The 57,671-nt window shown below is 43.4% G+C and carries 43 protein-coding genes (2 of these 43 cut by a window edge); 33 read left to right on the top strand and 10 right to left on the bottom strand.

Annotation, left to right across the window (positions count from 1 at the left end; genetic code table 11):
• The 6 genes from P3L47_RS03725 to ispF form a co-directional block, all read left to right on the top strand.
• Window positions 1-70, top strand: the final stretch of a protein-coding gene (locus P3L47_RS03725; protein ID WP_277782720.1) for a DUF6383 domain-containing protein. 3,254 nt of this gene lie to the left of the window's left edge; only the last 70 of its 3,324 coding nucleotides appear in the window; its start codon lies beyond the left edge, outside the window; the stop codon is at window positions 68-70.
• Window positions 71-351: 281 nt separating this feature from the next.
• Complete coding sequence (locus P3L47_RS03720) at window positions 352-1,002, top strand: redox-sensing transcriptional repressor Rex (protein WP_122361251.1); 651 nt, start codon at window positions 352-354, stop codon at window positions 1,000-1,002.
• Between the two features lies 1 nt (window position 1,003).
• Complete coding sequence (locus tag P3L47_RS03715) at window positions 1,004-1,618, top strand: fumarylacetoacetate hydrolase family protein (RefSeq protein ID WP_277782719.1); 615 nt, start codon at window positions 1,004-1,006, stop codon at window positions 1,616-1,618.
• An 87-nt stretch (window positions 1,619-1,705) separates the two neighbouring features.
• Window positions 1,706-5,095, top strand: coding sequence for a type IX secretion system sortase PorU (gene porU / locus P3L47_RS03710; RefSeq protein ID WP_277782718.1), 3,390 nt, complete (start codon window positions 1,706-1,708; stop codon window positions 5,093-5,095).
• Between the two features lie 69 nt (window positions 5,096-5,164).
• Entirely contained in the window at window positions 5,165-6,364 is a 1,200-nt protein-coding gene (gene porV, locus P3L47_RS03705; protein ID WP_122361248.1) for a type IX secretion system outer membrane channel protein PorV, read from the top strand.
• A gap of 7 nt (window positions 6,365-6,371) precedes the next feature.
• Window positions 6,372-6,848, top strand: a complete 477-nt coding sequence (gene ispF, locus P3L47_RS03700) for a 2-C-methyl-D-erythritol 2,4-cyclodiphosphate synthase (protein ID WP_122361247.1) — start codon at window positions 6,372-6,374, stop codon at window positions 6,846-6,848.
• On the opposite strand, the gene P3L47_RS03695 is transcribed toward ispF, so the two are convergent.
• Window positions 6,826-8,736, bottom strand: coding sequence for a sensor histidine kinase (locus P3L47_RS03695; RefSeq protein WP_122361451.1), 1,911 nt, complete (start codon window positions 8,734-8,736; stop codon window positions 6,826-6,828). The genes ispF and P3L47_RS03695 overlap by 23 nt on opposite strands.
• A gap of 131 nt (window positions 8,737-8,867) precedes the next feature.
• On the opposite strand from P3L47_RS03695, the gene P3L47_RS03690 reads away from it, so the two are divergent.
• From P3L47_RS03690 to fic, 6 genes are all read left to right on the top strand, one after another.
• Window positions 8,868-9,212, top strand: a complete 345-nt coding sequence (locus tag P3L47_RS03690; protein ID WP_122361246.1) for a translation initiation factor — start codon at window positions 8,868-8,870, stop codon at window positions 9,210-9,212.
• A 13-nt stretch (window positions 9,213-9,225) separates the two neighbouring features.
• Window positions 9,226-12,489 carry a UvrD-helicase domain-containing protein gene (locus P3L47_RS03685; RefSeq protein WP_277782717.1) on the top strand — a complete coding sequence of 1,088 codons (3,264 nt, stop codon included), beginning with the start codon at window positions 9,226-9,228 and terminating at the stop codon, window positions 12,487-12,489.
• 140 nt (window positions 12,490-12,629) lie between these two features.
• A complete protein-coding gene (locus P3L47_RS03680; RefSeq protein ID WP_122361244.1) occupies window positions 12,630-13,304 on the top strand; it encodes a phosphatidylserine decarboxylase family protein in 675 nt (224 codons plus the stop codon).
• A gap of 21 nt (window positions 13,305-13,325) precedes the next feature.
• Entirely contained in the window at window positions 13,326-14,018 is a 693-nt protein-coding gene (gene pssA / locus P3L47_RS03675; protein ID WP_122361243.1) for a CDP-diacylglycerol--serine O-phosphatidyltransferase, read from the top strand.
• 57 nt (window positions 14,019-14,075) lie between these two features.
• Window positions 14,076-14,342: a DUF4834 family protein gene (locus tag P3L47_RS03670; protein ID WP_122361242.1), complete on the top strand. Its 267-nt coding sequence runs from the start codon at window positions 14,076-14,078 to the stop codon at window positions 14,340-14,342.
• A 15-nt stretch (window positions 14,343-14,357) separates the two neighbouring features.
• Window positions 14,358-15,242, top strand: a complete 885-nt coding sequence (gene fic / locus P3L47_RS03665; protein WP_122361241.1) for a protein adenylyltransferase Fic — start codon at window positions 14,358-14,360, stop codon at window positions 15,240-15,242.
• Here the strand turns inward: fic and P3L47_RS03660 are convergent, their stop codons facing one another.
• Window positions 15,243-15,683: a nucleoside deaminase gene (locus P3L47_RS03660; RefSeq protein ID WP_277782716.1), complete on the bottom strand. Its 441-nt coding sequence runs from the start codon at window positions 15,681-15,683 to the stop codon at window positions 15,243-15,245. It abuts the gene before it with no gap.
• Window positions 15,680-15,907 carry a hypothetical protein gene (locus tag P3L47_RS03655; protein WP_122361239.1) on the bottom strand — a complete coding sequence of 76 codons (228 nt, stop codon included), beginning with the start codon at window positions 15,905-15,907 and terminating at the stop codon, window positions 15,680-15,682. Before P3L47_RS03655 ends, P3L47_RS03660 begins: the two co-directional genes overlap by 4 nt.
• Before the next feature lie 68 nt (window positions 15,908-15,975).
• On the opposite strand from P3L47_RS03655, the gene P3L47_RS03650 reads away from it, so the two are divergent.
• From P3L47_RS03650 to P3L47_RS03605, 10 genes are all read left to right on the top strand, one after another.
• On the top strand, window positions 15,976-16,341 hold the full coding sequence (locus P3L47_RS03650) for a YraN family protein (RefSeq protein WP_277782715.1): 366 nt from the start codon (window positions 15,976-15,978) through the stop codon (window positions 16,339-16,341).
• Between the two features lie 18 nt (window positions 16,342-16,359).
• Window positions 16,360-16,713: an MmcQ/YjbR family DNA-binding protein gene (locus P3L47_RS03645; RefSeq protein ID WP_122361237.1), complete on the top strand. Its 354-nt coding sequence runs from the start codon at window positions 16,360-16,362 to the stop codon at window positions 16,711-16,713.
• Window positions 16,706-17,476: a biotin--[acetyl-CoA-carboxylase] ligase gene (locus P3L47_RS03640; RefSeq protein WP_277782714.1), complete on the top strand. Its 771-nt coding sequence runs from the start codon at window positions 16,706-16,708 to the stop codon at window positions 17,474-17,476. The genes P3L47_RS03645 and P3L47_RS03640 overlap by 8 nt, the downstream gene beginning before the upstream one ends.
• 104 nt (window positions 17,477-17,580) lie before the next feature.
• The gene (locus P3L47_RS03635) at window positions 17,581-18,123 is read left to right on the top strand and encodes an RNA polymerase sigma-70 factor (protein ID WP_277782713.1); all 543 of its coding nucleotides are present in this window, start codon (window positions 17,581-17,583) and stop codon (window positions 18,121-18,123) included.
• A 78-nt stretch (window positions 18,124-18,201) separates the two neighbouring features.
• Window positions 18,202-19,137, top strand: coding sequence for a FecR family protein (locus P3L47_RS03630; protein ID WP_122361234.1), 936 nt, complete (start codon window positions 18,202-18,204; stop codon window positions 19,135-19,137).
• A gap of 222 nt (window positions 19,138-19,359) precedes the next feature.
• Window positions 19,360-20,415, top strand: coding sequence for a SusC/RagA family TonB-linked outer membrane protein (locus P3L47_RS03625; protein WP_277782712.1), 1,056 nt, complete (start codon window positions 19,360-19,362; stop codon window positions 20,413-20,415).
• Between the two features lie 9 nt (window positions 20,416-20,424).
• Window positions 20,425-22,638, top strand: coding sequence for a SusC/RagA family TonB-linked outer membrane protein (locus P3L47_RS03620; protein ID WP_345799072.1), 2,214 nt, complete (start codon window positions 20,425-20,427; stop codon window positions 22,636-22,638).
• Window positions 22,639-22,657: 19 nt separating this feature from the next.
• The gene (locus tag P3L47_RS03615) at window positions 22,658-24,256 is read left to right on the top strand and encodes a RagB/SusD family nutrient uptake outer membrane protein (protein WP_122361232.1); all 1,599 of its coding nucleotides are present in this window, start codon (window positions 22,658-22,660) and stop codon (window positions 24,254-24,256) included.
• 75 nt (window positions 24,257-24,331) lie between these two features.
• Window positions 24,332-25,207 carry an endonuclease/exonuclease/phosphatase family protein gene (locus P3L47_RS03610; RefSeq protein WP_277782711.1) on the top strand — a complete coding sequence of 292 codons (876 nt, stop codon included), beginning with the start codon at window positions 24,332-24,334 and terminating at the stop codon, window positions 25,205-25,207.
• 1,056 nt (window positions 25,208-26,263) lie between these two features.
• Complete coding sequence (locus P3L47_RS03605) at window positions 26,264-30,256, top strand: DUF6383 domain-containing protein (protein ID WP_277782710.1); 3,993 nt, start codon at window positions 26,264-26,266, stop codon at window positions 30,254-30,256.
• A 232-nt stretch (window positions 30,257-30,488) separates the two neighbouring features.
• Here P3L47_RS03605 and P3L47_RS03600 read toward each other — a convergent pair whose 3' ends face one another.
• Both P3L47_RS03600 and P3L47_RS03595 read right to left on the bottom strand, forming a co-directional pair.
• The gene (locus P3L47_RS03600) at window positions 30,489-30,917 is read right to left on the bottom strand and encodes an Hsp20/alpha crystallin family protein (protein ID WP_277782709.1); all 429 of its coding nucleotides are present in this window, start codon (window positions 30,915-30,917) and stop codon (window positions 30,489-30,491) included.
• A 205-nt stretch (window positions 30,918-31,122) separates the two neighbouring features.
• Window positions 31,123-31,344, bottom strand: coding sequence for a hypothetical protein (locus P3L47_RS03595; protein ID WP_122361229.1), 222 nt, complete (start codon window positions 31,342-31,344; stop codon window positions 31,123-31,125).
• A 409-nt stretch (window positions 31,345-31,753) separates the two neighbouring features.
• On the opposite strand from P3L47_RS03595, the gene pyrH reads away from it, so the two are divergent.
• The 8 genes from pyrH to rsgA all read left to right on the top strand — a co-directional run bounded on the left by pyrH (window position 31,754) and on the right by rsgA (window position 43,977).
• Complete coding sequence (gene pyrH / locus P3L47_RS03590; RefSeq protein ID WP_277782708.1) at window positions 31,754-32,464, top strand: UMP kinase; 711 nt, start codon at window positions 31,754-31,756, stop codon at window positions 32,462-32,464.
• 241 nt (window positions 32,465-32,705) lie between these two features.
• Window positions 32,706-35,423, top strand: coding sequence for a hybrid sensor histidine kinase/response regulator transcription factor (locus P3L47_RS03585; RefSeq protein ID WP_277782707.1), 2,718 nt, complete (start codon window positions 32,706-32,708; stop codon window positions 35,421-35,423).
• A 338-nt stretch (window positions 35,424-35,761) separates the two neighbouring features.
• A complete protein-coding gene (locus P3L47_RS03580) occupies window positions 35,762-38,062 on the top strand; it encodes a TonB-dependent receptor (protein ID WP_427910565.1) in 2,301 nt (766 codons plus the stop codon).
• A gap of 19 nt (window positions 38,063-38,081) precedes the next feature.
• Window positions 38,082-39,968, top strand: coding sequence for a glycoside hydrolase family 32 protein (locus P3L47_RS03575; protein ID WP_277782706.1), 1,887 nt, complete (start codon window positions 38,082-38,084; stop codon window positions 39,966-39,968).
• Window positions 39,969-40,004: 36 nt separating this feature from the next.
• Window positions 40,005-40,874, top strand: a complete 870-nt coding sequence (locus tag P3L47_RS03570; RefSeq protein WP_277782705.1) for a carbohydrate kinase family protein — start codon at window positions 40,005-40,007, stop codon at window positions 40,872-40,874.
• A gap of 2 nt (window positions 40,875-40,876) precedes the next feature.
• The gene (locus P3L47_RS03565; protein ID WP_277782704.1) at window positions 40,877-42,040 is read left to right on the top strand and encodes an MFS transporter; all 1,164 of its coding nucleotides are present in this window, start codon (window positions 40,877-40,879) and stop codon (window positions 42,038-42,040) included.
• A 349-nt stretch (window positions 42,041-42,389) separates the two neighbouring features.
• A complete protein-coding gene (frr, locus tag P3L47_RS03560; RefSeq protein ID WP_122361222.1) occupies window positions 42,390-42,953 on the top strand; it encodes a ribosome recycling factor in 564 nt (187 codons plus the stop codon).
• 91 nt (window positions 42,954-43,044) lie between these two features.
• Window positions 43,045-43,977: a ribosome small subunit-dependent GTPase A gene (gene rsgA, locus P3L47_RS03555; RefSeq protein ID WP_277782703.1), complete on the top strand. Its 933-nt coding sequence runs from the start codon at window positions 43,045-43,047 to the stop codon at window positions 43,975-43,977.
• On the opposite strand, the gene dgt is transcribed toward rsgA, so the two are convergent.
• Window positions 43,974-45,299: a dGTP triphosphohydrolase gene (dgt, locus tag P3L47_RS03550; protein ID WP_277782702.1), complete on the bottom strand. Its 1,326-nt coding sequence runs from the start codon at window positions 45,297-45,299 to the stop codon at window positions 43,974-43,976. The genes rsgA and dgt overlap by 4 nt on opposite strands.
• Before the next feature lie 374 nt (window positions 45,300-45,673).
• Between dgt and P3L47_RS03545 the strand changes: the two genes are divergently transcribed.
• The 3 genes from P3L47_RS03545 to P3L47_RS03535 all read left to right on the top strand — a co-directional run bounded on the left by P3L47_RS03545 (window position 45,674) and on the right by P3L47_RS03535 (window position 52,722).
• The gene (locus P3L47_RS03545; protein WP_277782701.1) at window positions 45,674-48,679 is read left to right on the top strand and encodes a SusC/RagA family TonB-linked outer membrane protein; all 3,006 of its coding nucleotides are present in this window, start codon (window positions 45,674-45,676) and stop codon (window positions 48,677-48,679) included.
• A gap of 12 nt (window positions 48,680-48,691) precedes the next feature.
• The gene (locus P3L47_RS03540) at window positions 48,692-50,371 is read left to right on the top strand and encodes a SusD/RagB family nutrient-binding outer membrane lipoprotein (RefSeq protein WP_277782700.1); all 1,680 of its coding nucleotides are present in this window, start codon (window positions 48,692-48,694) and stop codon (window positions 50,369-50,371) included.
• A 146-nt stretch (window positions 50,372-50,517) separates the two neighbouring features.
• Complete coding sequence (locus P3L47_RS03535; RefSeq protein WP_427910535.1) at window positions 50,518-52,722, top strand: DUF4838 domain-containing protein; 2,205 nt, start codon at window positions 50,518-50,520, stop codon at window positions 52,720-52,722.
• 193 nt (window positions 52,723-52,915) lie between these two features.
• Here the strand turns inward: P3L47_RS03535 and P3L47_RS03530 are convergent, their stop codons facing one another.
• From P3L47_RS03530 to P3L47_RS03515, 4 genes are all read right to left on the bottom strand, one after another.
• Window positions 52,916-53,521, bottom strand: coding sequence for an L-threonylcarbamoyladenylate synthase (locus tag P3L47_RS03530; protein ID WP_277782699.1), 606 nt, complete (start codon window positions 53,519-53,521; stop codon window positions 52,916-52,918).
• A 100-nt stretch (window positions 53,522-53,621) separates the two neighbouring features.
• Complete coding sequence (locus P3L47_RS03525; RefSeq protein WP_277782698.1) at window positions 53,622-54,479, bottom strand: enoyl-ACP reductase FabI; 858 nt, start codon at window positions 54,477-54,479, stop codon at window positions 53,622-53,624.
• A gap of 57 nt (window positions 54,480-54,536) precedes the next feature.
• Entirely contained in the window at window positions 54,537-57,002 is a 2,466-nt protein-coding gene (locus P3L47_RS03520) for a bifunctional UDP-N-acetylmuramoyl-tripeptide:D-alanyl-D-alanine ligase/alanine racemase (RefSeq protein ID WP_122361215.1), read from the bottom strand.
• A gap of 3 nt (window positions 57,003-57,005) precedes the next feature.
• Window positions 57,006-57,671, bottom strand: the 3' portion of a protein-coding gene (locus P3L47_RS03515) for a GSCFA domain-containing protein (RefSeq protein ID WP_277782697.1). The gene runs 321 nt beyond the window's last position; 666 of the gene's 987 nt are visible here — the last part of the coding sequence; its start codon lies off the right edge, out of view — the gene reads right to left on this strand; its stop codon occupies window positions 57,006-57,008.

The raw sequence follows: 57,671 nt of genomic DNA, 5'->3' as shown, positions 1-57,671 counted from the left end.
CTCTGCTCCTGCCGGTGTGGTTGTAGTTGCTGTCGAAGGCGAAGCTGCTGTTAAAGCAATCGTAAAATAAGAAATAATTTATAATCAAAATAATTCTAAATTGTTTACCATGTGTTGTAAGGACATCCTTACACAAAGTACCCCGTGAGGGCGAACAGGTGGTAGATATTAATACTAAAGTAATGAAATAAAGTTCTTCTGTTCTACCTCTGTGAAGAGAGAAGACAGACAAAAACAGAGCCCGGCGGAGTTTATCTGCCGGGCTTTCTTATTATATAAAATCCCCGGTAAACTAGCTAAGAAAGAAAAAAGTTGTACTTTTGTAAGCTACATTAATTATGAATAAGAATAATGGCTAATGATGAATTAAAACAAGCCTGGAAAATTCCTGAGCCGACGCTTCGGAGACTACCTTGGTATCTTGCTTTTCTGAAACTGATGAAAGGCAAGGGAGAGACGTTTGTATCATCTACCCAGATTGCTAAAGAAATTAATGTAGATCCCAGCCAGGTGGCGAAAGATCTTTCGTTTGTAAATATTTCGGGGAAAACCAGGGTAGGTTATGATATTTGCGCACTTGTTGATGTGTTGGAAGATTTTTTGGGTTTTACTGCACAACACAAGGCTTTTTTATTCGGTGTCGGTAGTTTGGGAGCAGCTCTGTTGCAGGATACCGGGTTGAATCAGTACGGACTGGAGATTGTTGCCGGCTTTGATGTCCGCAAGGAACTGGCAGGTACGGTTGTGAATGGTATTCCGGTTTTCCATTTGGATGATTTCCCTGCCAAACAGAAAGAGTTCGGGGCGACGATAGGTGTTATTACCGTGCCTGTAGACAAGGCACAAGAGGTGACTGAACAGATTATTGCCGGAGGTATCAAAGCGCTGTGGAACTTTACCCCGTTCCGTATCCGTGTCCCGGAACATATTGTGGTACAGAATACTTCCATGTATGCCCATCTGGCAGTCATGTTTAATCGTTTGAACTCAATTAATCACTGAAATGAAGATTATAGCAGTAGGAATGAATTATGCAGAGCACAATAAAGAGCTGCATCATTCGTTAGAATTATCGGAGCCTACTATCTTTATGAAATCCGACTCCTCCCTGTTGAAGGATGGAAAACCGTTTTTTATTCCCGATTTTTCTTCGGAAATACATTATGAAACGGAGATCGTTGTAAAGATAGACCGGCTGGGTAAGAATATCGCCGAACGTTTTGCACATCGTTACTATAATGAAGTAACTGTCGGTATCGATTTTACCGCCCGTGATCTGCAAAGAGAGCTGCGTGCGAAAGGATTACCCTGGGAGATCAGTAAAGCTTTTGATAATTCGGCTGTTGTCGGAACGTTTGTACCTTTGGACAGAGTGGGGGATATCAACCGTATCCCGTTTCATCTGGATATAAACGGTCAGAAAGTGCAGGAGGGGAATACCTCTGATATGCTTTTCCCGGTCGACAGGATTATCGCTTATGTGAGCCGTTTCTTTACCTTGAAGATAGGTGATTTGATTTTTACAGGAACACCGGTAGGTGTGGGACCCGTTAGCATCAATGATCATTTGCAAGGGTATATCGGTGAACAGAAGCTACTTGATTTCCATATTAAATAATGGACAATTGACAATTGATAATTGATAATTAATAGATGGTACAAATAATTGTCAATTGTCAACTGTCAATTGTCAATTGAAACAAGTATGTTACGACTATTATATACATTCATAATAAGTATCTGCTTTTTTACTTCTGTCTGGGCGGATGGTAGCAAATATGCAGCCAGCTCTGCTTTATCGTCCGGGAAATGGGTGAAAATACAGGTCGAAGACCGGGGAATTTATAAACTAACATATGCAGACCTTCGCGGGATGGGATTTTCGGATCCGGCTAAGGTTTCCGTACACGGTTACGGTGGTTGTATGCTGGACGAAAATTTCTCGAATCCGTATATAGACGATGTGCCTGCCGTGCCGGTCTGGCGTGGTGACGATTATCTCCTGTTCTATGGTTGCGGTGTTATCAACTGGACGTACGACCAGGAATCGAAGAGTTTTGTCCATACCAATAATCCCTATTCCGATTATGGCTATTACTTCCTGACGGATGCGACTGCACCGAAAGAGATGGAATCAGTGGCTTCTGCTGCCGGTGCCTCTTTGAAGGTGACGACGTTCGATGATTATCTGTTACATGAAAAAGACCTGGTCTCTGTGAATAATTCGGGACGGGAACTTTTCGGGGAAGCGATGGATATGACTCTTTCCAGGGATTTCTCATTTACCGGTATAACGGGTATAACCAATGATGACGGCAAGGTGACCTTGCGTTTCATCGCTAAGCCGATCACCGGTACGGGTAGCGTGAGCATGAGCGTAGACGGAGAAAAACTGTTGGAGCGGACCATCGCTAACGCAAACGGGAAATACGATACGTATGTAATGGCGCGTCCGGTTTATCAGGTAGTGGATTGGAAAGGAGATAAAAGTTCCAGTGTAAAAGTGAATGTAAGATACGGGAAACTGGGAGATAAGAATGTTCATCTCGATTTTATCCGTTTGCAGATGAAGCGGGAGTTGCAGCCTTATGGTGTCTGTACATTCTTTCGTAGTTTGGCTTCTGTTAACAATGCATCTCGTTTTACGGTTCAGAACGCCAATGCGAACACCTTGGTTTTCGATGTGACGGATAAGTTGAATCCGAAACGGATGGAAACGGAACTGAGCGGGAGCGAATTGACTTTTTCCATCCCTGCAGGAACGCTGAGGGAGTTTGCTTTGGTACAGAGAAACCAGACGTTCCCTACTCCGAAAGTGATCGGTGAAGTGGCAAATCAGGATTTGCACGCATTACCGCAGACAGATATGATCATTATCGCTCAACCGGGATTGGCTTCGCAGGCAGAACGGCTGGCTGAGGCTCACCGTACACGCGACGGACTGACTGTACAGGTGGTTGCACCGGAGGCTATTTATAATGAGTTTTCGAGCGGTACGCCGGATGCTACTGCCTATCGTCGTTTCATGAAGATGTTCTACGATCGTCGGACTTCGGAGGCCGATGCGCCCAAGTATCTGCTTCTTTTCGGAGATGGCGCGTTCGATAACCGTTTCATTACTTCTAGCTGGAAGAATGTAACGACAAGTAATATGCTGCTGACCTATCAGACGGAAGAATCGCTGGATGAAGAATCTTTTGTGATCGACGATTATTTCGGATTTTTGGATGACAGCAACAATGGCAAAGGATTAAGCTCTATGAGGCTGGATATCGGTATCGGTCGTTTCCCAGTCCGGACGCAGGCAGAGGCGAGTAATATGGTGGATAAGGTGATCAGTTATATGGATAATAAAGATACCGGATCCTGGAAAAACAATGTTTGCTTTGTCGCAGACGACGGAAACAGTGCTGACAGTTATATGACAGATCATGCAAGTCAGGCTGACCAGCTGGGCGAATATATCAATGAAAGCCATCCGGAGTTCCTTGTCAATAAGATTTATTTCGATTCTTATAAAAAAGATGTTTCGGCCGGATTGGCTACTTATCCGGATGTGAAAACGAATATTCAGAAACAACTGAAGAACGGTTTACTGCTGATTAACTATACCGGACACGGTAATACAACTTCCTGGAGTGATGAAAAGGTACTGACTGAAAGCGATATTACGAAATCAACTTATAAACGTCTGCCTATCTGGATCACGGCGACTTGCGACTTCTGTCGTTTTGACGCTCCGGTTACTTCTGCCGGCGAGCAGGTTTTCCTGAATAAGGTCAGTGGCGGTATCGGTCTGTTTACGACAACCCGTGTGGCTTATTCTTCTCCCAACTTCACGATCAATCAGATGTTGATCCGGAATTTGTTCGAGAAAAAGAACGGACGCCGCCTGACACTGGGCGAAGTAATGAAACAAACCAAGCGGGATTTGAGTGCAAGCCGGTATAAGCTCGGATTCTCCCTGATCGGTGACCCGGCGTTGAAACTGGCTTATCCGGAATACCGGATGCAAGTGACGACGATAAACGGTAATCCGGTAACAGACGAGCCGGTCGCTTTTAAGGCATTGCAAAAGATTACAGTGGAAGGCGAAGTACTGAATGCGGATGGTAATATTGCTACAGACTTTACCGGTTTGCTAAACCCGACCGTACTGGATAGCCGTGTTTCTTACGAAACATTGGATAACAACAAGACCGGCAAGACATTTAAATATACGGATTATTCAAATATTCTCTTTGTCGGAAACGATTCGGTTCGTGCTGGAAAATTCAGCTTTACCTTTACCGTTCCGAAAGATATTTCTTATTCGAATGAATTCGGAAAGATGAACCTGTATGCTTCGGATGAAACGAATAACCTGGAAGCACAGGGGGCTTATCTGAATTATCGTGTCGGAGGTACGGATGATAATGCGGAAGACGATTCCGATGGACCGGAGATACGTTCCTTGTATATGAATGATTCTACATTTGTAAGCGGCGGTCCCGTTAATACGACTCCGTTCTTTGTGGCACGTCTTTGGGACAAGAGCGGCGTGAATATAACCGGTAGCAGTATCGGACATGATATGATGCTGATCGTTGACGGCGATCCGTCACTCAGCTTCAACCTGAACAGTTATTATGAGCTGATCCCCGGAACGGATGGAGAAGGTATCGTGAAGTATCTGCTTCCTGCCCTGGCACCGGGTATGCATACTGCTGAGTTTAAAGTGTGGGATATTCAGAATAATTCTACTACCTACGATTTTGAATTTGAAGTAGTGGAAGGATTGAAGCCTTACCTGCTGGAGTTGACGGCAACACCGAGTCCGGCACGCGAACAGGTAGAGTTCCACTTGTTCCATAACCGTCCGGAAAGCCAGTTGACGGTTGGTATTATGGTATACGATATGATGGGGCGCCTGCAATGGAAACATCAGGAAACCGGAGCCTCCGAACTGTTCAAATCGTATACGGTAACCTGGGATCTGACGAATAACAGAGGAGGACGTCTTCGTCCCGGCGTATATATCTATCGTGCGGCAATCAGTAGCGGAGGTTCTAAAGAAGCAACGGATGCAAAGAAATTAATAATCCTCGCACAATAAAGTAAGTCAAAATCAGTTTATATGTTCGTAAGGTAACTTTTCGGTTCCCTTGTTTTTAACAGATATAGTATGACAAAAGAATTAAAAATCAGTACACTTATAGTTGTAATCAGCTTTTTGACAACTTTTACGGCGTTACATGCCGAAGGTGATAAGGCTAAATTTGCTCCGGTTAATACGGCAGTACCTTCACTGTCTATCGCTCCTGATGCCCGTGGTGGTGCAATGGGTGACAACGGTGCTTCGACTACTCCCGATATAAACTCTCAATATTGGAATCCGGCAAAGTATGCATTTATGTATAGTAAGGCGGGAGTATCTTTGTCATATACTCCCTGGTTGCGTAAGTTGGTAAACGACGTGGCTTTGGCGAACTTGTCGGGATATTATAAGATTGGCGACAGTGATTTGCAGGCGGTAGGTGCTTCTCTACGTTATTTCTCTTTGGGAGACGTTCCCTATAATCCTATTAGTGGAGAATCGACCGGCGGTTATTCTGTAAGTCCGTATGAAATGGCTTTCGACGTAAGTTATAGCCGTAAATTATCAGAGTCTTATTCAATGGCTGTTGCCATGCGTTATATCCGTTCCGATATGGGATCGGATCCTTCCGATGAAAGTCGTGTGCCTGGTAATGCCTTTGCAGCGGATATCGCCGGTTATCTGGAGAAATATGTAATCTTGGGTAACAGCGAGTGTTTGTGGAGTTTCGGTTTTAATGTATCAAATATCGGTACGAAGATATCTTATGACGGTGGAGAACACAATGAATTTATCCCGACGACTCTTCGTGTGGGAACTGGTTTGCTGTATCCGATCGATGATTTTAACCGGATCGGTCTGTACCTTGATCTGAGTAAATATTTGGTTCCCAGTCTGCCTTATCTGCGTGAAGGGTATACAGATGAAGAAAAGGAAGAATACGACAAGAAAAAGGAAGAGTATAGAGATGTATCCGGTATTTCCGGTATCTTCAAATCTTTCGGTGATTCACCCGACGGGTTCAAAGGAGAGTTGCAGGAAGTAATGGTTTCTATCGGTGCAGAGTATAGCTATAATGACCAGTTCTTCGTTCGTGGAGGTTATTTCTATGAAAATGCCAATAAAGGTAACCGTCAGTATTTCTCTGTCGGGGCCGGTTTCCGTATGAGTGTATTCCAGTTGGATGCCGCTTATCTGGTAAGTACGGTTCAGAGTAACCCGTTGGACCAGACGCTTCGTTTCTCTCTGTCGTTCGATATGGACGGAATCAAGAACCTGTTCAGATAATATCAATATGAAGATACGTGTAGGTTTCGGTTATGATGTGCATGCCCTTGTTCCCGACCGTGAGTTGTGGATGGGAGGGATACGGATAGAGCATACATTGGGTTTACTGGGACATAGTGATGCGGATGTACTGATACATGCCATTTGTGATGCGCTCCTGGGGGCTGCCAATATGCGTGATATCGGTTATCATTTTCCTGATACGGCAGGCGAATACAAGAATATAGACAGTAAGATATTATTGCGTGATACAATGAAGCTAATACGTGAAGCCGGTTATGAACTGGGAAATATCGATGCAACCATAGCCGCTGAACGTCCGAAGCTGAATCCGCATATTCCTGCCATGAAACAAACGCTGGCTGAAGTGATGCAGGTAGGCGAGGAAGATATTTCCATCAAGGCTACAACGACAGAAAAACTGGGCTTTACCGGACGGCAGGAAGGTATTGCTGCGTATGCTACTGTACTGATTCAGAAGTAACCGTGTTTTCGTGATGAACTTCACAGGGGATTGTGAACCAGAAAGTACTTCCTTTCCCCTCTTTCGATTCCACGCCGATCTCTCCGTTCAGGCGTTTTACAATCGTCATACAGATAGATAATCCCAATCCTGTTCCCTGAATAAAATTGTCGAATTTGGCAAACCGCTCGAATACGTGCGGGATATTTTCATCGGAGATGCCCTTTCCCGTGTCGGTAACATAAAAGCGCAGTCCGTCTGTTGTCTCTTCGTATCCCATTTTGATACTTCCTTCCATGGTGAATTTGCAGGCATTGGTCAGGAAGTTGGTTATGACTTGTGTTAAACGGGTCTTTTCCGAGTAGATGAAGCAAGGTTGTTCCGGGATGGAATATTCCAGTATAACCCCTTGTTTGGTTCGGCTCTTGAAAGTTTGTGCCAGTGTGGCAAGCAGCGCCGATACATCGATATTGGTAAAGGTGAATTCCAGTTGGTCGGCTTCTATCTTTGATAAATCCAGTATATCGTTGATCAATTGTAGCAATAGCTCGTTGTTGGTTTCTATGATCTGGCAAAATTCGGCAGTATCTTCCGGACTTTCCGAATGGGCGATCAGGTTGGAAAAGCCTACGATTGCGTTGAGCGGAGTGCGTATTTCGTGGCTCATATTAGCCAGGAAAGCAGATTTAAGACGGTTGGCTTCTTCTGCTTTTTCTTTTTCCCGTCGTTCTTCCTCCCGTTTCAGTTTTTGGAAATAGAGGCGGAAACGCAGTACGGCAATTGTTATCAGCAGGCAGATGATGGCAAATCCGCTGAATAGATGTATCTTGTATTTTTGGAAAAAGGTAGGCGGCTGCTGGTAGTAAATAGCATTGATCGGAAAATGGGATGGTTCGATGCTGTGGCTCAACAAATGCTGATAGTTCAGATGTGTATGAGCTGTTCCTCCGATATGGGTTAAGATGTTTCGTGCCTCTGTCCCCTCCAATATCAACCGGACAGTAGCAATAACGGACTTGCTGAAGTCATTTTCTGAGATGTAATGTCCGCCCGCAAAGTTTCCGGTTTCGATATTCAGGTCTGCTAAAATATATACCGGCGGTTGGGAGAAGCTGTTGGTCATCTTTTGTACGTTGTCTATTAGATAATGGTTTTCATGCGTGTTTTTGAATATGAACCAGGAGTAATAGATAATTCCAGTTTCTTTTCCGCAAAGGCTCAGGCTATCCAGTAGATTTTCGGTAGAAAGAGCCGGGGTGGAAAGTATTTCCAGTTTCAGATCAGGAAAGTCTGCCTGCATTGTCTTTGAGAGCTCTTTCTGGGTGTATAAACTGATATACCGGTTGTCCCTGATAAAGACTATTCGATTCAACTCGGGCTGCAGTTTCTTAATTGTTTCAATGGTCTCTTTTATGTATAGAGGCTGGACTAACCTGGTTGCATTATAGCTTTTCATCTGATCTTCTGTATAAGCCATGTGCTGGATGGTCTGCAGGTCCCTGTCCAGCAGATATTCTATTTGTGTCGGGATCAGCTCTTGTGAATGGCAGATGATAGTAGAAACGTTTTTCCATTCTTTATCGAAAAGAGGTTGACAAACCAGCCACGCCGGGTCCCCTATACAAACGATCACTTTAGGAGGGACAGGGTATTTCTTTCGTAATAATTCAACCTTCTTATTTACGTCTGTCGTGTCTCTCATGGCAGGGATAGAGAGTTCTTCCCCTTTTACGGATATGCTCTCTTCGGCGAAAGTGTTATTGATCGCCTCATAAATACCTTGTGTCCATACTTCGCTGAAGTTTATGGAGTGTACTACTAGGATATAATCGTCTTTATCGTGTGGCAAGGCATACAATGAACGACTGGTTAATAGTATCAGGTATACTATGAAAAAAAGTCTTTTCATACGCACAATCATGAAATTTTACGACGCTATGAAATTCAGTCTATTTCAAGCAAAGATATGTATTATTCTTTGTAATCTTGCTTATCCCGCCGTTAATTTGTAGTTTTGAACCGAATAAAATTGAATAGATTATGAAGAATAATGACTGGAAAGACCGTTTGGGGGTGATGTATTCTACCAATCCGGATTTTCAATATCATACAGGAGATGAGGAAGAGGAAGATACACTTCCCAAAGAAAAGCAATTGTTACGTATTTCACTGGATAAACGCAATCGGGGAGGTAAAGCCGTAACATTGGTTACTGGCTTTCGCGGCATGACCGACGATCTGGAAGCATTGGGCAAATTCCTGAAGGTCAAATGCGGTGTCGGAGGTTCAGCTAAAGACGGCGAGATCATCGTACAAGGTGATCTGCGTCAGAAAGTGCTTGAGATATTACAAAAGGAAGGCTACACGAAAAGCCGCGTCATATAAGAAATAAAATAGTATGCTGACTGTTTACAGAGCTTCGGCCGGAGCGGGTAAGACCCATAAACTGACCGGTGAATACCTGACCCTATTGTTTGCCGGGCCGGGCGCTTATCGTCGTATCCTGGCGGTAACATTTACCAACAAGGCTACCGATGAGATGAAAAGCCGTATTGTAGAGGAACTTTACAATCTCTCGTCCGGCCGGAAGTCCGACTATGTGGAATCATTGTGTTCCACCTATTCATTGACAGAAGAACAGGTACGTAAACAGGCAGCCAAGATATTGATCGATATCCTTCACGATTATTCAGCGTTCAATATAAGTACGATCGACCGCTTTTTCCAGCAGACCATGCGGGCCTTTACCCGTGAGATCGGTTTGCAGGGCGGTTACGGAATCGAGATGGACCAGGAGCTGGTGCTGACTACCGCTGTCGATAATCTGCTGGCAGATTTGGAGAAACCGGAAAGTAAGGAACTGCTGGGCTGGTTGCTTCGTTTTGCCGAGGATAAAATAGAGAACGGCGGAGAATGGAACCTCCGCAAAGACATTATGTCACTGAGCCGTGAAGTCTTTAAAGAAAGCTATAAAGCTTCCAGTGAAGAAGTGGCGAAAGATATCCGTGACAAGGAAGCACTCGAAAACTATAAAAATGAACTGTTCGGTATTATCCGTTCGGTAGAGGCTGAAGCGAAACGGTTAGGTGAAAGCGGACTGGCGTTGCTCAGTAAGTATGCCATCCGTACAACCGATTTTAAAGGAGGAAGCCGTTCTCCGCTTACCTTGCTGGACCGGCTGGCTAAAGGCGAAATGAAAGAGCCGACCGCAACTTTTATCGGTCTGGCTGATAACCTGGAGGGCTGTTTCACTAAAACGACTCCGCTGGGGACGCGCCAGATTATCGGCTGCGTATTTGAAGAGGGGCTGAATGATTGCATCAAGAAGATCATCGCCCTATTCTCCAACCTGACTGCTTATAATACCGCTCGCGAAATTGTCCGTTATTATTATACATTGGGAATCCTGACGGATGTCTCCCGTCAGATCGCCTCTTACCGCGAAGATAAGAATGTCATGCTGATCGCCGATACGACGGAACTGTTGAATAAGGTGATCGGCGGAAGCGATGCCCCGTTTATCTATGAGAAGACCGGTACGCATGTGGATCATTATATGATCGACGAGTTCCAGGATACCAGCGGCATGCAATGGAATAACTTCCGTCCGCTGATAGAAGAAAGCCTGGCGCATGACCGTACCAACCTGATTGTGGGGGACGTGAAGCAGAGTATCTACCGTTTCCGTAACTCCGACTGGAAACTGCTGGACCAGCAGGTGCAGGCAGACTTCCCGGCAGAGGAAGTGTGCGAAGAAACATTGAAAGAGAACTGGCGCAGTTGCCGGAATATCGTAGAATTTAATAATACATTTTTTACCGCTCTCCCCGGTGTCCTGCAAAGCGTTTACAATGAAACGCTGCTGACCTCCTCGTTGAGTGAAGAGCAGCGCAATGCTTATCTGACGAAGATCATGTCCGCTTATACGAAAAGTTATCAGCAGGTACCTCCGCCTTTTCAGCAGAAAGACGGTCATGTGAAGATTGAGTTCCTGACCGGTGATGAAGAGAAAGACTGGAAGGAGGAAGCCCTGGAACGTCTGCCCGGTGTGGTCGAACAGTTGCAGGATAACGGCTATGCCTTGAAGGATATCGCTATTCTGGTCCGGACCAATATGGAAGGAGCGATGGTGGCGGATAAGCTGCTATCCTATAAGGAAGCCAATCCGTCCGACCGCTATCATTATGATATAATCTCCGATGAAGCCCTGTTTGTCAGTGGATCGCCGGCTGTCCGTTTTATGATTGCCCTGCTTCGTTATCTGCGGAACCCGGAAGATAAGATCAACGAACAGACTGCCTTGTATTCTTACCGGATCCTGAAAGGGGCGGAAGAAGAGGTGAACCATTCGGTAGCTTATTCCGTCAACACATCCGAAAATGTATTTCCTCCGGAGATGGTTGCTGAGTTACAAGCTCTTTCCCGTCAGTCGTTGTATGAAATATCGGAAGGACTTTTCCGTCTCTTCTCCGGCGATTTTCAGGCGAATGAGCAAGTCTTTGTTCAGGCATTCCTCGATATGGTATCCGAGTATACCCAGAAAGAAAGTGCCGACCTGAGCCGCTTCCTTAAATGGTGGGATGAAACGGGATATCGTAAAACAATAGCGACTCCGGATGCACAGAATGCTATCCGTATCCTGACCGTCCATAAATCGAAAGGTTTGGGATTCAAAGTTGTTATTATCCCCTTTGGCGACTGGGAGATAGACCATAAACCCAGCAAGCCGGTTATCCTGTGGTGCAAACCCGAAACGAAACCGTTCAACCGGCTGCATCTGGTACCTGTCCGTTATAGTCAGTCGCTGGGTAATACCATCTTTGCGGAAGATTATTTCCGTGAACGTCTGCATGCCTTTATCGATAACCTGAATACGCTGTACGTAGCTTTCACCCGTTCCAAAGACGAACTGATCGTGTTTGCTCCCCGCCCGAAAAAGATTAAAGAGGAAACCGGTGAGATTGAAAAGATCTCTTCCATGGCAGACGCTTTATGGGCAGGTCTGTACGTGGAAGTATACGATACCCATGAAGGAGATACACTGGTCTCTTTGCCATCTTCTTTCGATACCCGGGCAGGTGTTTTTGAATTGGGTAGCTGGTGGCATCCTTCTGCAGCCAAATCGGATGAAGACAGTCCGGAAGAGATCACGATGGCACGTATCAATTCGATTTCCCCTGACGACCGTCTGCAGCTCCGTTTGCATGGAAAAGGCTTTTTCTTCGATAATGCCCGCCGCAAGCACGGCACATTGATGCACGAAGTACTGAGCCAGATACGTACCCGGAAAGATATCCCCTCTGCTGTCGGAAGCTACCGCCTGGCAGGTATCATAAACAAGGAGGAAGCCGAATCTTTGGTTATCCGTCTGGAAGAGTTGCTGAATACACCGGAAGTTTTCCCCTGGTACGACGGTACGGCGCGTGTATTGAATGAAGTCGATATCCTCTTCGGTAAAGGACTCTCCAAACGTCCCGACCGGGTCATGATATCGGATGATAAAGTGATCGTAATAGACTATAAATTCGGAGAGATACAGGATAAACGCCATCATAACCAGGTAAAGAATTATATGAAACTGATCAACCAAATGGGATACGAGAGGGTAGAAGGTTGCCTCTGGTACGTGGAGCTAGAGAAAATAGAGGCAATTAAAAATTGAGAATTGAGAATTGAAAATTGAAAATTAAGAGTTTGGACAATAATTTTCAATTCTCAAATTTCAATTCTCAATTGTTTTTGTTATTCCGTAAAAATGAATACTTTTGCAAATTGAAATAGAAACGCAGCTTTAAAGGAAGAATGAAAGTACATAAAGAAGGGACTGGCCTGTTACTTACGTTGTTTACGGTATTATTTGTCGTGAATGTCGCATTATACCATACCGTGGGTAAGGGGATACTGTTCTATACTGTTGCTACGATTTCAACCATTCTTTTTCTGCTGATCCTGAATTTCTTCCGTAGTCCGTTCCGCCGTTTTCCTTATGATTCCGAAGGATTGGTGATCGCACCTGCCGACGGTACGATCGTGGCGATTGAGGAAGTGATGGAGAACGAGATCCTTCATAGGCAATGTTTGCAGATATCTATCTTTATGTCCGTGTTCAATGTGCATGCCAACTGGTTTCCGGTAAACGGGACGGTGAAACATGTCTCTCACAATAACGGACGATTCATGGCAGCATATTTACCGAAGAGCAGTACCGAGAATGAACGATCGGCTGTTGTCATTACTACCAAGAACGGAGTGGATGTGCTGGCACGTCAGATTGCAGGGGCACTTGCCCGACGTATTGTCACCTATGCCAAGGTTGGAGAAAAATGTCATGTGGATGAACAGATGGGTTTTATCAAGTTCGGGTCGCGTGTAGATGTTTATTTGCCGGTAGGGACAGAAGTGCTGATCGAAATGGATCAGAAGGTAACCGGTAACCAGACACCGATCGCGCGGTTAAGCAAATGCCCGTGTGAATAGAATCCGGAAAATATACAGAAGATGAATATTAGAAAACATATACCCAATACAATTACTTGCATGAGTCTTGTATCAGGTTGCATCGCTACAGTGATGGCTTTGCAGGGTAATTTGTTGTGGGCAGCCATATGGATCATCATTGCTGCCGTTTTTGATTTCATGGACGGTTTTGCAGCCCGTTTGCTGAAAGCCTATTCCCCGATGGGAAAGGAACTCGATTCCTTGTCGGATATGGTCAGTTTCGGAGTCGCACCCGGTATGATCGTATTTTGGATGCTCAGCCAGGCCGGTCTTCCGTTGGGAGAAATCGGTCGTTATATTCCTTATTTGGCTTTCGTGATCCCGGCTTTCTCCGGTCTGCGTTTGGCGAAGTTCAATATTGATGAACGGCAAACAACATCGTTTATCGGTATGCCGGTTCCTGCGCATGCGCTGTTCTGGGCTTCTGCCGGATATTCTCTGGCTCCGTTGGCACAGGTAAAGCCTGTGTTGTTCATTGTGGTTACCCTGGTGGTAGCGTTGGCTACCTCTTTATTGCTTGTATCTGAAATTCCGATGTTCTCGTTGAAGATTAAGTCGGTTGCATGGAAAGGTAATGAAAGACGCTATATATTAGTAGGTTGTGCTGTCCTGTTCGTTGCCTTGTTCGGCATGCTGGGTATAGCCGGAACCATTCTCCTCTATATCCTCTTGTCTATTTTTAACAAAAGATAGTAAACAAGAGGTCTATTCTATATGTTTCTCTTATAAACCAACTAAGTAACGAATATTATGTTTAAGTTTTTGTTTGTAATGTTTTTCTTCTTCATCCTGTTAGTGTTCCTGATGGGATTCTCTATTCTGCGTACATTTAAGAATATGTTGTTCGGTAGTGGAAGCAGTAATACAAAGAAAGGGGAACAGCGTCGTCAGACAAGCAGTTACTCTAGCGGGCAACATCATTCGAATACGGCTGAAGATGATTATATCTCGGTCAACCGCAAGAAGATCTTTACAAAAGACGAAGGCGAGTACGTTGACTTCGAAGAAGTGAAGTAAAGTTGGTTATCGGCAATGACCAATAATGCTAAAATATCGATCCGCTTTTTTAACGACCGCGAAGTTCGTGCTGTTTGGGATGAAGATAATAACAAATGGTGGTTTTCTGTTTTAGATATTGTTGCTGTCTTAATGGGACATGATGACTATACGAAGACAAGGAACTATTGGAAATATCTCAAAAGTAAACTTAAAAGAGAAAAAAACGAGTTGGTTAGTACGACTAACCAACTGAAATTAGCAGCAGCGGATGGTAAAAAGTATTTGACTGATACGCTTGATAGTGAAGGCGTAATCTCCCTTGCCAAATATTTTCCTAATAATAAGGCGACTAAATTCCTCGATTGGTTTACCTACAGCGACAATAGCATTGACGGGCAAAGTAAGAAAAAGGCCTATTCTTTCTTTGAAAGTAATCTGATCAGCGAAGCGGAAGTCGGTACGGCAAAGAGCTTGCAAAAAATCCATGCCTACTTGTTTGGCGGGTTGTATGATTTTGCAGGTCAGATCAGGCAAAAGAATATATCGAAAGGGGGCTTTCAGTTTGCCGTATCCCATTTTCTGGGGAGTACATTAAGGCTGATAGAGGAAATGCCCGAAAATACATTTGAGGAAATAGTCGATAAATACGTAGAAATGAACATTGCTCATCCTTTTATGGAAGGCAACGGACGGAGTACGCGGATATGGTTGGATTTACTTTTTAAGAAGCATTTGAAACAATGTGTAGACTGGAGCCTGATCAATAAGAAAGACTATTTGAATGCCATGGTAAAAAGCTCTACTGACAGTACCTTGTTGAAGCATTTACTGAAGAATGCTTTGACCGACAAGATAAATGACCGTGAACTATTTATGAAAGGAATTGATTATTCCTATTATTACGAAGAAAACGAATAACTATCTTCTCTGCCGGAAGAATTTCTGCATCTCTTCCGTACACTCTTTCTCCATCACACCTTTTTTTACGACAGCTTTTGGATGGAATGCTTTCGGGGCATATGCCTGGTATCCTCTTTTCTCATCACTCGCGCCGTATACGATCGTACTCAGTTGCGACCAGCCGATGGCTCCTGCACACATAATACAGGGTTCAACCGTCACATACAGACTGCATCCGGTCAGATATTTTGCTCCTAATACACTGACGGCAGCCGTAATGGCAAGCATCTCCGCATGTGCAGTCGGGTCGTTCAGCCGTTCCGTCTGGTTATGGGCACGGGCTATGATCTGGTTGTTACATACGACCACGGCTCCTACGGGCACTTCTCCTTCGTCAGCGGCAGCACGCGCTTCCACCAGTGCCTGTTTCATGAAATATTCGTCGTTAAATGGATTCATCGTCTCATTTCCGTTTCTTTGAAGAGAGTTGGATAATCCTCTTCCAGCGTTTTGAGTATATGTGAAAGGATTGTTTCCCGATACCAGCGGGATTTGTTTTCGATGTTATACCTGGCAAGATAGCGGTCGACAGCCTTCTGCTCTTCATCGTTGAGCATAAAAGTAACCTTATGCACCCTCGGGCGATTCGGTTGTGCTTGCGAGTATTTCCGATTTATTGCCATATTTTGCAAATGTACAAGTGAAAGCCCAAATAAAAAAGAAAATCCCTATATTTGTGCAAATTAATAAGATGGCTGAACAAAACGATTTAGGGAAAGATGGTGAAGCGAGGGCACGCGACTATTTGATCCGCCAGGGTTATACGATTTTGCATACCAATTGGAGATGGCATCATTACGAACTGGATATTGTTGCCATGAAAGAGGGGGAACTGATTGTCGTCGAGGTGAAAACGCGTTCGGAAGATTACCTTCTGTCGCCGGAAGAAGCCGTAGACAATAAAAAGATCAGGCGTATTGTAGCTGCGGCAGATGCTTATGTCCGGTATTTTAATCTGGAAATGCCGGTTCGTTTCGATATCATCACCCTGGTCAAAGGAAAAGAGGGGTTTCAGATCGAACATATCGATGATGCTTTCTACGCCCCTTGCCGATAACAGAAATAGAGGAAACGTATGAATATAGAAGAAGCCCGCGAATATTGCTTGTCGTTGAAGAACGTGACGGAATGTTTTCCGTTTGACGATGTCTCTTTAGTCTTTAAAGTCGAAAATAAGATGTTTGCCCTTCTGCCGCTGGATGCCGAAGAGCCTTATGTCGCTTTGAAATGCAGTACGGATTATACGGAAGAGCTGCGCGACCGCTATAATGCGGTTGAACCGGCTTACCATTTCAATAAGAAGTATTGGAACGGTGTCTTTTTGGAACGGGACATGCCCGACGATGAGATACGTTACTGGATTCAGCATTCCTACCGCGAAGTGATAGCCAAGCTGCCGAAGAAAATAAGGGAGATGTACAATGAGTGACGAAAATGAAATACCGCGGATGATCCGTTTGGAGGAGACTACCTCTACCAATAATTATCTTCGGGGACTGGTCGGAAAAGAGCCGTTGCCGGAAGGTAGTGTCGTTGTTACCAACTTTCAGACTGCCGGGCGTGGCCAGGTCGGTAATACCTGGGAGTCGGAGGGCGGAAAGAACTTGATGTTCAGTATCATTCTTTATCCGGACTTTCTGCCGGCAAACCGTCAGTTTCTGATCTCTCAGATAACGGCGCTGAGTGTAAAGGAAACGCTCGATGAATATGTAGACGATGTGACGGTGAAATGGCCGAACGATATTTACTGGCGTGACCGGAAGATATGCGGTATGCTGATTGAGAATGACCTTTCCGGTCGTGAGCTGTATTGCTCCGTGCTCGGTATCGGTATCAATATCAACCAGCGGGAGTTCCTGAGCGATGCTCCGAATCCGGTGTCGCTGACACAGATAACGGGACTGGAATATGACCGGGAGGAAATCCTGAACAAGTTCCGGAAACGTCTTTATGAACGTTATGTCGACTTGATCCGGGAGAAAGAGGACGATATCCGGAATGATTACAGGATTGCCTTGTATCGTGGGAGTGGCTTCCATCCCTATCGCGATGAGAACGGTCTCTTCGAAGCTTGCATAAAAGGGGTAGAACTGACCGGACATCTGATACTCGAACTGCGTGACGGGGAGTTGAGGCGGTATGCGTTCAAGGAGGTGACTATGGTACATACTGATGCTGACTTGAATTTGTAAATGTTTTATCATTGAATTTTAATAACCTGATCTGATGCAATAGTTTAATTTTGTCAGCGCTGACCATATAAAAAGGCGTTAGAGTATTATGGGGAGAGTCATATATGGAGTTTGAAGATCTTTATAAACGATTTTATAGGAAATCATTCCTTTTTACGATGTCGTATATACATAATGAGATGGCTGCGGAAGATATTGCATCTGAGGTGCTTATCCGGTTGTGGACAGAGATTAGAAGGGGAGGTATAAACAATCCGGATGCTTTCCTGTTGACTCTTTTGAAAAATAGATCACTCGATTATCTGAAACATGAGGCTGTGAAAGAGGAAGCTTTCAGTAATATGAAGACAGCTCATCAGGAAGAACTGGATATGCGTATCTCCATGCTGGAATCCTGTGATCCGGAAGAGGTTTTTACGACAGAGATACAACTGATCATCCGTAATACACTTGCTACTTTTCCGGAACAGACTCAACTTATTTTCGAAATGAGTCGCTTTGATAATAAAACAAATAAAGAAATAGCAGACAAACTGAAGCTTAGTGTGAAAAGTGTTGAATATCATATAACCAAAGTATTGAAGGCTTTACGTATAAGTCTTAAAGACTATCTTCCTTTATTTTATTTCTTCTTTTTTTTCAAATAAAATGACTTTTCGTTTAGGGATATGTAATCATCAGTCGTCGATATGATGTAAGGCTGATTATATCTTACAATAAAAATGATGGAACAAGATTTAATAAAAAAATATATAGCAGGTTGGGCATCGGAAGATGAGAAAGACCGGATCATGGCATGGGTGAAGAATGACCCGAAAAATCGGGATGAGTTGATGGCTATGCGTAAACTGTATGATGTTACCCTTTGGCAGCAAAGTGATGTGATAGGACATCAGAAGAAGACGGTTAGATTAAATTTATTAAGTTTGGTTCGTATTGCTTCTGTTGCTGCAGTATTCTTGCTCCTGGCGGGAATGAGCTGGTACATTTTTGATTTGAAACAGCAAGTTCCTGTAATGGCTATGCAAACGATCTCTGTTCCTCCCGGGCAGCGTGTCGAATTAACATTGGCTGATGGAACCAATGTTTGGTTGAATGCCGGAACAACCTTTACTTTTCCGAATGTATTTTCTTCCGAACATAGGGAGGTGGAGCTGAATGGAGAAGGCTATTTTACTGTCAGCCGGGATGAAAAGAAACCTTTTATTGTAAAGACTTCTACTTATAACGTCAGAGTACTTGGAACGGAGTTCAATGTAATGGCATATGCCAAAACCCCCATGTTCGAAGTCTCTTTGTTGAAAGGTTCGGTGGAGGTTTACTCTGATGTAAAACAGCAGAAAGTATTACTGGAGCCGAATATGCAGGTACATGTAGAGAACGACTACTTGGTAAAAAGACCGATCTCCCAATTCAATAATTTGCTTTGGAGGGAGGGGGTAATTTGTTTTGAAGATGAGCCGGTAGACCGGATGATTGAAAAACTGGAACTATATTTTGATACTCAGATAATTGTAGAAAACGAGGCTTTCAAAAAAAGAAGATATACCGGAAAGTTCCAGGGAAAGAAAGGAGTTGAACATATCCTGAACGTTTTCCAACTGAAAGATCGGTTTGTTTACGAGAAAGATGAAGAAAAGAATTTGATTATCATTAAGTAATAATGAATGTAAAGTAATAACCTAAAATAGAATGCCTATGAAGTAAGTCCCATGAAAAAACAAAACCGGAAAAACGCGCCAACGTTCTTCCGGCAGAGAAGTTAATACCGTGTAATTGCTTTAAACTTAGTACTAACTAATACAGATTTTAAAAGTATGAAAAATATTTCAGATGGGGATAGTTATGCCCCGTTAAATCCTATTAAACGAATAATTAATATTATGAAACTAACCTTTTTAGCTCTTTTCTTATGTGTGACGGGGCTTTTTGCGACTGAGGCTACTTCTCAGGTTGCGAAGGTTACGATAAAGGCACAGTCGGTTCCTTTCAAAGAAATCCTGTCTAATATTGAAAAACAGACAGAGTATTATTTCGTCTACGATAAACGAGATATCGATTTGAACCATAAAGTGTCAATTAATGCTCATGAGAAGACAGTGGAAGAAGTTCTTTCCACAATTTTCCGGAATACGGACATTGTCTATGCGATGAAAAGCAACAATATCATTTTGATGAAAAGCAGCGACCGGATGCTTGCTATGATGCAGCAAACCAATCGGAAGATAATAACTGGTATTATTCTTGATCAGCAAGGAGAAGCGATCATCGGTGCGAATGTGATGGAAAAAGGAACCAGTAATGGGACTATTACCGATATAGATGGAAGTTTTACGCTTGAGGTAGCCTCAAATTCAACTCTTCAGATTACTTATATTGGTTACACAACTCAGGATGTACAGGTTAAGAATCAAAGTTCTATTCGTGTCCTGATGAAAGAAGATACTCAGAATCTCGATGAAGTGGTAGTTGTTGGTTATGGTGTACAAAAGAAGGCCAATCTGACTGGAGCTGTCTCCGTGGTTTCATCTAAAGATCTGAAAGATGTATCCAGTTCCTCGGTATCACAGGCTTTACAAGGAAAATTATCCGGTGTCGTTATTACGAAGAGTAACGGTCAGCCTGGTGCAAGTTCTGATATTCGTATCAGGGGGATGGGTACGTTTGGCGATAATGCTCCGTTAGTAGTGATTGATGGTATTCCGGCTGACGGTGGACTGGAAAGTATCTCATCTTCTGATATTGAATCGGTCAATGTATTGAAAGATGCTGCCTCCGCTGCTATCTATGGTTCACGTGCGGCGAATGGAGTGATCCTTGTTACTACCAAGAGGGGAATTTCTGAACAGAGCAGTATTTCGGTAGATGGTTATTTTGGCTTGCAGCGTATCACTAAATATTTGGATATGTGTAATGCCGCTGAGTTCGTAGAATTATAGAATGAAGCGATAGCGAATGCCAACCGTTGGATCAGCGGAAGTAATATAACACCTTATTTCACAAATTCTCCGGCTTCTTACGGAAAAGGAACTGACTGGGGAAAAGAATTGTTCAGCGTAGCTCCAACCTATAATATTAATGTAAGTGCCCAGGGAGGAAGTCAGAATTCATCTTATTATATGTCGGGAGGATATGTTAACCAGGAGGGTATCCTGGAAAATACCTCTTATAATAAAGCTAACTTCAGGATAAATAATGACAATAAATATGGTGAGCGTCTCTCTTTTGGTACAAGTATTAATCTGAGTACAAGTTTGCAACATGGTACATCCAATGCCGCTGGAGATGCCTATAATACGTCTCCGACAATTCCGCTTTATGAAGCTGACGGGGTAACACCAGGTTATGCGAAGCATGCAGGAGAAAATGGTATCAGTCCTGTCTATATGGCTAACCTAAGTAATCCGGATCATCGCACTTATAAGGTGTTAGGAAATATCTATGCTGAATATAAGATATTTGACTTCCTCCGGTTCCGTATTAACGCCGGACTTGATTTCAACTATTATGAAAAGAAATCGTTTACTCCGACTTATAATATTGCTGACAGATACGGAAATACTCGTTCGAGTTATGAGGAAACGCGTGGTAAAAATGTAACCTGGTTAACCGATTATTTACTTTATTTCGATCATACCTTCTCTTCCAAACATTCTATAGACGGTATGGCTGGCTTCTCGCAGCAGTTGACGACTGATGATGATATTTATGGAATCGCTTACGACTATGTTTCGGAATCTAAGAACATGCAGATACTGAATGGAGGTACTAATCCGACAGATTCCCGTAACAGCGGGGCTAAAAGCCAGTTGGCAATGATGTCCTGGTTTGGACGTATCAATTATAACTTTACAGATCGTTACCTGTTCTCTTTTAATTTGCGTGCTGATGGTTCTTCCCGTTTTGCTTCTGGTAACCGTTGGGGATTCTTCCCTTCTTTCTCCGGTGCATGGCGGATCAGTCAGGAAGAGTTCTTTAATGTGCCGGCAATTTCCAATTTGAAATTACGTGTGAACTGGGGACAGCTGGGAAATCAATCTGTTTCAGGAAGATACCCGACGATTGCAACTCTTAGTAACATGAGTGTATTAATGGGAGCTGGCGGTTATAACCATACAATCGTTCCCGGCTATTATGTTGCTAACCTGGTAAATAAAGATTTGAAGTGGGAGACGACTACAATCACTAATGCTGGTGTGGATATCGGTTTACTGAATAATCGCCTGACAGCTTCTGCTGAATATTATGATAAACGTACTTCTGGAATTCTTCGCCAGCAGGTTATTCCGGGCACTGTCGGTTTGGGTGCTCCTAATGTGAACTTTGCAAAAGTAGCTAATCGGGGTGTTGAGCTGGAAATTAACTGGCAAGATAAAATAAATAATGATTTTAGTTATTTTGTCGGAGCTAATATCAGTACGGTTCGTAATAAGATTTTGCAACTTAGTGACGGTAAGGATGAAGAATTACGGGACGGTGGTCATCGTGATACCTATATAAATAAGGTGGGATATGCTATCGACTCTTTTTATGGTTGGGAAATGGAAGGTGTGTATGCCAGCCAGGAAGATATTGATAATTCTCCAACTTATGGTAGTGCAATTGTCGGTTCTATCAAGTTCAAAGATCAGAATGGTGATAAGAAGATCGATGCAGATGACCGTGTAATCCTTGGTAATTCTATCCCGAAGATGACATTCGGTTTTAAACTGGGTGCACAATATAAAAACTTTGACTTCTCGATGTTTTGGCAGGGAGATTTAGGCAAGAAACAGTTTATGCCATATGAAAAATGGTTGAATGACGGTGGCATTAACTATGGAAAATGGTGGTATGATAATCGTTGGAATGGCGAAGGAACTCCAGGAAAATGGCCTGCTGTGATTTGGGGAGGAGCCTATTCGATGTATCAGATGAACGACTTCCTGTTGACAAATTCCAGTTACGCTCGTCTGAAAAATCTTTCTGTCGGTTATTCGTTTGATATGGCTGGAAAGTATAAGTTCAGAGTATATGTGAGCGGCGAAAACCTGGTAACGATTACAAGTAAAGATTTTTACGGATATGATCCGGAAAGGAGCGGTACAGCTCAATATAACAATTGGGCATACAGCTATCCTGCTGCAATGACTTTTATGATCGGTGCGAATATTAAGTTTTAAACAGTAAAAATACGAGAATATGAAAAGATTCGAAATATATATAATAGCTTTGATGACCATATTGTCTTCCTGTAGTGATTTCCTTGACCGGGAGCCGTATGGTGAACTTTCCGAAGAGAATTTCTATCAGAATAAAGACCAGGCTGTCTATGCTGCCAACGCTTGTTACAAAACATTACAGACATTAAACGGCTTCTGGGCAACTGGTGTACAAATCTTCGGTGATATGTGTTCGGATGACTGTTTGCAGAGTGGTTCGATCGATGCTTCATATATCCGCGGAAGTTTTGATCCGGGGGATAATTATCTGGTAACAGGTTCTTTTGTTAATGCTTATGCCGGGATAGCCCGTTGCAATATCGGTATTGAAAAAGTTTCCAATATGCCGGATGATAATATCAGTAGTGAAGACAGGAATCGTATCGTCGGCGAAATGCGTTTTATTCGTGGTTATTGGTATTATCATCTGATCCGTTTGTATGGTGATGTACCTATTTTGTTGAGCCAGGTTGATTTAAAAGATGAAGCCCTGTTACATCCAGGACGTTCTTCTGTCGACGAAGTCTATGAAAAGGTAATTATTCCTGATCTTACATTTGCTGCTCAGCATCTGCCTTCGTCTTATGATTCAGAGGATGCACCCCGTGCTACTTCCGGTGCAGCTTATGCATTCCTGTCTGCAGCCTATCTTTATCGTCAGGATTATGCCGATGCTATTAAAACAGGTGAGGAAGTAGTAAAATTAGCAGATGAAGGCGTTTACGAACTATTGGCAGATATGGAATCCATTTATATGGAAACCAATGAGTTCAATAAAGAATCTATCTTTGAAGTATCGTTTAGCAAAGAACAACAGAATTGGAAAACCCGTTATTTCGGTACGGTTGACGGGGGGATGTGCCGTGGAGAAATTTATACGACTCACTTTAATCCGACACCTGATCTAAGAGATGCTTATGCGTTGATTGATGGGAATCCGATAAGTAGCGATGCCAATTCCTTGTATGATGCTGCTGCTTACTGGAAAAACAGAGATCCTCGCTTTGATATCACATTCTATACACCGATGGATGTCTCTACTCACCGAACAACCGGCGAACCGCTTGTTTATTCCATGGATTGGCTTTTAAACAAAGAAGGTGGAGTTGATTTTCAGAAGAATACCTTGTGGTATGGTCCGAATGAAACGAATGTCGGCTTAAATAATATCTTGATGCGATATGCTGAAGTTTTGTTGAATCTGGCTGAGGCTTATATACAAACCGGTGATTTCCAATCCGGAACCAAATACATTAATATGGTCAGAACGCGTGCCCGCAATTACGCTTTGGCTCATCCGGATAAGTATATCCCTGCTGGTTTTCCGGAAAATAAGGTGTTGCCGGATATAACGATTGGTAGTAAGGAAGATGGTATGGCGAAATTACGTTATGAGCGTCGTGTCGAGTTTGCAGGTGAGGATGTTCGTGGTTATGACTTGCGCCGTTGGAATATCGAAGAGTCTACATGGGCAAAGGTGCAGGGATTTACGTGGGACAAAAAGATGAGGTTATTGCCTATACCGAATACGGAAATGAGCAAGAATCCGAATCTCAAACCGCAGAATCCTGGCTATTAATAAACTTGAAAGGTGTATCGAAAGGATTTACAGTCTTTTTGATATACCTTTGTTATAAACATAAACATTACAAGAATGAAACGCTTATTCAACAATTGGTTCAGTTTATTTCTATTGGCATTATTGTTTGGTTTAGGGTCAGGAATGAATGCTCAGAATTCAACTTCCTACGAACGCGACTGGCGTACAGACCGCCAAAAGATCAAGATCATCTCTTACAATATCATGGATGGTTTCAGTAATGGTGCGGATAAAGACCGTATTGCCCGTTTTACTGCCTGGGTAAAAGAGCAGTCGCCCGATGTCCTGGCACTGAACGAACTTTGCGGCTTTACCGAAGCCCGTCTGAAAGAGCTGGCAGCTTCTTATGGTCATCCTTATGCGGCTATTGTAAAGGAGAACGGTTATCCGGTCGGTCTTACATCTAAAACTCCGCTTCAAGTGATTGATCGGAAGATTGATGGTTACGGTCACGGCTTGCTGCATTGCAAAGTCCTGAATATGGATTTCCTGGTGACGCATCTGAATCCTTCCGACCGTCTGAAACGTAAGAAGGAAGCCGACAACATCATCGATTATATAAGCAGTAACCAATTAACCGACTGTCTGTTGATGGGCGATATGAATGCCCATTCTCCTTTCGATGCCTCCTGGACGGATGAGCACCTGGAGGACTATGCTGTTATATCCACATTTATGGCTGCTTCTTTGCATGATATATGTTATATGTTTACGCCTGATAACCAACGTTATTCTTTCCCTACCCGGATATTGGCAAGTTCTCCGAAAGGGGAGGCTTTACGTCGTCAGCAGGAACGGATCGATTTCATATTTGTGACTGACAGCCTGCGCCCCAATTGTATAGATGCACAGATCTATAATGGTCCGGACAATGATTATCTTTCCGATCATTATCCTGTAGGGATCAGTATGTTTATTCCAAAGGAGTGATTACAATAAAGTTTTCCCGAATAGGGCGTCACCAGCTGTATTCAGCGGGTTATACTGTTAAATATTAGTGAATTATAGAGGTGATGCCGGAAGTTAATCCGGCATCACCTCTAGGTATGGATTACGTGGCTACAATGTTTTAATTGCTTCTTCATTCAGTCCGGTACATCCGGCTATAAAAGTCAGATCAATACCTTTCTTTTTCATATTGGCAGCTACCTGAGTTTTTCAATCTTCCAGTCCTTCTTCTTTTCTTTCGGTCCGCCTTTTCCATTAAATCGCAGCTCTATAGTATGAAGATTATAATATATGAGAATTAATGGCTTATCTTAGGATATTTATATATGTAATATATACTTTACATAAAAGAAAGGTATACCTTACATATTTGTATGCATAGTCTTACATTTATGTACATATTACATTTCAAATTTTATTCTAGGGAGAATGACGCTTAATAGTTATAATATTGAAGCTTAATAGTTGTAATATAGGCTATTAACTTCTTTAGCCTCATATAATATTGCTGTAATAGGGGGAGTTTTGATTATTTTAGGTGAAAGTAGGTGACGCTGAATAAAACTCCGGAGTCACCTGCAATAAGTTGAATTATAATGTGATACGTTGCCGATATCGACTTTGAATCCAAATTGAAAAAAACTTATATATAATGTACGCGTGTACATTAATATAATTGTATACTCTATAAAATGATGAATGGATAGATGATTCTAATAACTTGAAAAGTAAGATCTAGGAGCGATAATTTGACTGACTAAAATAAACGATCCTTTAAATCCGTCAACAAAATTAACTATAACTTTTGAAACCACAACTCTTTTCCAAATAAATTTCACTTAGGTATCTTCTTTCTTATCAAGATAATAACAAAGTCTGTACAAAAATAAGCCTTTCGATTACGAACACATGGAAATCAGAAAAACGTGACGAGATTAAAGGATCGTTTATTTTAGTCATTCGATTATGACAAGAGTATAAAAGATAGAACAAGAACTAATTTCATTAACACTATTATTAATATTAAAATTTAGATTTATGAACAAAAAGTTTTCTACTTTGGTAGCCGGTGTCCTGCTGGCGACAAGTATTGGAACTGTAAATGCTGCTCCTAGCTATGCTAAGTATGCTACTGCATCAACTACGTATGCAAAAGCAATCAAGGCTGGTACTTATTATCAGCTTATGACTGGTACGGCAGGAGAAGTGGTTGCAATGGTTCCGGTAACTGGTGGTACTTATAAACTGCAAGCTGTTACTACAGCAGATGCCGTTGATGCTCGTTACACTTTATGGACTATTGATGTACAGGGAAATGCGACTGACGGTTATCGTTATGCATTCATCAACTTAGGAACCAGATCTGTTTTGGCAGTTAATCCGGCAACAGCATTGAAGGCATTAAATACTTCTGCTTCTGCTACAACTGTTGGTGGTGATGTTGCTTTATGGAAATGGCAGGATGCTTATAATCCTGTTGCAGGTTTCGCTAGTGGTGACGAAAAGGAATTGACATCTGTTTTTGGTGCAAAGAATGACTCTATTGTAACTTGGGTAAAAGGTACTAATGAAGTTTATGCATTGAAATATGCGTTGAATAATCCGGTAACTGTTACTGGGCAATTGACTGTAGCTCCTGTAGATCCGGAAGCTATCGTTTTGGGTGTAGATGATCTGAACTCAATGCTTTGGGCTAATACAGAAGCCGGAAAATTGAAACTTACATTTGATGAAGATGTGAAAGGTGGTAATCCTGCTGCAATCAACTTGTTTACTAAACAAGAATTTAAGGCAGTTGCTCCGGTTGGCTTCCCTGCGAACTATGGTTATATCGATCCGACAAATAAAGGTTGGAAAGTAGGTCTTGTTGCAACAACTGCTACAGGAAATGATCTTGACATAACTACTTACTCACAGAGCTTCCTTGACTATGTAGATAAGTCTCAAACAGAAACCTTACTTAAGGCTATAAAAAAAGCATTAGGTACTGGTACTGATTATACAAATAATCAGGTGGCTTATGAAGAAGCTATTCAAGCATTGAATGAATTCCATTTACAGAATAATAGCGCAACAACAAAGATTACAACTAGAACTGAATTGTTGAAAGAATTGGATGCATTTCAGTCTACATTAATTACAAACTTTGATGCAAATGAACCTGTTTATAAAGCATTGAAGAAAGCTTTTTATGAATTTATCTGTAATACGATAGATATTCATGGTGGTTGGGGCGTTGATAATAATGTAATTGCTGCTACATCTCAAACTGTGGCACACATGGCGATTTCAAGAAATATCGCTAATCCTTGGGCTGTAGAAGCTACATTGGCTACTTTAATAACTAATGCAGAAGCAGCAACGACAGCTTCAAAAGCAACATTAGATGCAAATACTTTCCCTGCTGATTGGATGACAAAGGCAACAACTACAGGTTGGGTTTCTTTGCAAGCTAACGATGCTACAGCTGCTGATGAAAAGACTTATTTGAAGGTTGGAACAGAATTCTTAACAAGCGATGCTGGTAACAAACATTTGAAAATGGTTACTGCAAAGTTTGTTGATAACATGCCGACAGCTAGTATTGCCAATCCTACACGTCAGGATTTGAATGGTCGTTATAACTTCCAGTTCACATGGTATCCGTCTCAGGATTCTATTGTAATCCGTACAGCTGGTTTTGCTAAAAAACCGGATAATGTAGAAAAATGGGAAGATATGACTCCTTTTACTAATCCTAAGGATTTAGGTCTGTGGAAGGCAAGTGCAGCAGCCGATGAAACAGGTGCTCGCGGAACATTGGTTCCAATTACAGCAAGTAAAGATCCGTTCGAACAGAACTTGATTAAGATTGCTGTTTTGGCTGACAATCACCGTGAAGTAACAGTAGGAAGCTCTGAGTACAAAGCAGGTGCAACTCCTATTTCAACTATCAATACGAAGATTACTATCAATGGTTCTTCTAAATATGTAAGAACAACTTTGCCTTCAGGCGTTTACTTCTTTAACTTAGCTTCTAATGTGAAGAAAGTTTTGAATGGAAAATACTTGGTTGCAAGCTTCTGCGGTAGCGATTTGGAATATACAACAGAAGAACAAGCTCAGCTTTATGGACAGGCTCAGGATTTCGGTCACATGCCACGTACTCAGTGGGTTGTTGAACAGAATCCAGGTTTGGCTGGTGAACAGACTGTTAATATCTATAACCGTGAATTCCCAGCTCAGAATGTAAAGAACGTTCAGTTGTATAAGGGTGCTGATGCAAGTCAGATCTTCGCTCAATATGGAATCTTTGCAGGTGTAGTTGGTACAGATACTTTGGCATGGGTTAAGGCTGAAGTTAAGAAACCGGTTGCCGGAGTGCTTACTAACAAATATCTGGGATATAATGTAGTAGAACAGGATGATCTTTCAAGAAAATCCTTCATCATGGATTACTTCAACGGTATTCAGATTGGTCACTATGTAAATGTAAACAAAACTGCTGCCGATACAACTGTATATGTAGACCTGAAAGGTGAAAAAGTGACTTTGGAACTTGTTCCGGTTCAGGACAAAGATCAGAAGTTTGGTTATGAAGGTGCTGCAGCTCCTCAGTTGTATAACAGAGCTTATGCAATCCGTGTATATGATAGCTCTAAGCTGGTAAATGATAACAAGTTCATCGTAGAAGATCCTGACAATGAAGCATCTTACGCTATTTCTCCAGTAGAAGTAAAAGACGCAGCTCATTTCTATCTGAAAGAAAACAATCAATTGATCTCAGAAGAAGGTGACACAACTTGCTATTATGCTTTGGTTGGTGGTAACACTAATGCTTACAACCGTGTAGGTGTACGTGATGCTTCTCAGAGATTCTCAATTGAAACAGCTTGTTCAGAAGAACGTGTTGCAACATTTGCTTTGAAAGAAAGTGATACTCCTCTGTATCGTCGTTTGGGTGTTTCTAATCCTGAAGATGGTCTGAAAGATATGGATGTTAACAAGTATGCTAAGATCTACAGAGTAAACAGCACAGCTAAAGAATATCTGTATGAAGATGCTCACAGCATTTATTCTCAAGGTAAGGGAATTAACTTCCTGGGAGTAGAAGGTAAGGGTGACGATAAACTGTCTGCTCTGTATATTGATACTGCTTATGTACGTAACAACACGAAGATGCCTCAGTATATGTTTGCTGTAGATGTAACAGAAGTTCCTGCTGGTATGTTATGTCCTGATAATCCAGAACATAATACAGATGAATATATCGCTAACCACGGTGATTGCGGTCACAAAGTACCTTCTCAGGGTTATAAGATCGGTCGTTATTTAGTTAACGCACAGGATTCTGTACAGTTAGCTGCTAACGGTAAAGATTATATCTGGAATGAAAAGTACACTCGTCTGTCATTTGTTTGGGCAAAACATATCGGTGATACTTTGATCGTAATGCGTCACGGTAAAGATATGAACCTGGCTGAATATGCAGTTGCTTCAGACTCTATCTTCCTGGGTGATAATAAGCACAATATGACAACATGGACATTGAATGCTGATCCTAGCAAGAATACTAAGGGTGATTCTATTAATGCTGCTCACGAATATGGTATCAAGAATGCAGTCTTTGCATTGCGTTTGGTTGACGATAAACCTGCTTGCGACTTCCTGATCGAATCAGTAGGTGACAAACCAATTCCTACAGATGGTAAGGGTGGTTGGATTAAGATCCAGAATGGTGTTCCTGTAATTGCAAAAGCTGCAAATTACAACGAAGCTATCCTTGATACTGAAATCTTCAACATCGAACCGACTGACGAAGTGGCAACAGATGCTAAGACTCCTGAAGTATCAGCTATCAGTGTAGTTGCCAGCGATGGTAAGGTAGTTGTTAAGGGTGCTGCCGGTAAGACAATTACTGTAACTAACGCATTGGGTCAGAAAGTTGCCCAGCGCATCGCTTCTTCAGATGAAGAAACAATCAGCGTAGCTGCAGGTTTCGTTGCAGTATCAGTTGAAGGCGAAGCTGCTGTTAAAGCAATCGTAAAATAAGAAACAATGAAATAATTCTAAAATTATCACGCGGTTGCGGTAGAGGCGTACAGGGAGTACGCCTCTATAAACCCAGCCAATTAACCTGAGACGGGCGAACAAGTGATAGTATTAATACTAAAGTAATAAAATAAAGTTCATCTGCCAGTATCCCTGTGAAGAGAGAAACCAGATAAAAAAATACCCCCCGGTGAAATATTCACCGGGGGGTATTCATTTATTGACTATGAGATTATTTAATCTCAATGTTTCTCTGCAATTTAGCTGCTTCAACCGGAGCCTTTTTAGGAATATCCACAGTTAATACACCATGTTCCACTTTAGCACTGATGTGTTCTTTTTCTACATCATCCGGTAATATCATTGTCTGCTGGAATTTAGAATATGAAAACTCGCGACGCAGATAGCGACCGTTATGATTTTCATCTTTGTTTTCACTCTTCTTTTCCATTGAAATGACCAGGCAATTATCCTCGTCAATACGGACGTTGAAATCGTCTTTTGTCATTCCTGGGGCAGCCAATTCTATTTTATAATCTTTCTCGCTTTCAATTACATTGATGGCAGGTGCTGTAGAATTAGCTTTTTCCATCCAGTCGTTATCGAAGAAATCATTGAAGACACTCGGTAACCAATTTTGATTTTTTCTGATCGGCATCATAATTAAATCTCCTATATTTAAGTTACACATTCAATAATTTATAGAACTTCAAGTTCTTTTGAACCCTTTGTTCGTCTATCAATATACAAACTGCGTGCCAAAGAAGCCAGAAGAAATATGATGTCTTTTTGTCATGTATTTAGGTCTATTTTACCTGTTTTTGTGACAAAATGTTTTCATATTCTTCAATTTGCTTCTAATATGGTTAATTCTTTTTGGCTCTTTCCGCTACATGTTCCACACGGTCAGCGATGTACTCAGCCTGATTGACTCCTTTGTCGACAACATCTTTAAATTTCTTTTTTGTTCTGTCTGCCAACTCGCTCATGTCATCATGAATACATTTGAATTTACCATCGTCTTCCATTTTACGGAGTACATAACCAATTGCAATACCGGCTGCAATGCCAATTAATACATTTTTCATAACTATTTTATTTTAAATGATTCTGTCTGGTCTATTTATATATGAAACAGAACCTCGGAAGATTTTGTTTTCCGCTTGAAGTGAAAAAATAAGAATTATGCAAAACAACGTTTCCCCATCTCTTTCCGCTGAAAGTAGTGGGGAAACCTAAAGTTAGGAAGAAGGTTTGGCTATTTTCTTAGTGTCTTCAAAATAAGGAATAAAGTGTTTTCATTTCAATAACAAAAGTAAAGTGGCGATATTACAAATCGGTTACATACGCTATACACTTTTATTAAATAATGTCGTAATAATTAACTCCTGATATTGTTTACTGATTGAATTTCTGTATTTTTGTCCTACAGCGGAGATAAGTTGCGACTTGCATTATCTTTGCCGACAGAACATTTAGAAATTAAAACAGATAAAGATGGCGCAGTACAAACGAATTCTCCTGAAACTTAGCGGCGAATCGCTGATGGGAGGAAAACAATATGGTATCGACGAAGTTCGTCTGAACGAATATGCAACACAGATCAAAGAAATTTCCGAAATGGGTGTACAGATCGGAATTGTGATCGGTGGAGGAAATATTTTCCGTGGTCTGAGCGGAGCATCTAAAGGTTTCGACCGGGTGAAAGGTGATCAGATGGGAATGCTGGCAACGGTGATCAATAGTCTGGCATTAAGTTCCGCCCTTGTCGCACAAGGTGTAAAGGCAAAGGTTCTGACAGCTATCCGCATGGAGCCGATCGGTGAGTTCTATAATAAATGGCGTGCTATCGAACTATTGGAACAGGGCAATGTTGTAATTATGTCCGGCGGTACAGGAAACCCGTTCTTCACAACCGATACCGGTTCATCCTTGAGAGGTATCGAGATCGAAGCGGATGTGATGCTGAAAGGAACTCGTGTGGATGGTATTTACACTGCCGATCCGGAAAAAGATCCGACAGCAACCAAGTTTTCCGATATCACATACGACGAAATTTATACACGCGGTCTGAAAGTAATGGACCTGACAGCAACTACGATGTGTAAGGAGAATAACCTGCCTATCATTGTCTTCGATATGGATACGAACGGTAATCTGAAGAAGGTAATGAGCGGAGAGAATATCGGGACATTGGTACACAACTAGAAAGAACTGAGCTATATATCCAGTTTGTATTAAGGAACGCAGATGACGCAGACGAGCGCAGATAAACGCAGACAATATATTGTTTTAAAGAAAATAAAAAGTCTGCGGATGTCTGCGTGTTCTGCGTCATCTGCGTTCCCTAATACGATTTGAATTGGCTCAATTCTGATAAATACTGAACTTATTGCTATCTCTATTGGCACATTGGCAAATTGGCTCATTATTGATAAATTACCAATCCATGAAACACCTCTTATCCATATTACTCTTTTTTATCCTTCTTACCGGCTGTTCACAGGTCGATAAGGAAAAGAAATATGTGATAGGAATCTCTCAATGTATGCTTGACGATGCCTGGCGGCAACAGATGGTCAGAGACGTAGGTATCGAAGCTTCGAATTATGACAGCATTCAGGTTTTGATTAAGGATGCCGATAGTGACAACGACCGTCAGATAGAACAAATTCGGGAGCTGATCGCACAAAAAGTGGATGTCTTGATTATCTCCCCTTTTGAATCGACTCCGATAACGGAAGTAGCAGAGGAAGCTTTTCGTGCAGGTATCCCGACCATTATAACTGACCGTAAAGTCAATACGAATCAATACACCACATTCGTTGGTGCCAACAACTATGAAATAGGCTTTGCCGCCGGAACCTATGCCGCTAAACAGTTGGTCCCGAATGCCTCCGTGCTTGAAATATGGGGAATGGTCGGCTCTTCCCCTGCTCAGGAGCGACACAATGGCTTCAGGGATGCTTTGGCAAAACGTACAGATGTAACGTTTCGTCCGGTAGAGGGTGAGTGGCGTTATGATGTTGCTGCCCGACGACTGAAAGAGATTGACTTTTCCCAACCCATTGATTTTGTGTATGCCCATAACGATATGATGGCGATTGCCGCTCGTGAGCATTTCATGGCATTGGACTCCGTGAAGGGAAAGGCGCTGCCTATCATTGGTATGGATGCCGTAGCCAATGCCGGCTTGGAAGCGGTGGCAGACGGACGCATTAACGTCTCCTTCCTGTATCCGACTGGCGGTGAGCAGGTAATCCGCACAGCCATGCAGCTTATCCGGGGAGAAGAGGTCGATAAATACATCCCTCTTTCAAGCGGCCTTGTCGACCAGGCAGCCGCGCGCACGCTCCTGCTTCAGGCAGAACGCTTGAATAACTACCAGCAACGCATTGAGACGCAGCGAAGCCGTATGGACGAACTGCTCCATCGTTTTAATTTCCTGCAAGACTCTTTGACTATCATCACGCTATTGATGATTGGCTTTATCACCCTTTCCGGCTATGTCTTTTATATCAACCGGAAGATACGCCTCAAAAACCGTGAATTACGAGAGATAAACAAAAAGGAAGAGGAGCAACGTCGTAAACTTATCTCGCTGAATGCGGAGATAGAAGAGGTAACGGCGTCGAAGCTCCAGTTCTTTACCAATATATCGCATGAGGTACGAACACCTTTAACATTGATACTCGGCCCTTTGGACCGATTGCTCAATCTGTTGCACGACTCCCCGTATCTGTCCGACCTGGAATTGATTCATAAAAACGCGGGCCGTCTGCTTCGGGTTATCAATCAGATACTTGACTTCCGTAAGGTGGAGAATAAGCAAGAGAAACTGAAGATTCGGGAGATAGAGATTGTCTCTTTTTCGGGTGAGGTGAAGTCTTACTTCAACAGCATGGCGAAGGTGCGTAATATCAACTATTCTTTTTCTTCGGAGATGAAGAATTGTCGGATATGGATGGACCCGGATATGATTGAGAAGGTATTGGTAAACCTGTTATCCAATGCTTTCAAGTTTACGCCGGAGGGCGGAGCTATCCAGGTGCTTGTGAAAGAATCGGAGGAATGGGTGACGATAGAAGTGGAAGACAATGGTTCCGGTATACAGCCGGAGAATCTGCCCTATCTGTTCAACCGGTTCTATTCGGAGAACAGTCGGGTAGGGACAGGCATCGGTCTGCATCTGGTCAATGAATATGTGAAGATGCATAACGGAGAGGTGAAGGTGGAGAGTACTCCCGGTCAGCGGACGGTCTTTTCTTTTTCACTGCGGAAAGATAAGACGGAGCTGAAAGGCGAGTATATCACCGAACTGCCGGTTTCTCCATTGGCGTATGATGCTTCTAATCTAGATGATTCGGAGGAGAAGGCCTTGCTGGAGCAGAAATATTCGTATACTGTTTTGGTTGTAGAAGACGACGATGAGGTACGGGCGTTTCTGGAAAAGGAATTGTCCGGTAATTTCCGTATTCTGACTGCCGGCAATGGAAAGGTGGCTTTGGATATGCTTCAAACGGAAGAGGTTTCGCTTATACTCTCGGATGTGATGATGCCGGAGATGAATGGGTTTGAGCTTTGCCGTAGTGTAAAGACAGATATGGCGGTGAGTCATATCCCGGTTATTCTTCTGACGGCTTTGTCGGACGAGCGTCAGCGGATGTATGGCATATCGGGTGGGGCGGATGGATATATACAGAAGCCGTTCCGCATGAACTTTGTGAAACTTCGTATCATCCGTATTCTTGAAGAACAAAAGAGGCTGCGTGAAAACTTGCTGAAGAAGCTGCAAGGTAGTAATCTTTTGATTGCTCAACCGGAGAAGGTGGAGAATATGGATGATTTGTTCCTGCGTCGCTTCCTGGTACAGATAGAAGAAGTGTATGCCGATTCGGAGTTTAATGTGGAGAAACTGAGTGATACGCTTGGTCTTTCACGCGGACATTTGCATCGGAAGATTAAGGAGCTGACGGGAACGGCGCCTGTCGATTTCCTTCGCAACTATCGTTTGCGTAAGGCGGCTGTGCTCCTAAAGCAACGACAATATAATATTAATGAAATAGCCTACCAAACCGGCTTCTCTTCTCCCGCCTACTTTACCAAATGCTTCAAGGCTGCCTATAATCTTACTCCGAAGGAATATCAGCAGACAGAGGAGATTTGATTTTGCTCTTGGACAGTCCTTTTTATCAATGCCTATCATTAAGGTGTTATACTGCCTATTGTAAGGGTGTTATAATGCCTATCGTTAGGTGCTTACGATGCCTATTGTTAGGGTCTTAGAATAGGCATTGTAAAAATTACCCCGCTGTATGGAATAGTACATTTGTCACATTTATGGTACTAATTTGATACTTATCCACTGAAAATCATGCATGTGACGATTGTATAAGTACTCGTGCGTTTTGTTATATTCCCTTATTTGCCGGCTCCCTACTTTTGCAACTGTAAACTTGTTACCACGAAACAAACATTAAAACATTCTATATGAAAACAGTTGCCATGATTGCCATGAAGAAGTCTTTCTTATTAATGCTCGCCGGCTGTACTGCCACAGCAGTGACGTATGCACAGGAAGCCGTGAAAGACACAGTTCAGATTAATAAAGAAAAATCGAACGAAACGAATAGCCGTAATGTGATGCTGAATGCATCCAGTGCGAATGGACCCCGTGAGATTTCTATCGGATTGCCGGGGGGAGATGTCAATGTACTGGAGAACGGACTCCCTGTTGTATACAACTCCAATCCTCATAATGTGAATACACATTGGCGTGGCGATGGCAGCCTGGGCCATGTCGGATTGCTGAAAATCTCGGAAACAGCCATCACGACCGGTAATATCGGATATGCCGTAAACTCCCAAACGCAGTTGGGTACGGAGAAGTTCCAAGGCAAGCTGAACTATAATACAAACCATTTCGGCAAACAACAGTTCGACCTGACCATCAGCGGCAACGCCGGTAAAGGCTGGTATTACAGCGGAAGTATTTACCAGGATTTCGACCCGGGCACATTCAAATTGCGCTTTGCCTCCAATCAGGACCGGACGCAAATCTACAAAGCCGCCATTACCAAACGCTATAATCAGAACCGTGGCGAGCTGTCGGTCATCTATCATTACAGCAACAGCCGCTGGCCGTCGAATGCAGCCACCAGTGCCCCGTTTATCTATGTGGGCGACGGTAGCGTGAAGGAAATCCCCGGCTTTAAGTTGGGAACCAGTTCCTATCTGCCGACAACCGGGGAGATGGTCTACATGGATATGCGTTCCGGCGAACTGAAAAAGACCAATCTTTATGACGCTTCTCTGAACAAGGGCAATCAAATCAGCCTGCATCATTCCTACAAATGGGATAACGGCATGAAATGGATTGTCAACGCGAAATACGACCATGCACTAGGCTCGTATGTCTACCAGACTCCAATGGCTATAGCCCAGAAAACAGCTGCCGACGGCTATTTCCTCAAAGACGTGAAAGGCAATCTGCAACCCTACGAGGGCTATGTGCAGAGCCGTATGTCCTGCCTGAACCGTGGGAATATCGACGAAGCCTTCCTTACCTCCGAACTCTCCCGCGAATATACTAACGGAACCTGGCGTATTGGCTTGAACCAGTGGCATTACAAAATTGATTACGCTTCCAACACGACTATGTTCGACCATACAGTTGAGGAATATCCCAGCCGCCTGATTAAGGATGGAAACACCGACGGCGTTTACTACGACTTCAACAAGAACGCTTCCGAATATTACAAAGGCTACGAAAACAAGCTGGCTCTCTATTTTACACACGACTGGGACATCAACGACAAGCTGAACGTCTACTACGGTGCCCGTTTTGAATATCAGAAGATGCACGGACAGAACGCCGCCATCTATCTGAGAGGAGACAGCGTATTGGGACGTTTCGCCAACTATCACTTAGGAGCCACCTATAATAAGAACGGTCAGACCGGAACTATCACTCCGCAGGATTTCGATTATAACTGGTTCAACCAGGTCTATACCTTTGCATTGACTTACAAACTGACTGACCAGTTCGGTTTTACCGGCGATTTCACCTATAATACCCAGCATCCGACAATCTCCAGCTTTGCCCCGTCGGAATTGCCGAACGTAGAAAAGGTTGCCATCCCATTGGGACGTGCCGGTATCTATTACAACAACAGCTGGCTGAGCCTGACTTCTTTATTCTCTTATATCGGGAAGACGAACAACAACTCGACACTGAATCTGATAAATCCTAATAACAGCCAGGATATTAACGCCGCCCCACTTAGCTACGACATCAAGACAATCGGCTGGACAACCGACTTGATTGCCAAGCTGTTCAAAGGCTTCGACCTGCATTTCCTCTTCACCTATCAGAATCCGACCTATAAGAAGTATGAAACAGGCGTCAGCTTCTCCGACGGCAGCTATGCCGGCATCAATGCAACGGGAAATATTGTAACGGAAATACCGAAGGTATTGGTTGAAATCGACCCAAGCTATACGTATAAGGATTTTAGAGTCTGGTTGAGTGCCCGCTATTTCAGCAAGACCTATGCGAACATCAATAATGCCTATTACTTCAATGGTCGCTGGGAGACGTTCGGAGGTGTCAATTACAAAGTAAATAAGTATCTTAGCCTGGGTGCTACGGTAGTCAACATCCTGAATCAAACCGGCGCACGCGGTAGTATCTCCGGTGCGGAACTGGATAAGAAAGAAGATGCCGCCAAGCATAACGGACAATGGATGGCCGGTAGCTATATCCGTCCTTTCACAGTAGAGTTTAGTGCAAATATTACGTTTTAACAATTAATCTATTATCATAATGAAAACAAAAGTTTTGAATATCAGTAAGAATTTCTTGATGGCCTGTGCCGCATCACTCAGTCTGGCTTCCTGCCAGTCAGGTTCTAACCAGGGATTTACATTGGAGCAGCAGGGAGACACCCTTACGCTTGTCCGCATCACTCAGCCGGCTAAATACCTGTTGCTGCCGGTAGAAGAGCGTTCTGCCGAAAATCAGGTCTGCCTTATCACCGGCAATCCGGCCGACACTGAGATGGATGTCCGTCTGGCCAAGGAGAAAACAGACTATTTCGTGCCTTTCGAACTGCCGGCAGGCGCTAAGGAAACCGTTATCCGTATTCGGAAAGCACCGAAAGATGCGCTATGCTGGAAAGAAATGAAGCTGTCTGATACGTTCGATACCGGCAATCGCGACCAGTTCCGCCCGCTCTATCATCATTCTCCGCTCTACGGCTGGATGAACGATGCGAACGGCTTGGTTTACAAAGATGGAGAATATCATCTGTATTTCCAGTATAATCCTTATGGTTCCGTCTGGGGCAATATGCACTGGGGGCATTCTGTCAGCCGCGACCTGGTTCATTGGGAACATCTTCCCGCAGCCCTTGCCCGCGATACGATGGGGCATATCTTTTCCGGCAGCTCAGTGGTGGATGTGGATAATACGGCAGGTTATGGTGCCGGCGAAATCGTCTCTTTCTATACTTCTGCCAGCGATAAGAACGGCCAGATACAATGTATGGCACATAGCAGTGACAACGGCCGTACGTTCACCAAATATGAAAAGAACCCGATTCTGACTCCGTTCGACGGGCTGAAGGACTTCCGCGACCCGAAAGTGTTCTGGTATGCTCCTGAAAAGAAATGGGTCATGATTGTTTCTGCCGATAAGGAAATGCGTTTCTATTCTTCACAAGATTTGAAGGACTGGACGTATATGAGTGCCTTCGGCGAAGGTTACGGCGTGCAGCCCAGCCAGTTCGAATGTCCGGATATGGTTGAACTGCCGGTAAACGGAGATGTAAACAACAAGAAATGGGCCTTGATTGTGAATATCAACCCTGGTTGTCTGTTCGGCGGCTCTGCCACTCAGTATTTTGTGGGTGATTTCAACGGAAAAGAATTTATCTGCGATACGAAACCGGAAGAGGTGAAATGGATGGATTGGGGGAAAGACCATTATGCAACCGTCTGCTTCTCCAATACGGGCGACCGTGTCATTGCCATGCCCTGGATGAGCAACTGGCAGTATGCCAACATCGTTCCTACGCAGCAATTCCGCAGTGCCAATGCCCTGCCTCGCGAACTCTCTATGTATTCAGAAGGAAAGAATGTCTATCTGGCCGTTAACCCGATAAAGGAACTGGATGCCATCCGCAAGGAGACAAAGGAAATTGATAACTTCGCTGTACAGGCAGACAAGGAAGTCGAAATGAACACGTTGTTCGACAGCAACGACGGTGCGTTCGAAATAGATATGAAGGTGTCTGTAGACGGTTCCGGTGTTGCCGGCTTCAAACTGATGAACAGCAAGGGCGAATATGTAGATATTTACCTGGAGCAGACAGCAGGAAAGCTGGTAATGGACAGAGTGCATAGCGGCATCGTCGATTTCGGAAAAAACAGCATCCCGCATGAAAAAGAAGCACACGACAACCGTATCGCCAACTCAATCAATTACGTAGACGACTTCGCCCTGGCAACTTGGGGACCGCTCTCTGCCGACAAGGAACATGCACTCCGAATTTATGTTGATAAATGTTCTGTCGAAATATTCCTGGATGGCGGCAAGGTCGCAATGACCAACCTCGTCTTCCCCAACGAACCTTACAACAGCCTGCACTTCTACAGCAAAGACGGCTCCTATCAGGTAGATTCACTGAAATTGTATAAATTAGCACTGTAATACACACATATCTGTCAACGCATAAAAAGTTATATCATGGAAAATAAGAAGCCAATCGTAGTCGGTATCGGCGAACTCCTATGGGATGTTTTGCCAACAGGAAAAAGAGCAGGCGGTGCGCCTATCAACTTTGTCTATCATGCCACCCAAATGGGGGCCGAGGGATACGCCATCAGCGCAGTAGGAAATGACCTTTCCGGAACGGAGATTGTTCAGGAACTGGAAAAGAATCATATCTCCAACAGCCTGGGGACAGTGGAATATCCCACCGGAAGCGTCATGGTAGAACTGAAAGAAGGCATCCCGACTTACACCATCATTGAAGGCGTAGCCTGGGACCATATCCCGCTGACGCAGGAATCTATCGACCTGATAAAGAGGGCAGATGCCATCTGTTTCGGAACGCTGGCCTTGCGTTCGCAGACCTCGAAGGAAACCATCCTGTCTCTATTGTCGTATGCCCGCGAAGACGCTTTGCGCTTTTTCGATATCAATATCCGTCAGTCCTATTATTCAAAAGAACTGATTGAAACCTTGCTTCACAAGGCGAATGTGTTTAAGATTAATGATGAAGAGCTGGTCTTGCTTCGCGATATGTGTAAGCTGGAAGGCTCTGATGATGAGGTTTGTCGGCAGATACTTCAGATGTATAATCTGAAATATCTGGTTCTGACAGCCGGTTGTGCCTTCAGCTCAATCTATACAGCCGATGAAGTGTCTACTATCCCGACTCCCCGCGTGGAGGTGGCCGATACGGTGGGTGCCGGCGACTCCTTCTCCGGAGCATTTGTCTATTCTGTATTAACCGGTAAGTCATTGCGCGAAGCCCATCAGACGGCAGTCGAAACAGCTGCTTTCGTCTGTACGCAGGAAGGCGCATGGCCTCCTTATCCTAATAAAGATTGATTATGAACGGAAAAGGCTTATATCTCAAACTAATCCCTATCATGCTGGCATTCTTTGCCATGGGATTTGTAGACCTGGTTGGTATTGCGTCCAATTACGTAAAGGCCGACTTGAATCTGACGGACTCGGAAGCGAATATCTTCCCCTCGCTGGTCTTCTTCTGGTTCTTGATTTTCTCCGTGCCGACCGGTATGTTGATGAACCGTATCGGACGAAAGAAAACGGTGTTGCTCAGCCTGCTTGTGACTTTCTTCTCGCTGCTTTTGCCCATCTTCGGTGATGGTTATTTGATGATGCTGCTTTCCTTCTCGTTGTTAGGAATTGGTAACGCACTGATGCAGACTTCGCTGAATCCATTATTGTCGAATATAATCAGTGGTGACAAGCTGGCCAGTAGTTTGACCTTCGGACAGTTTGTAAAGGCAATCGCCTCTTTCCTGGCTCCGTATATCGCGATGTGGGGAGCTACGGCGGCCATCCCTTCCTTCGGACTGGGCTGGCGGGTGCTTTTCCCCATCTATATGGTGGTGACAGTTGTTGCCATTCTTCTGCTCGGAGCTGCACAGATTGAGGAGGAGAAGCCGGAGGGCAAGCCTTCTACGTTTGGCGAATGTTTCGCCCTGCTGGGTAAACCTTTTATCTTGCTGTGCTTTGTCGGAATCATGTGCCATGTCGGTATCGATGTGGGTACAAATACGACGGCTCCCAAGATATTGATGGAGCGTTTGGGGATGGGGCTTCATGAGGCCTCCTTCGCTACCAGCCTGTACTTTATTCTGCGTACCATCGGATGCTTCCTCGGAGCTTTTATACTGACGCGGATGTCGGCAAAGCTGTTTTTCGGTATCAGCGTATTGATGATGCTGGCGGCCATGTTGGGTCTTTCCTTTTTCGACAGCAAGGAAATCATATATATATGTATAGGACTGATTGGTTTCGGCAACTCAAATGTGTTTTCTATCATCTTCGCGCAGGCTCTTCAATCCATGCCGCAGCGCAAGAATGAAATATCCGGTCTGATGATTATGGGTTTGTTTGGTGGAACGGTTTTCCCGCTTTTCATGGGTTTCCTTTCCGATGCAATGGCTTCGCAGATGGGAGCAATCATCGTATTAGGCATAGGAGTTTTGTATTTGGCGGCCCTTTGTCCGAAGTTGAAACAATAAGGATTTATGGAAAAGAGCTAATCGGTTGTTTGTCGGCTTATTACAGTTTCCTCGTAGTTGTTCCTCTTGGAAACTATGTTTAGTTGATGATGGCTTATAATGAACGAAGGCATGTTAAAGCCACTATTAGGGAACGCAGAATACGCAGACAAAGCGCAGAGTTACGCAGATTATATTGATTATTAAATAAAAAATCTGCGTAACTCTGTGTATTCTGCGTCATCTGCGTTCCCTAATAGTGTTTTGATCTTCATTAAGCCTAAATAATCATTTTCTACTTATTTGCTAGGTTCAAAAACTTTCGTACTTTTGTTTATCGAAAAAAAAGAAAACAAAATATCAATCAGTTATGGCAGATATCAAGCAGTATGTAAAGTCAGCAGAAGAGAAAATGTCGTTCGCAATCGATTATCTTGACGAACAGTTAGCTCATATCCGTGCCGGAAAGGCGAATCCGAAAATTCTTGACGGAGTGAAAGTCCCTTATTACGGAAGTCTTGTTCCACTTTCAAACGTGGCATCAGTGAATACCCCGGACGCAAAGACGATTATTATCACTCCTTGGGAAAAACCTCTTATCAAAGAAATTGAAAAAGCGATCCTGAACTCGGAAGTCGGTATCACTCCGGAAAATAACGGTGAAATTATTCGTTTGGGTATTCCCCCGCTGACGGAGGAACGCCGTCGTAACCTGGCTAAACAATCCAAACAGGAGGCTGAAACAGCTAAGATCAGTATTCGTAACGCCCGTCGCGATGCCATCGAAGCGGTAAAGAAAAGCGTGAAGGCAGACGGTACTCCTGAAGATGTGGCTAAAGATACTGAGGCAGAAGTCCAGAAGATACACGATAAGTTTATCAAGAGAGTAGATGACCTCTACGCTGCTAAAGAAAAAGAAATAATGACCGTATAAATTAGTTGACAGTTGACAAGTGACAGTTGACAGTTATAATTAGCTAATTGTCTTTTAACTGTCAATTGTCAACTGTCAATTGTCAATTGATATGAAGGGACTGGTAATAAAGAATACAGGTAGCTGGTATACCGTACGTACCGATGACGGACGTGATGTGGAGAGTAAGGTGAAAGGGAACTTCCGTTTGAAAGAGATCCGCAGCACCAATCCGGTATCTGTTGGCGACCGGGTCGATATCGATATCAATAATGAAGGTACTGCCTTCATTACGAAAATCGAAGACCGGAAAAATTACATTATTCGCCGGGCTTCCAACCTGTCCAAACAATCTCATATTATTGCTGCCAATCTGGATCAGGCCATGTTGATTGTGACGGTCAATTATCCGGTCACTACCACTGTTTTTATCGATCGTTTTCTGGCTACGGCTGAGGCTTACCGTGTGCCGGTCAAGTTGGTTTTTAATAAGATCGACCGTTATAAAGGGGAAGATAAAGAGTATTTGGATGCTCTGATCAATCTGTATACGACGATCGGTTATCCTTGTTCCACCCTTTGTGCCAAGACAGAGGAAGGGCTTGATGCGCTTCGGGACGATCTGAAAGATAAGATAACCCTTTTGTCCGGTCATTCAGGTGTCGGTAAATCTACAATAATAAATAAACTTGTCCCTGGAGTGAATCTTCGGACAGGCGATATTTCCGAATACCATAATAAGGGAATGCATACCACTACTTTCTCTGAAATGATTCCGCTGCCGGATGGTGGTTATCTGATCGATACTCCGGGTATCAAAGGTTTCGGAACGATCGAGATGGAGACGGCAGAGATTTCCCACTACTTCCCTGAGATATTCAAATTCTCTGAAGATTGCCGGTTCAGTAACTGTTCTCATCGGCATGAGCCGGGATGTGCCGTCTTACAGGCATTGGAAGAACATTGCATCAGCGAATCCCGTTATAAGAGCTACCTCAGTATCCTGGAGGATAAAGAGGAAAGCAAATATCGCGACGACTTTTAAACAGCCGGCAGGCTCATGCCTGTGATCTTCCGGTAAAGGTCGAGCGCATATACATCGGTCATTCCCGAGATATAGTCGAGTACGCATTGTATTTTTCCGTAAGTCGTCGGTGCATTTGTATCATACTGCTCCGGAATGCGTTGCAATAGCAGTTTGCTGTACGCATGGCTTTGGTTCATGACTGCTTCCGTCAGGCTGTCGATCAGATGGCTGAAGATATGATAACCGGCGAGTTCTATATCCAATACTTCCTTGGCACGGTAAATCTTTTTATAAGCTGTTTGCGAGCAGGTGGCATAAGCCTGTTTAGGTTGTTCGCCAATCTTTTCTATTAGCGGTGTATTATAAGTGCCGTCGAGTATACCTTCTTCATTTTCCAGAAAGACACGGGAGCATTCGTCTACCAGGAGCCCGATAATGCAGGAGCGGAGGTAGGCAATCTGCTCGTTTGTATCGTCGACCATTTTCATGACGCGGATGATGTGCTCCAGGCGTTCTCCTTCAAAGAAGTTGAGCAGTAACTGGATCGCTTCTTCCGTGGTGAGGATATGTAGTTTGCAGGCATCTTCTATATCCATGATCTGATAGCAGATGTCATCGGCAGCTTCCACCAGATAGACCAGCGGGTAACGGACAAACTTGTTACTGTCTTCCGGATTACGGTTTATCCCCAGTTCTGTCGCGATACGCATATAGGTTTCTTCTTCCGACTGGAAAAAGCCGAACTTCCCTTTTTTACCCGAATAAACGGAGGCATACGGATATTTGATAATAGAGGCGAGTGTGCTGTATGTCAAAGCAAAACCGCCCTTCCTACGACCGATAAACTGGTGGGTCAGCAATCGTATTGCATTGGCATTCCCTTCAAAATGAAGAAAATCTTCCCAACGTCCTCCGGCAGAACGTATCTCGTCTTCCAAATGGCTTCCGTTTCCTTCCAGGAAATAAGCAGAAATGGCTCTCTCGCCCGAATGTCCGAACGGCGGATTTCCCATATCGTGTGCCAGGCAGGCAGCCGAAACAATCGATCCTATTTCCGGAAAGTTAATGCTTCCCTCCGGATATTTCTGCATCAGCCCCTTGGCTACATTATTACCCAGTGAACGGCCTACACAGGATACTTCCAGGCTATGCGTCAAACGGTTGTGGACGAAGATGCTTCCCGGAAGAGGGAATACCTGCGTCTTGTTTTGCAGCCTGCGGAAAGGGGATGAGAAAATCAAACGGTCATAATCCCGCTGGAAGTCCGTACGTTCGTGTTTGCGTTCGTGATACTCTTCCATTCCAAAGCGTTTGCCTGATAATAATTGGGTCCAGTTCATAGTCTTATATTGATGTAGTCACGACAAAGGTAGGAAAAATGTAATTATTATCTAAGTTATGGATTGATTTTCATCAAAAAGGGATTAGTCCTACAAGAACTGTGTCATTTTGTTAGTTGAAAAGGAATAATTCAGGCTTAATATTAATATAATAGGGCTTAAAATAGGTTAATTAACAAGTGTAAAAATCGATTTTTAAGTATAAGAATGGTGTAATAATGAAATAAATAGATTACGTTTGCGGTAATGTATATTAGTTCTTGTAGAACTAAGTTCGTTTATTTGAATATACTGTTTAAGTGTTAATATTTAACTCGTTTTAAAAAGTGTATTATGAAAAATTATCTATTGTTGAACCTAAACAAATTGTCTGTATGAGAAGGAGCTTTGTTATGTTAGTACTATTCTGCATAGGAATATGTACAAATGTGCTTTGGGCACAAAAGACAGTAAGCGGTGTCGTTATGGAAAAAGAGGTAAATATGCCGTTGATTGGATGTAATGTCGTTGAAAAAGGAACGACAAACGGAACGGTTACCGATTTGGATGGAAAGTATACGTTGACGGTTGGTGACAATGCAACTATTGAGTTTTCTTACATAGGAATGATGTCGGTTGAAGAAGTTGTCGGCGACCGTACTGTTATTAATGTAGATATGATTTCCGATTCGGAGAAGATTGAAGAAGTTGTTGTTACTGCTATGGGTATTCAGCGTAAAGCTAAATCGTTGACATATGCAACCCAGCAGGTAAGTAATCAGGAATTAACTCGTGCGAAAGATGCGAATATGATCAATGCTTTGCAGGGTAAAACTGCAGGTTTGGTTATTACTCCGAACTCTACGGGGGCGGGTGGTTCTTCTAAGATTATCTTACGTGGTAATAAATCAGTGTATGGTAATAACCAGCCGTTGATCGTGATCGACGGTATGCCGATGAACAATCCGAAGACAACGCAGCAGGCCGGGGAATATGAAGGTCGTGACGGAGGTGATGCCTTATCTAACTTGAACCCGGATGATATTGCAAGTATGAACGTTTTGAAAGGAGCGTCAGCAGCAGCATTGTATGGTAGTATGGCGGCTAATGGCGTTATTATGATTACGACAAAGAAAGGTCGTGAAGGTGCAGCCAGAGTCGATTTCTCTTCTAATATCACATTGGAAACTCCGTTAACAGCACCGAAGTTACAGGGACGTTACGGAGCTGTGAAAACAGGCGATCAACTAAGTGCCATGAGCTGGGGTGAAAAAATTGCGGATAACGATTCAAAAGCTAAAGATCGGTTGAATGATTTCTTCCGTGTCGGTTCGACCTATATCAACTCTGTTACGATTAACGGCGGTACGGAAAAGGCTCAGAGTTTCCTTTCATATGCGAACACGTCTGCTATCGGTATGATGCCGGAAAATACATTCTATCGTCATAACATGACTGCCCGTGAATCATTCAAGTTGTTCCAGGACAGATTGACAATCGATGCTACTTTGTCTTATATAACTCAGAAAGCTTCAAACCGTCCTCACGGAGGTACTTATAATAATGCATTGACAGGTGCTTATACATTCCCTGCTAATGGTGACTGGGACTATTATAAGAATAATTTCGAAGTATTCGATGGAACAAAGAACTGGAATGCCCAGAACTGGTATACTCCGTTGGACGACTTCACTGCCAATCCATACTGGGTGTTGAACCGTATCACTTCTAAAGAAAAACGTGATCGTATTATGGCTTCTGCTACTGCAAAGCTGAAAATTACTGATTACCTGAATGTACAGGGGCGTTTGAGCGTAGATAATACATTCGACAGATTCGAACGCAAATGGTATGCTACCACAACGACTACATGGGCTCCGGGTGGTAAAGGCCGTTATCGTCAGGAACGCTTTGATGCCAAACAGTTCTATGGGGACTTTATGGTCAATTTCAATAAAACCTGGGACGAAAAGTGGGAATTGAATGCTTCTTTGGGTACAAGCTTTATGGATTCGAAGGTTCAGAATTCTATTTTGGATAGTGATAAGTTAGGTTTGCTCGAAGCGAACTATTTTGTACCTGAAAATATTGCCGGTAATGGTAATCAGCGTACAAGCAATCCTCGTAAACGTCTGAACTCTGTTTTCGGTACAGTCCAGTTCGGTTTTAACGGAATGATTTATTTGGATGTTACCGGCCGTAACGACTGGTCTTCTACGTTGGCTTATACGAACAACTTCTCTTATTTTTATCCGTCTGTGGGTGTAACAGCCTTGTTAAATGAAATGATCCCGATGGGTGAGAAGATTAATTTGTTAAAATTCCGTGCTTCTTATTCAGTAGTAGGTAATGATGTACCTGCATACATTACCTATCCGTTGGATGGTATCAACTTAGGTGCATTGGAACCGAATACCAGCGAACCGTTTACGGAAATGAAACCGGAAAAGATGCATTCTATGGAATTTGGTGTTGATTTGGCTATGTTTGATAATCGCTTCAATTTTGATGTTACTTATTATAAGACCAACAACAAAAATCAGTATTTCTCAATAGCTGCTCCGTTGGCTTCCGGATATTCAAGTTATTATATCAATGCCGGTAATATTGAAAACCAGGGTTTTGAAGCTTCTGCAAGTTATCGTTGGGATTTTGCAAAAGACTGGAGCTGGAAGACTGAGCTGAATATGTCGTACAACCATAATAAAATCAAAGAATTAGACTCTCGTCTTGCTGACGGTGTACAGATCGGTAGTGGTTCCGGTTTCCGTTTTATGTTGAAAGAAGGAGGTTCTTTCGGTGATATTTACGGTTATAAGTTATTGCGTAACGAAGACGGTTCTGTAAAATTGAACGAAAGCGGTGTACCTGTTAAGAGCGATACACAGGAATATCTTGGAAATGTAAATCCTGACTGGCAGTTAGGTTGGGGTAACACGATTACTTATAAAGATTTTTCTTTTTATTTCCTGATCGACGGAAAGATCGGTGGCAATACGATCGGTATGACACAGAGTTATCTGGACAGCTATGGTGTAACAGAAACTACTGCCGATGCTCGTGATAACGGTGGTGTAGACGTGGGTAACGGACAGAAGATCGATGCTCAGACTTATTATTCAGCTGTAGCCGGAAAGGATAAGTGTAACAGCGAATATACTTACTCTGCAACAAATTTCCGTTTGCGTGAAGTTTCTTTGGGGTATACATTCCGTAATTTATTAGGTGTATCAAAGAACTTGAATTTGTCATTGGTCGGACGTAATTTGTTCTTCTTCAAGAAAAATTCTCCGCACGATCCGGATTCTTCTGTTTCTACAGATAATGCCTGGGGTGGATTCGATACTTTCGGTCTTCCGACTTCTCGTAGTTATGGTATCAATGTAAAAGTAACATTTTAATAGCTAGTTATTATGAAAAGAAATATATTCCAGAAAATAAAGAAAATGTTACCTCTGTGTGCCGTTGCCGTGTTGATGGGAAATGTGTCTTGTACAGGGGATTTTGAGAAAATCAATACGAATCCGAACGGTTTAAGGCCGGATCAAATCGGTGTTGCTGCCCGTTTTAATCAGCCGATAACTTCCGTTTATCTGAATTATCAGAACAGACATTATGAATATCAGTTGATGCAGAATTTGAATGCGGATTTGTATTCTGGTTACATGGCTGTGCCTACGGCTTTTGGCGGTAACTATTGTAACTCTACATATGCCATGAATGAAGGCTGGAATGAAACGGCTTTTATTGCAGGTGAATCATATGTAATGAAACCGATCAGTGATATTCTGAAATCTACAGAAGAACCGGATTATGTCTCTATCGCTAAAATTATTCGTGTAGAGGCCATGCATCGTGTTGTCGATACTTATGGTCCTGTACCTTATACGCAAGCCATGCAGGGGGGAGCTTCTGTCCCTTATGATGATGTAGAGACATTGTATAAGACTTTTATTCAGGAATTGAATGAAAGTGTGGATGCTTTGACTGAATTCGTAGATGCTGGCAGTGCAGATGCGTCTCGTATTTCTGATTTCGATATTGTTTGCGGAGCTGATCATAAACAGTGGATACGTTTTGCCAATACCTTACGTTTGCGTTTGGCTATGCGTATTTCTATGGTTGCTCCGGAGTTGGCTAAAACTACGGCAGAAGCTGCTGTCAGCCATAAATATGGTGTGCTGGTAGCCGGCAACAATAATGTAGAAGTAAAAAGTGCCAGTGTACAGAATCCGTTGAATGAGATTAACTACGGATATAATGATATTCGCGTAGGTGCTTCTTTGCTCTCCATCCTGAAAGGATACGATGACCCTCGTTTGGCGGTTTACGTTACTCCTGTCGGTTGGTTCAATGATGAAGACATCAAAGATGCGAGCGGGAAGCTAACCAATAAGATCGGTGAATATGTAGGTATCCGTCAGGGAACCTGGATTGATGATAAGGCTAATTATCAGATGTATTCAACGATCAATATGATCAAATCGAGCAAAAATACCGATTTGACTAATCCGGGACAAATAACCAATGCTCTTCCGTGGATGAAGGTGGCCGAAGCTTATTTCTTACGTGCAGAAGGTGCTCTGAGAGGTTGGAATATGGGAGGTAGTGCCCAGGAACTGTATGAACAGGGTATTAAAGTTTCATTTGACGAACATGGAATTTCTGCTGATGCATACAATAAATACATTGAAAATGGAACAGGTGTAGCTGTGAACTTTGAAGATCCTCATAATCCGGCAAATAATATTGCAGGTATTGACAAATGTACGGTAAAATGGGATCCATCAGCTTCCAATGAAGAAAAGTTGCATAAGATCATCAATCAGAAATGGATTGCTATGTTTCCGGAAGGTCAGGAAGCATGGAGTGAATTCCGTCGTACGGGTTATCCGAAGTTGTTCCCGGTGGCTAATAACTATAGCAGCACGGTAAATGGTGGTATCGAAAATGGCGAGTTTGTGAAACGTTTGCGTTTCCCGCGTAATGATAAAAATGCAAATACGGCAGAAGTTGAAAAAGCTGTCAGCCTGTTGAGCGGACCGGACAATGAGGCAACTCGTTTGTGGTGGGATACCGGACGTAACTTCTAATAAATGTTAGATTCCTGATATTAAACCCCGAATGTTGGTTCACAGCTTTCGGGGTTTTATTATATTTATCCGGTGGAATAGATAAGTTGTCGGATAGATAAGTTTGGATAAAGTATCGTAATTAATAAACTCATTGATATTATTTTATGAAATACAAATGTAAACTGTGGGGGATCGCTTTGGCTGCATGGCTTTGTGTGGATGGCGCTTATTCCCAAATGACTTTGGTAAAAGACGGAAAACCTGTTTCCCGAATCGTTGTTCCGGAAACCAATCAGGTGAATCAACAAGCTGCGACATTACTGCAGGACTTTGTCCAGCGGATCAGCGGATCGTCTCTTCCTGTCATCGAAGGTAAAAAAGCTAAAAAAGGAGATATAGTAATCGGTCAGGGAAATACAACCGGACTGCTTGAAGACGGATTTCGTCTGTCTACTTCCGATGGTATTTTAAGAATCAGTAGCGGAGGTGATAAAGGGGCTATTTACGGGGTTGTTACCTTGTTGGAAGATTATTTGGGAGTCTCTTATTATACAGCTCATACATATACGCTCGATCAGCGTAAAACAATAGAGATACCGGAACTCGACCGGGCAGAAAATCCCGCTTTCCGTTATCGTCAGACTCAAAGTTATGCGGTCAGAGAAGATCCGGTCTATAAGATGTGGTTCCGTCTGGAGGAACCAAGTGAAGTCTTTGCCGGTAATTTGTGGGTGCATACTTTCGATAAAATTCTGCCTTCGTCAGAATTTGGGGAAAAGCATCCGGAGTATTATTCTTTTATTAATGGTGAACGTCGGCCAGGGGCTGCAAGCCAATGGTGTTTGACGAATCCGGAAGTATTCGAAATCGTATCCCAACGGGTCGATTCTATTTTTAAGGCTAATCCGGGTAAGAATATGATTTCTATCAGTCAGAATGATGGTAATTTTACGAACTGTGCCTGTCCTGATTGTAAAGCCCTGGATGAGTTGGAAGGAGGTTCCCCCAGTGGTAGTCTGATTCACTTCCTGAATAAGCTGGCAGCCCGTTTCCCGGACAAGGAGTTTTCAACATTGGCCTATTTGTTTTCCATGCATCCGCCTAAACAGATAAAACCTTTGCCTAATGTAAACATCATGCTGTGTGATATCGATTGCAGGCGTGAAGTTCCGCTGACGGATAATGAATCGGGACGTGACTTTATGAAAGCGATGGAAGGATGGTCAAAAATCAGTAATAATATATTTGTATGGGATTACGGCATCAATTTCGATTGTTATCTGGCTCCGTTCCCTAATTTCCCGATCTTGAAAAAGAATATTCAGCTGTTTAAAGATCATCATGTAACGATGCATTTCTCTCAGATAGCAGGTTCTAAATGCGGAACATTTACAGAGATGAGATCTTACATCGTCAGTAAACTGATGTGGAATCCTTCACTGGACACGGATTCTTTGATGAAGTCGTTTATGAAAGGATATTACGGTGCGGCGGCTCCTTATTTGTATGATTATGAAAAGCTGCTGGAAGGAGCATTGCTCGGAAGTAAAGTGGATTTATGGATTTTCGACTCTCCGGTTTCACATAAAAACGGAATGCTGAATGCTAACTGTCTTAAACGGTATAATGAATTGTTTGATAAGGCAGAAAAGGCAGTGGCAGATAATAAACAGTTACTCGATCGTGTAAGAATCGAGCGCTTGACCTTACAATATTCGGAATTGGAAGTAGCCAGAGCTGAACGTGGCCACGATGTAGATGAGATTAAGGCAAAGCTGGCTTTATTCAGGGAGCGGGCCGCTTATTATCAGTTGCCGACATTGAATGAGCGTCATAATTCCCCATTGGAGTACTGCGATTTGTATGAAAAACGTTTTCTGCCTAAGTCTGAAAAGAATTTCGCAAAGAATGCAAAGATAACATGGATAGAGGCACCATCCGGTAAATATGCCGAAAAAGGAGCGGAGATGCTGATTGACGAATTGTATGGAGGAACAGCATTTGTTGAAAGCTGGGTTGGCTGGGAAGGAAAGAATGCTGCATTCATACTCGACTTGGGCAAGGAAGAAGATGTGAGTGTGATAGAAAGTGACTTTTTGCACCAGTTGGGGCAGTGGGTATTTTTGCCTAAGAAAGTCTCTTATTCCACTTCTTTGAATAATCAGGATTATCAGTTCTTCGGAAAAACAGATATAGCAGAGGACCAGTCGATCGAGGTGAAATTCTTCCAGGCTCGTAATGAATCGTCTCAGCCGGTAAAAGCTCGTTATATCAAGGTTGAGATTGAAGGGGTGAATACCTGTCCGTCCTGGCATTGTGGAGTAGGCCATCCGGGATGGTTCTTTATGGATGAGATCAGAGTTTTGTAAATACATGAACATAAAAATAAGGGAGGTATCAGTCAATTACCTCCCTTGCTTTTGTATATAAGATATGTTTTATTTTGTGGGCTTGTTTGATACTCTTTTGCGTTTGATATATATCAAACGAATAAAGCATATATGTGTTCCTATCGTTTGATAATTGTTATTCTTTCGTTCGATATTACTGGAATGCAGAAAACTATTCTAATATACCTTTCCCTTGTCGTATAATTTCGAAATCGTCAGTCGTACAATCCACTACCGTTGAAGCCTCAAAACCACCATAGCCGCCGTCGATGACAATGTCCACCGTATCTTCATACTTCTCGTGAATCAGTTCGGGATCGGTCGAATACTCGATCATATCGTCATCGTCGTGTACGGACATGGTCAGGATCGGGTTTCCCAGCTCTTTGACCAACGTACGGATGATGTTGTTGTCCGGTACGCGGATACCGACTTCTTTCCTGTTCTTATAAATTTTCGGTAACTCGCTGCTTGTCGGAAGAATGAAAGTGAAAGGACCGGGCAAATGTTTTTTCATCAGCTTGAAAGCTGAATTACTTACCTTGGCATATTCACTCAGATTCGAAAGATCATAACAGATGATAGAAAGATTACTCTTTTGAGGATTGATTCCTTTCATTTGGCATATCTTTTCTACGGCACGGACATTTAGCGCGTCACAGCCGATCGCGTATACTGTATCGGTTGGATAAATGACCAGACCTCCGTCACGGAGGACATCGATCACTTTGTCTATTTCCCTGGGGTTGGGGTTTTCAGGGTAGATCTTTATTAGCATAAAATTGAAAATTGAAGATTGAAAGTTGAAAATTAGGTTGAAACTATCCTATCGGATAATTTTCAATTCTCAATTTTCAACTTTCAATTTAATTTACGGCTTAGCCGTAAATTATGTTGCCGTTCTCGTCGGTAAATTCTTCTAATCCTTTGCTGTACTGGTTCATGGCGCGAAGGCTCATGCCCATGCTTGAGAAGCCACCATCGTGGTAAAGGTTCTGCATAGTAACCTTACGGGTAAGGTCGGAGAACATCACGATGCAATAGTCTGCACATTCTTCTGCGGTTGCATTTCCTAGCGGACTCATCTTGTTGGAGAAGTCCATTAAGTGATCCATACCTTTTACACCGCTACCGGCGGTTGTCATGGTCGGAGACTGAGAGATTGTGTTGATACGCACTCCCTTTTCACGTCCGTAGATATAACCGAAGCTGCGTGCGATCGATTCCAGCAGGCTCTTAGCATCCGCCATATCGTTGTAACCGAAGAATGTACGCTGTGCCGCCACATACGATAAAGCAAGAACCGAACCGTAATCAGCGATAGCATCCTGCTTTTTGGCAACCTGAAGCATCTTGTGGAAAGAGACAGCGGAGATATCCAGTGTCTTTTCCAACATATCATAATCCAGGTCATCATATGTACGTTTTTTGCGCACGTTCGGGCTCATGCCGATAGAGTGCAACACAAAATCTATTTTACCTCCAAGTATCTCCACTGATCTGGAGAATACCGTTTCCAAATCCTGTACGTTTGTAGCGTCTGCCGGCAGAACTTCAGCATTCAGCTTTTTAGCCAGGGCATCGACTTCGCCCATACGTACGGCAACCGGTGTATTACTCAATGTAATGGTTGCACCTTCTTCTACAGCCTTTTCTGCCACTTTCCAGGCAATAGACATCTCATTCAGCGCACCGAAGATAATGCCTCTTTTACCTTTCAATAAATTATGACTCATACCTTTATTTAATTTATTTACGGCACAAAAGTACATAAAATGTGCAAGATAAACAATTTATTCCCTGTAATACACTCTCTTCACCCGCGGAGATACCGATGTTAGGATCTCGTAAGGGATTGTTTTTAGTTTATCGGAAAGTTCGCTTACCGGCAACTCTTCACCGAAGACGATCACCGGATCGCCCTCCTGTGCATTTGTGTCGGTGACATCGATCATGCAGGCATCCATACAGATATTGCCGACGATCGGACAACGCTTGCCGGCAACGGAAACTTCACCTCCGCGATTACTGAAATGACGATCCAACCCATCGGCATAACCGATCGGGATGATGGCAATGCGCGAATCACGGTCTACATACGTCCGGCGGCTGTAACCGATCGAATCACCTGCCGGCACTTGTTGTATCTGCAGGATGGTCGTGCGCAGCGTGCTGACGTTGCGTAAACCTTTCATTCCCGAAGCACTTACACCGTACAAACCGATTCCCAGGCGGACCATATCCATTTGATAGTCAGTGAAACGCTCGATTCCGGCAGAGTTGAGGATATGTTTGATCACCTTATATTCCAGTCCGTTCTCCAGTTCGGTTGCTGCTTGGGTAAATGTATCCAGTTGCTTCTTCGTGAAGTCGTCGAAGATGGAAGAATCGCTGCCCACCAGATGGGAGAAGATGGAGCGTGCCGTAACACCGCTTTGTTCTTTCAGCCGTTCGCAGATGGCAGGAACGTCACTGGGTTGGAATCCCAGACGGTGCATTCCGGTATCTATCTTGATATGAATCGGATAGGAGGTAATTCCCCGACGTTCCGTTTCCTTGATCATCGCATCCAGCAGACGGAAACTGTATATCTCCGGCTCCAGGTTATTCTCGAACAAGACGTTGAAACTGCTGAACTCCGGATTCATCACGATGATAGGAATCGAGATACCTTCTTTACGAAGCTCCGCCCCTTCATCGGCAACCGCAACGGCGAGATAATCGCAGCGATGTTCCTGCAGCGTCTTGGCAAGCTCATATGAACCGGCACCGTATCCGAATGCTTTCACCATGCAGACCATTTTCGTTTCGGGTTTTAACTTCGAACGGTAATAGTTGAAGTTATGCACCACTGCATCGAGATTTACTTCCAGGATTGTTTCGTGTACTTTCTTTTCCAGTAATTCGGAGATCCGTTCGAAATGGAAATGGCGTGAACCTTTAAGCAGGATCAGTTCGTCTTTAAACTGTTTGAATGTCGGCGATTTAAGGAACTCGTCCGTTGTGTTATAGAACTCCTTTTCCATGTCGAAGGCAGCGCCGTATTCTTTCAGGTCGCGTCCGATACCGATGATGCGGTCTATCTTTTTACGGCGAACCAGGTCGGCAACTTTCTTGTAAAGCGATTTAGGCAATGTGCCTGATTGCAGTATGTCGGAAAGGATCAAAGTACATTTCAGATTCTTGTCCACATGGCGGCTCTGCTGAAAGTCGAGGGCGATATCCAGCGAGTTGATATCCGAATTGTATGTGTCGTTGATCAGTATGCAGTTGTTGATGCCTTGCTTTACGTCCAGGCGCATGGCGACGGGCTCCAGTTGGGTGAACTTCTCAGCGTCGTTCACACTGGTAGGCTTCAGGTAAAGCATGACTGCCAGGCAGTGGATGACATTCTCGATAGACGCATCGTCGGTGAAAGGAATGACATATTTCTGGGTCAGTCCGAGCAGTGTACAGCGGATGATTGTTTCCGACTCTTTCTTCTCGATCGTTTCAATGTAAAGCGGTGCGTCTGAATCCGTCCGGCTCCAGGCAATCGCCTTGTGTGAAAGACAGGCTGATTCGATGCAGTTGGAGATGAAGGCATCGTCACCGTCGTATATGATTGCTTCGCAGTCATTGAACAAGGTCAGCTTTTCCAGGCATTTTTGGGTGGTAGAGATGAAATTCTCCTGATGTGCCTCGCCGATGTTTGTAATGACACCGATAGTCGGAGCAATGATCGGACGCAGGTTTTCCATCTCGTCCGGCTGTGAAATACCGGCTTCAAAGATACCCAGCGTATTCTTTTCGCTCATCTGCCAGACCGACAACGGAACGCCCAGCTGCGAGTTATAGCTTCGCGGCGAACGGACAATATTGAATTCCTTGTGTAACAGTTGGTAAAGGAACTCTTTCACGATCGTTTTCCCGTTACTGCCGGTAATACCGATAACCGGAATGTTAAACCGTTTCCGGTGATGGATCGCCAGCTTCTGAAGCGCCTTCAATGTGTCCTTGACCACCAGGAAATTCGCATCCGGAAGAGACTCGAACTCCGGAAGCAGCTCGCTCACTACAAAATTGCGTACCCGCAGTTTATAGAGTTCTTTTATATATCTGTGTCCATCGTTGGTCTTTGTCTTGAGGGCAAAGAAGAGACTCTGTTCCGGAAAAGAAAGCCGGCGACTGTCTGTCAGCAAGATACTAATGGTTCCGTCCTGTAGGTTTCTTGCTTTGGCACCAATAACTCCTACTATTTCTTTTATTGAGTATTCCATTTTTTACATTCCTTTAGACTTTATTATTTCCATCTCTTTTGTACTATCAAAGAAAGGGAATTTCTCGTTAATTCGTTCCATCTTTAACAAAGTTTGCGACAAGAAGCGTTTATAGGCTTCACTTTCGGGTTGAAACGGGCGGTGATTAATAGCCTTTTGTATCTCTGCCCATTCTTTAAGAAAGCCTTTTGTTTCATCGGATAAGAAATTTTCTGTAAAACGTTGCCAAATATAGTCAACGGCCAGTTCCGACGGGTGCAGCATGTCATTGGCATAGAAGCGGTAATCGCGCAACTCGTCCATCATGATCTCGTAAGCCGGGAAGTAGGTGATGCGTTCGGGGTAACTTGTCTGAAGCGCTTCGACAGCCAGCAACAGCGTCGCTTTGCTGAGTTGGTTCCCGTGTGCACCGTCTTTCCAGTGACGGATCGGGCTAACGGTGAAAAGCAGTTTCAGCTCCGGGCATTGCTCCCAAAGAGAAAGCAACAGCTCTTTCCATTCCGATACGATCTCTGCTACGGACAGCATCGAGCGGTCGAACATCTTTTCGGGCAGTTTATGGCAGTTTGCCACCACTTTTCCGGTGCTTTTCAGCCGGTAAACGTAGGCTGTCCCCAACGTGATCACCATATACTTTGTTTTTCGGATTCCTTCAGCTGAAGCAAACAG

Origin of the sequence: Parabacteroides chongii, from assembly GCF_029581355.1 — a bacterium.
GTDB classification, from domain to species: Bacteria; Bacteroidota; Bacteroidia; order Bacteroidales; family Tannerellaceae; genus Parabacteroides; species Parabacteroides chongii.
Note: the sequence above shows the minus strand (reverse complement) of the source record. Positions and strands in the feature narration are given on the sequence as shown.

What these genes read in the sequence shown, in the direction of transcription:
- P3L47_RS03720 (WP_122361251.1), top strand. Translation starts at nt 352, where the DNA reads ATGGCTAATGATGAATTAAAACAAGCCTGGAAAATTCCTGAGCCGACG.
- P3L47_RS03715 (WP_277782719.1), top strand. Translation starts at nt 1,004, where the DNA reads ATGAAGATTATAGCAGTAGGAATGAATTATGCAGAGCACAATAAAGAG.
- porU (WP_277782718.1), top strand. Translation starts at nt 1,706, where the DNA reads ATGTTACGACTATTATATACATTCATAATAAGTATCTGCTTTTTTACT.
- porV (WP_122361248.1), top strand. Translation starts at nt 5,165, where the DNA reads ATGACAAAAGAATTAAAAATCAGTACACTTATAGTTGTAATCAGCTTT.
- ispF (WP_122361247.1), top strand. Translation starts at nt 6,372, where the DNA reads ATGAAGATACGTGTAGGTTTCGGTTATGATGTGCATGCCCTTGTTCCC.
- P3L47_RS03695 (WP_122361451.1), bottom strand. Translation starts at nt 8,736, where the DNA reads ATGAAAAGACTTTTTTTCATAGTATACCTGATACTATTAACCAGTCGT.
- P3L47_RS03690 (WP_122361246.1), top strand. Translation starts at nt 8,868, where the DNA reads ATGAAGAATAATGACTGGAAAGACCGTTTGGGGGTGATGTATTCTACC.
- P3L47_RS03685 (WP_277782717.1), top strand. Translation starts at nt 9,226, where the DNA reads ATGCTGACTGTTTACAGAGCTTCGGCCGGAGCGGGTAAGACCCATAAA.
- P3L47_RS03680 (WP_122361244.1), top strand. Translation starts at nt 12,630, where the DNA reads ATGAAAGTACATAAAGAAGGGACTGGCCTGTTACTTACGTTGTTTACG.
- pssA (WP_122361243.1), top strand. Translation starts at nt 13,326, where the DNA reads ATGAATATTAGAAAACATATACCCAATACAATTACTTGCATGAGTCTT.
- P3L47_RS03670 (WP_122361242.1), top strand. Translation starts at nt 14,076, where the DNA reads ATGTTTAAGTTTTTGTTTGTAATGTTTTTCTTCTTCATCCTGTTAGTG.
- fic (WP_122361241.1), top strand. Translation starts at nt 14,358, where the DNA reads ATGACCAATAATGCTAAAATATCGATCCGCTTTTTTAACGACCGCGAA.
- P3L47_RS03660 (WP_277782716.1), bottom strand. Translation starts at nt 15,683, where the DNA reads ATGAATCCATTTAACGACGAATATTTCATGAAACAGGCACTGGTGGAA.
- P3L47_RS03655 (WP_122361239.1), bottom strand. Translation starts at nt 15,907, where the DNA reads ATGGCAATAAATCGGAAATACTCGCAAGCACAACCGAATCGCCCGAGG.
- P3L47_RS03650 (WP_277782715.1), top strand. Translation starts at nt 15,976, where the DNA reads ATGGCTGAACAAAACGATTTAGGGAAAGATGGTGAAGCGAGGGCACGC.
- P3L47_RS03645 (WP_122361237.1), top strand. Translation starts at nt 16,360, where the DNA reads ATGAATATAGAAGAAGCCCGCGAATATTGCTTGTCGTTGAAGAACGTG.
- P3L47_RS03640 (WP_277782714.1), top strand. Translation starts at nt 16,706, where the DNA reads ATGAGTGACGAAAATGAAATACCGCGGATGATCCGTTTGGAGGAGACT.
- P3L47_RS03635 (WP_277782713.1), top strand. Translation starts at nt 17,581, where the DNA reads ATGGAGTTTGAAGATCTTTATAAACGATTTTATAGGAAATCATTCCTT.
- P3L47_RS03630 (WP_122361234.1), top strand. Translation starts at nt 18,202, where the DNA reads ATGGAACAAGATTTAATAAAAAAATATATAGCAGGTTGGGCATCGGAA.
- P3L47_RS03625 (WP_277782712.1), top strand. Translation starts at nt 19,360, where the DNA reads ATGAAACTAACCTTTTTAGCTCTTTTCTTATGTGTGACGGGGCTTTTT.
- P3L47_RS03615 (WP_122361232.1), top strand. Translation starts at nt 22,658, where the DNA reads ATGAAAAGATTCGAAATATATATAATAGCTTTGATGACCATATTGTCT.
- P3L47_RS03610 (WP_277782711.1), top strand. Translation starts at nt 24,332, where the DNA reads ATGAAACGCTTATTCAACAATTGGTTCAGTTTATTTCTATTGGCATTA.
- P3L47_RS03605 (WP_277782710.1), top strand. Translation starts at nt 26,264, where the DNA reads ATGAACAAAAAGTTTTCTACTTTGGTAGCCGGTGTCCTGCTGGCGACA.
- P3L47_RS03600 (WP_277782709.1), bottom strand. Translation starts at nt 30,917, where the DNA reads ATGATGCCGATCAGAAAAAATCAAAATTGGTTACCGAGTGTCTTCAAT.
- P3L47_RS03595 (WP_122361229.1), bottom strand. Translation starts at nt 31,344, where the DNA reads ATGAAAAATGTATTAATTGGCATTGCAGCCGGTATTGCAATTGGTTAT.
- pyrH (WP_277782708.1), top strand. Translation starts at nt 31,754, where the DNA reads ATGGCGCAGTACAAACGAATTCTCCTGAAACTTAGCGGCGAATCGCTG.
- P3L47_RS03585 (WP_277782707.1), top strand. Translation starts at nt 32,706, where the DNA reads ATGAAACACCTCTTATCCATATTACTCTTTTTTATCCTTCTTACCGGC.
- P3L47_RS03580 (WP_427910565.1), top strand. Translation starts at nt 35,762, where the DNA reads ATGATTGCCATGAAGAAGTCTTTCTTATTAATGCTCGCCGGCTGTACT.
- P3L47_RS03575 (WP_277782706.1), top strand. Translation starts at nt 38,082, where the DNA reads ATGAAAACAAAAGTTTTGAATATCAGTAAGAATTTCTTGATGGCCTGT.
- P3L47_RS03570 (WP_277782705.1), top strand. Translation starts at nt 40,005, where the DNA reads ATGGAAAATAAGAAGCCAATCGTAGTCGGTATCGGCGAACTCCTATGG.
- P3L47_RS03565 (WP_277782704.1), top strand. Translation starts at nt 40,877, where the DNA reads ATGAACGGAAAAGGCTTATATCTCAAACTAATCCCTATCATGCTGGCA.
- frr (WP_122361222.1), top strand. Translation starts at nt 42,390, where the DNA reads ATGGCAGATATCAAGCAGTATGTAAAGTCAGCAGAAGAGAAAATGTCG.
- rsgA (WP_277782703.1), top strand. Translation starts at nt 43,045, where the DNA reads ATGAAGGGACTGGTAATAAAGAATACAGGTAGCTGGTATACCGTACGT.
- dgt (WP_277782702.1), bottom strand. Translation starts at nt 45,299, where the DNA reads ATGAACTGGACCCAATTATTATCAGGCAAACGCTTTGGAATGGAAGAG.
- P3L47_RS03545 (WP_277782701.1), top strand. Translation starts at nt 45,674, where the DNA reads ATGAGAAGGAGCTTTGTTATGTTAGTACTATTCTGCATAGGAATATGT.
- P3L47_RS03540 (WP_277782700.1), top strand. Translation starts at nt 48,692, where the DNA reads ATGAAAAGAAATATATTCCAGAAAATAAAGAAAATGTTACCTCTGTGT.
- P3L47_RS03535 (WP_427910535.1), top strand. Translation starts at nt 50,518, where the DNA reads ATGAAATACAAATGTAAACTGTGGGGGATCGCTTTGGCTGCATGGCTT.
- P3L47_RS03530 (WP_277782699.1), bottom strand. Translation starts at nt 53,521, where the DNA reads ATGCTAATAAAGATCTACCCTGAAAACCCCAACCCCAGGGAAATAGAC.
- P3L47_RS03525 (WP_277782698.1), bottom strand. Translation starts at nt 54,479, where the DNA reads ATGAGTCATAATTTATTGAAAGGTAAAAGAGGCATTATCTTCGGTGCG.
- P3L47_RS03520 (WP_122361215.1), bottom strand. Translation starts at nt 57,002, where the DNA reads ATGGAATACTCAATAAAAGAAATAGTAGGAGTTATTGGTGCCAAAGCA.